38 protein-coding genes and 3 pseudogenes (1 of these 41 only partly in view) are annotated in these 48,343 nt (G+C 60.4%); 25 read left to right on the forward strand and 16 right to left on the reverse strand.

What is annotated here, in order from left to right; translation table 11 throughout:
* The 4 genes from flaF to D6850_RS16280 form a co-directional block, all read right to left on the reverse strand.
* Nucleotides 1–151, reverse strand: the 5' end (the start) of a protein-coding gene (gene flaF / locus D6850_RS16265; protein ID WP_121168666.1) for a flagellar biosynthesis regulator FlaF. 227 nt of this gene lie to the left of the window's left edge; 151 of the gene's 378 nt are visible here — the first part of the coding sequence; its start codon is at nucleotides 149–151; its stop codon lies beyond the left edge, outside the window.
* Nucleotides 152–229: 78 nt separating this feature from the next.
* Nucleotides 230–1,573 (reverse strand): flagellin, encoded by a 1,344-nt coding sequence (locus tag D6850_RS16270; protein WP_121168667.1) that lies wholly within the window; start codon nucleotides 1,571–1,573, stop codon nucleotides 230–232.
* 209 nt (nucleotides 1,574–1,782) lie between these two features.
* Entirely contained in the window at nucleotides 1,783–2,148 is a 366-nt protein-coding gene (locus D6850_RS16275) for a flagellar protein FlgN (RefSeq protein ID WP_121168668.1), read from the reverse strand.
* On the reverse strand, nucleotides 2,138–2,500 hold the full coding sequence (locus D6850_RS16280) for a rod-binding protein (protein ID WP_245964220.1): 363 nt from the start codon (nucleotides 2,498–2,500) through the stop codon (nucleotides 2,138–2,140). The genes D6850_RS16275 and D6850_RS16280 overlap by 11 nt, the downstream gene beginning before the upstream one ends.
* Before the next feature lie 209 nt (nucleotides 2,501–2,709).
* On the opposite strand from D6850_RS16280, the gene D6850_RS16285 reads away from it, so the two are divergent.
* The 4 genes from D6850_RS16285 (at nucleotide 2,710) to D6850_RS16300 (ending at nucleotide 5,865) form a co-directional block, all read left to right on the forward strand.
* Nucleotides 2,710–4,215 carry a flagellar hook-length control protein FliK gene (locus D6850_RS16285; RefSeq protein ID WP_166434099.1) on the forward strand — a complete coding sequence of 502 codons (1,506 nt, stop codon included), beginning with the start codon at nucleotides 2,710–2,712 and terminating at the stop codon, nucleotides 4,213–4,215.
* A gap of 13 nt (nucleotides 4,216–4,228) precedes the next feature.
* On the forward strand, nucleotides 4,229–4,903 hold the full coding sequence (locus D6850_RS16290; RefSeq protein ID WP_121168670.1) for a flagellar hook capping FlgD N-terminal domain-containing protein: 675 nt from the start codon (nucleotides 4,229–4,231) through the stop codon (nucleotides 4,901–4,903).
* Between the two features lie 345 nt (nucleotides 4,904–5,248).
* Complete coding sequence (locus D6850_RS16295) at nucleotides 5,249–5,449, forward strand: hypothetical protein (RefSeq protein WP_121168671.1); 201 nt, start codon at nucleotides 5,249–5,251, stop codon at nucleotides 5,447–5,449.
* A gap of 221 nt (nucleotides 5,450–5,670) precedes the next feature.
* Nucleotides 5,671–5,865 carry a hypothetical protein gene (locus tag D6850_RS16300; RefSeq protein ID WP_121168672.1) on the forward strand — a complete coding sequence of 65 codons (195 nt, stop codon included), beginning with the start codon at nucleotides 5,671–5,673 and terminating at the stop codon, nucleotides 5,863–5,865.
* A gap of 85 nt (nucleotides 5,866–5,950) precedes the next feature.
* Here D6850_RS16300 and ubiB read toward each other — a convergent pair whose 3' ends face one another.
* Complete coding sequence (gene ubiB, locus D6850_RS16305; protein WP_121168673.1) at nucleotides 5,951–7,483, reverse strand: 2-polyprenylphenol 6-hydroxylase; 1,533 nt, start codon at nucleotides 7,481–7,483, stop codon at nucleotides 5,951–5,953.
* Nucleotides 7,484–7,487: 4 nt separating this feature from the next.
* Nucleotides 7,488–8,231 (reverse strand): bifunctional demethylmenaquinone methyltransferase/2-methoxy-6-polyprenyl-1,4-benzoquinol methylase UbiE, encoded by a 744-nt coding sequence (gene ubiE, locus D6850_RS16310; protein WP_121168674.1) that lies wholly within the window; start codon nucleotides 8,229–8,231, stop codon nucleotides 7,488–7,490.
* A 218-nt stretch (nucleotides 8,232–8,449) separates the two neighbouring features.
* Here ubiE and mutM point away from each other — a divergent pair, with 218 nt between their 5' ends.
* The 7 genes from mutM to gyrB all read left to right on the forward strand — a co-directional run bounded on the left by mutM (nucleotide 8,450) and on the right by gyrB (nucleotide 17,331).
* Nucleotides 8,450–9,301, forward strand: coding sequence for a bifunctional DNA-formamidopyrimidine glycosylase/DNA-(apurinic or apyrimidinic site) lyase (gene mutM / locus D6850_RS16315; RefSeq protein WP_121168675.1), 852 nt, complete (start codon nucleotides 8,450–8,452; stop codon nucleotides 9,299–9,301).
* A gap of 64 nt (nucleotides 9,302–9,365) precedes the next feature.
* Entirely contained in the window at nucleotides 9,366–10,142 is a 777-nt protein-coding gene (locus tag D6850_RS16320; protein WP_121168676.1) for an enoyl-CoA hydratase, read from the forward strand.
* 167 nt (nucleotides 10,143–10,309) lie between these two features.
* Entirely contained in the window at nucleotides 10,310–10,573 is a 264-nt protein-coding gene (rpsT, locus tag D6850_RS16325; RefSeq protein ID WP_121168677.1) for a 30S ribosomal protein S20, read from the forward strand.
* Nucleotides 10,574–11,076: 503 nt separating this feature from the next.
* Nucleotides 11,077–12,435, forward strand: a complete 1,359-nt coding sequence (gene dnaA, locus D6850_RS16330; RefSeq protein WP_121168678.1) for a chromosomal replication initiator protein DnaA — start codon at nucleotides 11,077–11,079, stop codon at nucleotides 12,433–12,435.
* A gap of 127 nt (nucleotides 12,436–12,562) precedes the next feature.
* Entirely contained in the window at nucleotides 12,563–13,681 is a 1,119-nt protein-coding gene (gene dnaN / locus D6850_RS16335) for a DNA polymerase III subunit beta (protein WP_121168715.1), read from the forward strand.
* A gap of 44 nt (nucleotides 13,682–13,725) precedes the next feature.
* Complete coding sequence (gene recF, locus D6850_RS16340; RefSeq protein WP_121168679.1) at nucleotides 13,726–14,829, forward strand: DNA replication/repair protein RecF; 1,104 nt, start codon at nucleotides 13,726–13,728, stop codon at nucleotides 14,827–14,829.
* A gap of 84 nt (nucleotides 14,830–14,913) precedes the next feature.
* On the forward strand, nucleotides 14,914–17,331 hold the full coding sequence (gene gyrB, locus D6850_RS16345; protein ID WP_121168680.1) for a DNA topoisomerase (ATP-hydrolyzing) subunit B: 2,418 nt from the start codon (nucleotides 14,914–14,916) through the stop codon (nucleotides 17,329–17,331).
* Between the two features lie 596 nt (nucleotides 17,332–17,927).
* Here gyrB and D6850_RS16350 read toward each other — a convergent pair.
* From D6850_RS16350 to D6850_RS16360, 3 genes are all read right to left on the reverse strand, one after another.
* Complete coding sequence (locus D6850_RS16350) at nucleotides 17,928–18,365, reverse strand: hypothetical protein (RefSeq protein ID WP_121168681.1); 438 nt, start codon at nucleotides 18,363–18,365, stop codon at nucleotides 17,928–17,930.
* Nucleotides 18,366–18,437: 72 nt separating this feature from the next.
* Nucleotides 18,438–18,851 carry a hypothetical protein gene (locus tag D6850_RS16355; RefSeq protein ID WP_121168716.1) on the reverse strand — a complete coding sequence of 138 codons (414 nt, stop codon included), beginning with the start codon at nucleotides 18,849–18,851 and terminating at the stop codon, nucleotides 18,438–18,440.
* A gap of 381 nt (nucleotides 18,852–19,232) precedes the next feature.
* Entirely contained in the window at nucleotides 19,233–19,976 is a 744-nt protein-coding gene (locus D6850_RS16360) for a hypothetical protein (protein WP_121168682.1), read from the reverse strand.
* 551 nt (nucleotides 19,977–20,527) lie between these two features.
* On the opposite strand from D6850_RS16360, the gene D6850_RS16365 reads away from it, so the two are divergent.
* From D6850_RS16365 to D6850_RS16380, 4 genes are read left to right on the forward strand one after another with little or no spacing between them, the layout of a single operon-like run.
* Entirely contained in the window at nucleotides 20,528–22,993 is a 2,466-nt protein-coding gene (locus tag D6850_RS16365) for a type I restriction-modification system subunit M (protein ID WP_121168683.1), read from the forward strand.
* The gene (locus D6850_RS16370; protein ID WP_121168684.1) at nucleotides 22,986–24,287 is read left to right on the forward strand and encodes a restriction endonuclease subunit S; all 1,302 of its coding nucleotides are present in this window, start codon (nucleotides 22,986–22,988) and stop codon (nucleotides 24,285–24,287) included. The genes D6850_RS16365 and D6850_RS16370 overlap by 8 nt, the downstream gene beginning before the upstream one ends.
* A 15-nt stretch (nucleotides 24,288–24,302) precedes the next feature.
* Nucleotides 24,303–27,569, forward strand: a complete 3,267-nt coding sequence (locus D6850_RS16375; protein ID WP_121168685.1) for a type I restriction endonuclease subunit R — start codon at nucleotides 24,303–24,305, stop codon at nucleotides 27,567–27,569.
* On the forward strand, nucleotides 27,569–28,321 hold the full coding sequence (locus D6850_RS16380) for a M48 family metallopeptidase (RefSeq protein WP_121168686.1): 753 nt from the start codon (nucleotides 27,569–27,571) through the stop codon (nucleotides 28,319–28,321). Before D6850_RS16375 ends, D6850_RS16380 begins: the two co-directional genes overlap by 1 nt.
* A gap of 8 nt (nucleotides 28,322–28,329) precedes the next feature.
* Here the strand turns inward: D6850_RS16380 and D6850_RS16385 are convergent.
* The 3 genes and pseudogenes from D6850_RS16385 to D6850_RS16395 all read right to left on the reverse strand — a co-directional run.
* Nucleotides 28,330–28,476, reverse strand: a pseudogene (locus D6850_RS16385) (transposase); the annotation flags it as partial.
* 60 nt (nucleotides 28,477–28,536) lie between these two features.
* Entirely contained in the window at nucleotides 28,537–28,920 is a 384-nt protein-coding gene (locus tag D6850_RS16390) for a DUF805 domain-containing protein (RefSeq protein ID WP_121168687.1), read from the reverse strand.
* A gap of 9 nt (nucleotides 28,921–28,929) precedes the next feature.
* Nucleotides 28,930–29,196 (reverse strand): hypothetical protein, encoded by a 267-nt coding sequence (locus D6850_RS16395; protein ID WP_121168688.1) that lies wholly within the window; start codon nucleotides 29,194–29,196, stop codon nucleotides 28,930–28,932.
* Nucleotides 29,197–29,706: 510 nt separating this feature from the next.
* Between D6850_RS16395 and D6850_RS16400 the strand changes: the two genes are divergently transcribed.
* On the forward strand, nucleotides 29,707–30,801 hold the full coding sequence (locus D6850_RS16400; protein WP_121168689.1) for a COG3904 family protein: 1,095 nt from the start codon (nucleotides 29,707–29,709) through the stop codon (nucleotides 30,799–30,801).
* Between the two features lie 375 nt (nucleotides 30,802–31,176).
* Entirely contained in the window at nucleotides 31,177–34,527 is a 3,351-nt protein-coding gene (locus D6850_RS16405; RefSeq protein WP_121168690.1) for a DEAD/DEAH box helicase, read from the forward strand.
* A gap of 405 nt (nucleotides 34,528–34,932) precedes the next feature.
* Here the strand turns inward: D6850_RS16405 and D6850_RS19950 are convergent.
* Nucleotides 34,933–36,061: pseudogene (locus D6850_RS19950) on the reverse strand (IS91 family transposase).
* A gap of 12 nt (nucleotides 36,062–36,073) precedes the next feature.
* Nucleotides 36,074–36,961, reverse strand: coding sequence for a tyrosine-type recombinase/integrase (locus D6850_RS16420; RefSeq protein ID WP_121168691.1), 888 nt, complete (start codon nucleotides 36,959–36,961; stop codon nucleotides 36,074–36,076).
* Nucleotides 36,962–37,352: 391 nt separating this feature from the next.
* On the opposite strand from D6850_RS16420, the pseudogene D6850_RS16425 reads away from it, so the two are divergent.
* The 3 genes and pseudogenes from D6850_RS16425 to D6850_RS16435 form a co-directional block, all read left to right on the forward strand.
* Nucleotides 37,353–37,643, forward strand: a pseudogene (locus D6850_RS16425) (integrase core domain-containing protein); the annotation flags it as partial.
* A 55-nt stretch (nucleotides 37,644–37,698) separates the two neighbouring features.
* Nucleotides 37,699–38,721, forward strand: coding sequence for a hypothetical protein (locus D6850_RS19325; protein WP_147438914.1), 1,023 nt, complete (start codon nucleotides 37,699–37,701; stop codon nucleotides 38,719–38,721).
* Nucleotides 38,722–38,889: 168 nt separating this feature from the next.
* Nucleotides 38,890–39,801, forward strand: coding sequence for a metallophosphoesterase (locus D6850_RS16435; protein ID WP_121168693.1), 912 nt, complete (start codon nucleotides 38,890–38,892; stop codon nucleotides 39,799–39,801).
* On the opposite strand, the gene D6850_RS16440 is transcribed toward D6850_RS16435, so the two are convergent.
* On the reverse strand, nucleotides 39,763–40,176 hold the full coding sequence (locus tag D6850_RS16440) for an ADP-ribosylglycohydrolase family protein (protein WP_121168694.1): 414 nt from the start codon (nucleotides 40,174–40,176) through the stop codon (nucleotides 39,763–39,765). The genes D6850_RS16435 and D6850_RS16440 overlap by 39 nt on opposite strands.
* Nucleotides 40,177–40,802: 626 nt before the next feature.
* Here D6850_RS16440 and D6850_RS16445 point away from each other — a divergent pair.
* The 5 genes from D6850_RS16445 (at nucleotide 40,803) to D6850_RS16465 (ending at nucleotide 47,038) form a co-directional block, all read left to right on the forward strand.
* On the forward strand, nucleotides 40,803–41,198 hold the full coding sequence (locus D6850_RS16445) for a hypothetical protein (RefSeq protein WP_121168695.1): 396 nt from the start codon (nucleotides 40,803–40,805) through the stop codon (nucleotides 41,196–41,198).
* Between the two features lie 424 nt (nucleotides 41,199–41,622).
* On the forward strand, nucleotides 41,623–42,336 hold the full coding sequence (locus tag D6850_RS16450; RefSeq protein ID WP_121168696.1) for a hypothetical protein: 714 nt from the start codon (nucleotides 41,623–41,625) through the stop codon (nucleotides 42,334–42,336).
* The gene (locus tag D6850_RS16455) at nucleotides 42,333–44,267 is read left to right on the forward strand and encodes a Mu transposase C-terminal domain-containing protein (RefSeq protein ID WP_121168697.1); all 1,935 of its coding nucleotides are present in this window, start codon (nucleotides 42,333–42,335) and stop codon (nucleotides 44,265–44,267) included. The genes D6850_RS16450 and D6850_RS16455 overlap by 4 nt, the downstream gene beginning before the upstream one ends.
* 6 nt (nucleotides 44,268–44,273) lie before the next feature.
* Nucleotides 44,274–45,260, forward strand: a complete 987-nt coding sequence (locus tag D6850_RS16460) for a TniB family NTP-binding protein (protein WP_281272598.1) — start codon at nucleotides 44,274–44,276, stop codon at nucleotides 45,258–45,260.
* A complete protein-coding gene (locus D6850_RS16465) occupies nucleotides 45,257–47,038 on the forward strand; it encodes a TniQ family protein (RefSeq protein ID WP_121168699.1) in 1,782 nt (593 codons plus the stop codon). Before D6850_RS16460 ends, D6850_RS16465 begins: the two co-directional genes overlap by 4 nt.
* 294 nt (nucleotides 47,039–47,332) lie before the next feature.
* Here the strand turns inward: D6850_RS16465 and D6850_RS16470 are convergent, their stop codons facing one another.
* Nucleotides 47,333–48,130 carry a class I SAM-dependent methyltransferase gene (locus tag D6850_RS16470; protein WP_217510736.1) on the reverse strand — a complete coding sequence of 266 codons (798 nt, stop codon included), beginning with the start codon at nucleotides 48,128–48,130 and terminating at the stop codon, nucleotides 47,333–47,335.
* Between the last annotated feature and the right edge of the window lie 213 nt (nucleotides 48,131–48,343).

Consider the following 48,343-nt stretch of genomic DNA (forward strand, 5'->3'; position numbering starts at 1 on the left):
CCAGCCGCGCGAAGCCGCGCGATCCCGACCCGGCGCTCGATCTGATCCTGTTGGTTACCCGCGCGAAGGCCTCGTACTCGGCGCTGCGGGGGGTCTTGATGGTGCGCGCGCTTCGGCTGTAGGCGTCCTGCGCTTGGCGAATGGCGTTCACGTTTGCATCCTTCCGGCTCTGTTCGGGGTGACGGGGCTGAGGTCAGGCGCGCCCGCAGGCGCGCCTGAAGGTCGGTCATCACCGGAACAGCGACAGGATGCTCTGCGGCGCCTGGTTGGCGATGGACAGCGACTGGACCGCCAGCTGCTGCTGCACCTGGAGCGCCTGAAGCCGCGCCGACGCCTCTTCCATGTTCGCATCGACCAACGCGCCGATACCGGACTTGAGCGAATCGGTGAGCTTCGAGACGAAGCTGACCTGCGTCTCCACCCGGCTCTCGGCCGAGCCAAACGCCGCGGAGGCGTTGGTCGCCTGTTTGATCAGCCCATCGATCGCATCCAGCGCGCCCGTGGCGCCGGCATCCGTGGTGACGTCGATATTCTGCACCGCGCTAAGACCGCCCGAGGATGCGCTCGATCCCGCCGTTCCGCCGGTCTGAACACGGGCGAAGATATTAATGTCACCGTTGCTTGTCCCCGCGTCGCCGTTGTTGATCGTGAACTGGTTGGTGTTCGTTCCGGTCCCCTGCGTCACGGTATAGCCCAGCCCCGAACCCGTCGCCGCGCCGAAGAAGGCGTTGATCTGGTTCGTGAGGTTCCGCGCCACGTCCTCGGTGCCATCGGTCGCGCGCGCGACGTATTCGAAGGTCCGCTGGCCGGCGGTCGTGCCGCCGCCCGCCACGTTGACGGTCACGTTGTCGAGCACGATCTGATAGCTGTTGCCTTCGGCGACCTGCCCGATGGTGAACGTTTCGTTCGCGTTGTTGGAGATGGTGTCGGTGTTGTTGGTCCCCGGATCAAAGACGGTGTCATCGTGGATCGTGTTCGCGCCCGAACCCTGGAAGATGGCGCTTGCCGCCGCGGTATTGGCAGCATCCGTACCCCCGAAGGTTTGGGCGGTGACTGGCGTGGATACCGAAAGGTTCTGGCGTTCGACCTCGATATGGCGGCTGGTCACGTTGCCGTTGGCGTCGCGATCGAGCGAGGCGAGGATGTTCATCTTGTCCGTGCTCGACCCGTCGATCAGGTTGAGCCCGTTGAACTGCGCCGCGCTAACGACCGATTTGATCTGTTCCTCGAGCGCGTCGATGTCGGTCTGGATCGAGGAGCGATCGACGTTCTCTTCCTGTGCGGCGACGATTTTCGCCTTCATGTCGATCAGGAGGTCGGTCACGGTTTCCGAGGCGTTGCGCGCCACGGCGACCGAACTTTGGCCAAGCGACAGGCTGTCGCTGATGGCCTTGAACCCCTTCACGTCGGATTCCATCACCTTGGAAATCGCGAAGATCGCCGAATTGTCTTTCGCGCTCGCAACCTTCTTGCCGGTCGAAATCATGTCCTGGGTCTTGGTCAGGTTCGAGTTCACCGATTTCAGGGTTTGCAGCGCGGTCATCGCGCCATTGTTGGTCAGAATGCTGGACATTGCATGTTCCTTGAGCCTGTGGCGCTTTGCGCCGGTTACACGTCGCGCCCCCATCGGGGGACGGCCTGAACTGTCTTTCTGACAAGTGCAGGAGGTCCGCCGGACCGACTGCGCCATCCAGATCGGATGCAGGGGGACAATGCGCCGCGAGTTGCTAACGGACTGCTAAGCCGTGCGCGCCATCTGACCGGCATTTGCCTCAAATTCGATCAGGCGCGTTTTTCGAACTCATGCACGATTTCGCCCTGCAACACGGTCTTGCGCCCGCTTTCGTCATAGGTTTCGAGCGTCCGGCGAATCTTGCGAAAGGCCGCCATGCGGCCGGCGACCCTGCGAATCCCCTGCAACGCCCCGTCAAGAAGGGCCTGGTTGCGAATCACCTTGCCATGCAGCGCGCCGATTTCGGCCCCGCCGGCATGCCCGGCCGCGTTGAGCGCGTCGATCAGCGCCTCCTTGGCCGTCAGCAGCGCGCCGATCCCGTCGAGGTCGCCGACCAGCAGCGCGCGGCGCTCTTCCTCAAGCAGCTGGTCGAGCCGGTCGATCAGGATCTGGGTGTCGTTCGGGTCATCTGTCATCATTTTTCTCCATCAGTGCCTGATAAAAACTGTCCGCGAGGCCGATCCCGCCCGATCGCACCATCTCTTCCGCCAGTGCCTGGCGCTGGAACGAGGCGAACTGCTCTTCGCCGATGCCGCCGCCGAACGCCTTCGGTTGGGTTCCGAGGCCAGCAGCCTTGAGCATTTCGGCAAGAAACGCCGCCTCCAGCCTTTCGGCGGCCTCGCGTGCGGGCGACGCGGCGGCGACCCCCGGGCGTGGCGTCATCGGTTGGATCGGCGGAATATCGGTCACGCTGTTTACCTCGAATTGAGCGAATTCAACCTCATTGAAACGCAAAGCGGTAAAGAAGCGGTAACCGGAATCGGGCATGCTCGGCGCATCGAGGAAGACACCCGGAGGTAGAGATGCCCAGCCCCCTTTCCGCCCCTGCCGGCCCGGTTTCACCGGGCGCGGCGCGACAGGATACGCCATCCCCGCCTGTGGGGCGCCGCGGCGCGGACGGTTCCGGGCGGCGTTCGGGTGAACGTTTCGATGAGCTCTATCGCGAACGAGCGGATGGTGCCGATGGCGCAGCAAACATGGCCGAGAGGGACAATACCACCGGGCGGGCCGCGCGATCAGGGGACACCGGCCTGACCGGCGCCCGCAATCACGAGGAAAACGCACAGCGTTCCGACGATCATGATTCCGGCACGCCCACGTCAGACCAGGCGGGGTTTCAAGCGCGACCGGATCAACTGCGCCCGGAGGCCGAGGCGGAAGGCTCACCCCTTGCGGACACGGCTGGTCAGGGGCTTGCGGCGTCGTCGGTTACGCCGGGCGAAAGCGGCGCCGGACACCCTGCCCTGCCGGTTTCACAACGCGCCGCGAACCCACCGCAGGAATCGGCGGTGTTTAACCTCCAGGGCCTTGGCCAGGACCGTTTCGCAGGACCCCCGCCCGATCGGGCGCGGCCGGCCGTAGTGCGCATGGAGATGCCGGAAACCCCCGTCGACGCCGGCAAGGCGTCCGGACCCGGCGCCAAGGCGCAAATGGCCGCCCGCCCTGATGGCGGACCTCTCAAGGAAGCTGCGCCGCGGTCGGCGCCCCTGCCCTCTTCGGCGTCGACGAACCTATCTGACGGGATTGGCGCAAAGGTCGGCGACATGGCGGGACCGTTGCGACCGGTCGGAAGCGGGCGAGCCGATCTCGGCCAGGTGGGTGAGGGCACGGCGCAGATGCGATCCGACGCGACCGGCGCAGCGCGCGGTCAAGGCATCGGTTCGCCGAATGGGACCGCGGCCCTGACCCTTGCAAACGCGCGCAGCGATTCATTGCAGGCGGCGACAACGACAACCGGCGGATCCATTGGCAGGAGTGTCCCTGAAGCGACAGACCCGCCCCTAACCGATCAACCGGGCCCGCGGCATGATGCGGCCGCGCGCGGCGTGGCTTCCGGCGCCTCGGACCCGCGCGAACCGGGTGCGCGAAACGCCCAACCCTTGCGCCTCGTTCAGGGCGAGAACATCCGCGCCGGGGGGGCGCAATCGCCTGCCTCCTCGGCTACCGGACCTTTCGGAATTGCCGAACGTCCCTTGAGCGGCCCGCTCGCCGACCACGCCTCCGATACGGCGGAACTTGGGGCGCAGGATTGGCGCGGCGGGCGCATCGGGCCGTCCGACGTTCAGCCCGCCTCGCCGCATCGCCCCGATGACGCGCGGCGCGTGGCGGTTCAGATTGCCGAGGCCGCGCGCGGCGGCGGCGAGCGGCCCATCGATCTCAATCTCAACCCGGCCGAGCTTGGCCGGGTGCGGATCACGCTGAGTGGCGCGGACGGGATGATGCATGTGACGGTGTCGGCGGAACGGGGCGAAACGCTCGACCTTATACGCCGCCATATCGAGCTCTTGTCGGAAGCGTTCCGCGATATTGGCTACGGCGGAAGCAGCTTCGCATTTTCCCATGAGCGTGATGCGCAAGACCGCTCGGGATCGGGGCGATCGCCCTCCGCAACACAGGACGAGCCGTCTGTCCCACCGGCGATGACCGACGTCGCGCCGTCGCAGCGCGCGACGCGCGCGGATCGGCTCGATATCCGTCTCTGAAGGAGGAATCCGCATGGAAATCAACACGTCTCAAACCCCTCGGCCCGCTTCGGAACCGCGCCCCCAAAGCCCGGCCGCGGCGACGGACGCGCTCAGCTCCGATTTCGAGACATTTCTGAAGATGCTGACGGTGCAAATGGAGAACCAGGATCCGCTCAACCCGGTGGATTCCTCCGATTTCGCTTCACAGCTCGCCGCTTTCTCGGCGGTTGAGCAACAGGTGCGCACGAATGAACTGCTTGGCGGACTGTCCGAACAGATGGGCCTCATGGGGTTTGGGCAACTCCAGGGATGGGTCGGCATGGTCGCGCGGGCCGAGATGCCGATCGCCTTTGACGGCGCGCCCGTCGCGTTGCGCTACACGACCGAAGCGGACAGCGACCTCGCGCAGCTCGTCGTGCGCAACGAGGCGGGGGCCATCGTCCATCAGCAGGCCGTGCCGCCCGGCGGCGGCGACATGACCTGGAACGGACGCGACGACACCGGCGCGGCGTTGCCCGACGGAACCTACAGCCTGAGCGTCGATTCGTTCCGAGGCGAGTCGCTGCTCGGCTCGACCCCGGTCAAATCGCAGGCGAAGATCGTCGAAGCCCGGCTTGCAGGAGGCAGCACGATCCTGGTGATGGAGGGCGGCCACGAAATGCCGGCGGCGTCGGTCGATGCCCTTTTGCGCGCGGACGCGGCGTGAGCGCGCCCCTTGGGGCGATTAGCGTCCGCGCCGGACCCTGGTTTCGGGAATGACGCCTTTGCGCTCCGCCCTCCCGCGCCCGTTGGCCGGACCAGTTGCGCCTTGAACTGTTGCGGCATGACAACATTCTGACGGCTGCGGCAAGGCATCCGGGCGAATGATCACCCGGCAAGGTGTTATTAATTTAGCGTGTTCACAATGGCTTGACTAAATCTCGCGGCGGTTCGGCAATCTCCCGCACAAAAGGCGCAAACCAGGGAAAACCGTTCCGTTTTCGGTTTGATTGTGCGATATTCACGGCAAGGTTTGTGGAGATTCAAATTCAATTCAAGCTTGGAGAGAGCAATGAAGAAACTCACGACTTTCGCAGCCGCTGCGGCGCTTGCCGCCGCCGCAGCGGCGCCCGTCGCCGCCAAGGACGTCAGCAATGATCCGTTCGTGTCGACCCAGGGCTCGATGGGCATGAACACCGCCGCGCTGGTCGCGGCCGGCGTGGCTGTCGGCATCATCGCGATCGCGGCGATCGACGCAAGCGACGACACCTGAAATTTTACGGGGCGCAACTGCGCAACGGCACGAGGAGAAGGCAGCCCGCCTAGGCTGCCTTTTTCGTTCCCGGTGAGACCAGAGATGCCGAAAAGCATCAGGTCGCCCATGGAAAAATTTCTGATGTCATTTGAAAAAAGAGAATGTTACAGTGGCGGCGTGAAGGCGTCCTCCGCCCCTCATGGCTACAGGATTAACCGGTTAAAAAGAGGAACGAAAACATGATCAAGACTATCGCAACCGCCGCGGCATTCGCCCTCGCCGCCGCCGCTCCGGTCGCTGCGCAAGACGTCAACAATGACCCGTTCGTGTCCACCCAGGGCTCGATGGGCATGGGCACCGGCGCGCTGGTCGCTGCCGGTGTGGCTGTCGCCATCATCGCGATCGCCGCTGTCGACTCGAGCGACGACACCTGAGCGCACTTACCGCGTCACGACGCGGACAGAGCAACCTGAAAGGCAGCCCACGCGGCTGCCTTTCTGCTTTTGCGGCAACCTTCCGTCAGAACAGTGTGACGCCCGCCGCGACAAGCGCGGCGCCGAACACGGCGCCGCCGATCCCCCAGAGCGCCAAGTCGCGCCGATCACGGCGTGGCGGCTCCGGCCGCGGCGCCGAAGCGCGGATCAGCACCGATTCAACGAGCTGCGGCAGGCGCGGCCCGAAACGCGACAGCACCATCGCGGTTCGCCCCAGACTCTGGGCAAGCGCGCGCGGCCCGAGGCTCTGACGGATGTAGTCCTCGACCACCGGGCGGGCGACCTGCCAGATGTTGATCTGCGGGTTGAGCGACCGCGCGACCCCTTCGACCACGACCATGGTGCGTTGCAGCAGGATCAGCTCGGTGCGCGTCTCCATGCCGAAACGTTCCGTTACCTCGAAGAGGTAGCTGAGCAGGCTGCCCATGCTGATGCTGCTGGCGTCCATGCCGAAGATCGGCTCGCCGACGGCGCGCAGCGCGCGGGCGAATTCGTCCACGTCGCGATCGGCGGGGACATAGCCGGCCTCGAAATGCACCTCGGCGACGCGGCGGTAATCGCGCTTTATGAACCCGTAGAGGATTTCCGCGTATACCCGGCGGGTATATTCGTCGATATGGCCCATGATCCCGAAATCATAGGCAATGATGTCCCCGTTCGGCGCGACCTTGAGGTTGCCCTGGTGCATGTCGGCGTGGAAATACCCGTCGCGCAGCGCGTGGCTCAGGAACAGTTGCAGCACCCGGTTGCCCAGCGCCACCCGGTCATGCCCGGCCGCGTCGATCGCGGCGTTGTCGCCCAGCGGCACGCCGTCGGCCCATCCCATCGTCATCACGCGACGGGCCGACAGATGCCATTGTACCGCCGGAAGCTGGAAGCCCGCGTCGTCCGCCGTGTTGGCCGCGAATTCGGAGGCTGACGACGCCTCGAGCCGCAGGTCGAGTTCGCCCATCACCACGCCCTCGAAATGGGCGATCACGTCCGTGGGCCGCAGGCGGCGCGAGGAGGGAGAGAGCAGTTCGATCATGTTGGCGGCGAAATAGAAGGCGTCGATATCGACGCGAAAGGCGCGCTCGATGCCCGGGCGCAGCACCTTGACCGCAACCGCTTCGCCGGTGTCGCGCATCCGCGCCTTGTGAACCTGCGCGATCGACGCGGCGGCGACGGGCGCGCTGAATTCGTCGAACAGCGCCTCGACGGGGCGGCCCAGCTCGTGCTCGACGCTCGCCTTGGCGAGAGCGGTATCGAACGGCGGTAGCTTGTCCTGGAGGACGCGCATCTGCGTGGCCAGTTCCTCGCCCACGAGGTCGGGGCGTGTCGACAGGATCTGGCCGAACTTGATGTAGGCGGGACCAAGGGCCGTCAGCGCGCGGGTCGCCGGCGGCATGGACGGATCACCGCGCAGGCCGAGCCACTGGAACGGCCAGGCGAGGAACCGCAACGTGCCGCGCACCAGCGGCGGCGCGTCCATCGCGTCCATGATGACGCCCATCGCCCCGGTCCGTTCGAGAGTGGCCCCGGTGCGAACGAGCCGGATGATGTTGTGCGGGCCGCGCATCGGCCTAGAGCTTCCAGCCGGAATGCAGGCAGGCGACGCCCATCGTCAGGTTGCGATACTTGGCGTTGCCGAACCCGGCCTCCTGCACCATCCCGAGAAAGGTTTCCTGGTCCGGGAACCGGCGGATCGATTCGACGAGGTACTGGTAGCTATCGCGATCCCCGGCAATCATCCGCCCCATGCGCGGGATGATGTTGAAGCTGTAGAGGTCATAGGCCCATTGCATCAACTCGTTCGGGATCTGGCTGAACTCGAGCACCATCAGCCGCCCGCCGGGACGCAGCACGCGGTAGGCTTCGTTCAGCGCGTCCTGCGGACGGGTCACGTTGCGGATGCCGAAACTGATCGTGTAGACGTCAAAGCTGTTGTCGGCGAAGGGCAGCGCCATCGCGTCGCCCACCACCCAGTCGAGGCTGTCGGCCATCGCCTCGGCCTCGGCGCGCTTGCGTCCCTCGATCAGCATCGCTTCGGTCAGGTCGAGCACGGTCGCATGCCCCGATCCGGCGCGTTTGAGAAAGCGGAACGCGATGTCGCCGGTGCCGCCGGCCACGTCCAGCAGCCGCTGACCGGCCCGCGGGGCAAGCCAGTCCATCATCGCGTCCTTCCAGAGGCGGTGAATGCCCATCGACATGGCGTCGTTCATAACGTCATATTTGGAGGCCACGCTGCCGAACACGCCGCGTACGCGGCCCGCCTTCTCGTCCTCGGGGACGGTCTGAAATCCGAAATGGGTGGTCTTGTCGCTCATCGGTCCTGCCTGTCCGCTGTTCAGCCCCTGTTACAGGGTGCAAGGGGGTGGACACAATGCGGCGTTCTCGCAACGTGGGCAAATGCGGCAGTCAGTCGAACCGCGCTCAGTTGACCGCCGCGATCCGCGGCCCCGGCTGGTAAAGCGACATTCGGGCATTCCGGGCGGGGCGCGCGCGATGTATAGGGTCCGGGCATCCGCTGTCCCGAGGTCCCGCCATGCCCGAACTGCCAGAGGTCGAAACCGTCCGGACGGGCCTCGTCCCGGTGATGGAGAGCGCGGTGATCGCGCGGGCTGACGTGAACCGCCCCGATCTGCGCTGGCCCTTCCCGGAGCGCATGGCCGAGCGGCTGGCGGGGCAGCGCGTGCTGCGGCTGCGCAGACGGTCGAAATACATCCTCGCCGATCTCGACTCGGACGAGACACTGCTGATTCACCTGGGCATGTCGGGACGTATCCTCGTTTCCGGCGCGCCGCTGGGGAGTTGCGCGCGCCTGCACGCGACGCCCGAGCGTCACGATCACGTGGTCTTTCACATGGAGAGCGGCGCGCGCGTCACGTTCAACGATCCGCGCCGCTTCGGGGCGATGGACCTTTATCCGACCATGTTGGGCGAGGATCACCCGCTTCTTGCGAAACTCGGCCCCGAGCCGCTGGGCAACCGGTTCGACGAGTCCTATCTTGCCGCCGCGCTCAGCGGACGGGCGAGCCCGATCAAATCGGCGCTGCTGGACCAGCGAATCGTCGCCGGGCTCGGCAATATATACGTCTGCGAGGCGCTCTTTCGCGCGGGCGTCTCGCCGCGGCGCAAGGCCCGCAACCTGGGCGCGCGGCGCGCGCGGGCGCTGGTCCCCGTCATCCGCGCCGTCCTGCGCGAGGCGATAGAGGCGGGCGGGTCGAGCCTGCGCGATTACCGCCAAGCCGATGGAGAGCTGGGATATTTCCAGCACCGCTTTGACGTCTACGACCGCGAGGGTCAGCCCTGCCGCACGCCCGATTGTCCCGGAACGGTGCGGCGCATCGTGCAATCCGGGCGGTCGAGCTTCTATTGCCCGCTATGTCAAAGATAGGTTGAACGCCTGTACCTTGGTGGTAAGACAGCGCCAGCGACAGGAACAAGCGAAAGCAGATTTCATGGCCTTTGAGACGATCACCGTCGAGACAGAAGACCACGTCACGATCATCACCCTGAACCGCCCCGACGCGATGAACGCGCTTAACGATCAGCTCATGGGCGAGCTCGTGAGCGCGCTTCAGGCCGCGCAGGAGAACGACAAGGTGCGCTGCATCATCCTGACCGGATCGGACAAGGCGTTCGCCGCCGGGGCCGACATCAAGATGATGAGCGAAAAGACCTTCGTCGAGGTGTTCTCCGAGGATTTCTTCGGCCCCGACGCCGACGCGATCATGCGGATCCGCAAGCCGATTATCGCTGCCGTGTCGGGTTACGCGCTGGGCGGCGGGTGCGAGCTGGCGATGATGTGCGACTTCATCATCGCGTCCGAGACGGCCAAGTTCGGCCAGCCCGAAATCAACCTCGGCGTCATGGCCGGGCTTGGCGGTTCGCAGCGCCTGACCCGCTTCATCGGCAAGTCCAAGGCGATGGACATGAACCTGACGGGCCGCTTCATGGACGCCGAGGAGGCCGAGCGTTCGGGCCTTGTCAGCCGCGTGGTCCCTGTCAAGAAACTGCGCGAAGAGGCGATGGCGGCCGCCGCCAAGATCTCCGAAAAATCGATGATAACCGCGATGGCGGTCAAGGAATCGGTCAACCGGTCCTATGAAACGACGCTGCGCGAGGGGCTCTTGTTCGAGCGCCGGGTGTTCCATTCGATGTTCGCGACCGAGGACCAGAAGGAAGGCATGGCCGCCTTCATGGAAAAGCGCGAGGCGCAATTCCGCGACAAGTGACCGGGGCTTGCCTTCCGCGCGTTCGCGCACTAACAGGCAGTCCAGATATGCGCGTGATGCCCGCCCAGGCAAGAATCATCACCCCGAGAGGGGGACCCGCCGGGAATGTGTCACGCATAGAGAACTGAACACATACCGACCGCATCACGAGAAAGGGTCCGATTCACATGGCCAACACAGCCCAATCCAAGAAACGCGCGCGCCAGAACGAGGCCCGCTTTGCCGTCAACAAGGCGCGTCGTTCGCGCATCCGCACCTATCTGCGCAAGGTCGAAGAGGCGATCGCCTCGGGCGACAAGGACGCGGCCGCCGCCGCGCTGCGCGCGGCCCAGCCCGAACTGATGCGCGGCGTGACCAAGGGCGTCTTTCACAAGAACACCGCGGCGCGCAAAATGTCGCGTCTGTCGGCGCGCGTGAAAGCGCTTAGCTGACGCTACGGCAGCCGAATCGGCTAAGCCTTTGATCCAAATGGGCGCCGCTCACGCGGCGCCCGTTTTGCGTTTGAGGCAGGAAAATAACGGTCGGGATTCTTTTGCCGGTAAACCGGAGTCAAGCTCGAAGATGAGTTGCCGTGGCGCGCTGGGGCTTGCTAGTTTGCGCTTGCGATTCACGCTTGGGGGGACAGGCTGATCGGCATCGAGGCAACCGGTGGCAATCCGGAGGCGATGCAGATCTTGCGGGGCGATGCGCCTCGCCGACGTCCAGAACGGCAATGGCAGACGTACTTCGCGGAGAAGGTGGTTCGGGGGAAGTCCCGCCATCCGCACGATGAAGTTCAACAATCCGGCGCGGCCTGCTGCGGGCCGATTCCGTGATGCTTCGCATCACGGATGCCGGTTGGGCTGTGCCTGGTTCCGGGCGTGTATCGGGTGACCGCGCAGGGTGCGAACCCTGCCGTATTCCATATTTGAGCTGCTGGGCGGAACGGGGACGTATGACACAGGAAAAATGGGGCCAGGTAAAACAGGACCTGCTGAACACGGTGGGCAAGAACAATTTCGCAAACTGGATCGAACCTCTCGAGCTCGCCAGGATCGCGGACGGGGTCGCGACGTTCGATGTCCCTACCAGTTTCGTGGGCAATTACGTCTCGCAGAAATACGGTGACCAGATTCTCTATCACCTGCGGGGAATCTCCCCGGAAATACGGCGGATCGCGTTCGAGGTGCCCGCCCGCCCGGCGCGCGCCCCGCGCCCAGCGCCCGCATCCGCGCCCAAACCGGCGAATGGCCGTGCCGAACGCGAATCGATGATCGCCGCCGCGCCGCTCGACCCGAAATTCACCTTCGACACCTTCGTGGTCGGCAAGCCGAACGAACTGGCCCATGCGGCGGCCAAGCGCGTCGCCGAGGGAGGCCCGGTTACCTTCAACCCGCTGTTCCTCTATGGGGGCGTCGGCCTGGGCAAGACCCACCTCATGCATGCGATCGCGTGGGAATTGCAGCAGAACCACCCCGCGCTCACCGTGCTTTACCTTTCGGCCGAGCAGTTCATGTATCGCTTCGTGCAGGCGCTGCGCGACCGCAAGATGATGGATTTCAAGGAAATGTTCCGCTCGGTCGACGTGCTCATGGTCGATGACGTGCAGTTCATCGCCGGCAAGGAAAGCACGCAAGAGGAGTTCTTTCACACCTTCAACGCGCTGGTCGACGGGGGCAAGCAGATCATCATCTCGGGCGACCGCGCGCCGGGCGAGATCGAAAAGCTCGAGGAACGGATCAAGTCGCGTCTGCAATGCGGGCTCGTGGTGGATTTGCACCCGACCAATTACGAACTGCGCCTTGGCATCCTGCAATCCAAGGTCGACTTTTATCGCGTGCAGTATCCCGACCTCGTGCTGGCCGACGGTGTGCTGGAATTCCTCGCCCATCGCATTCGCAAGAACGTGCGGGTGCTCGAAGGGGCGCTCACCCGCCTGTTCGCCTTCGCGTCGCTTGTGGGCCACGAGATCACGCTCGAGCTCACGCAGGACTGCCTTGCCGATGTGCTGCGCGCCTCTGAACGCCAGGTCACGGTCGAGGAAATCCAGCGTCAGGTGTCGGACCATTACAACATCCGCCTGAGCGACCTCGTCGGCCCCAAGCGCACCCGCGTCTTCGCGCGGCCGCGGCAGGTGGCGATGTATCTGTGCAAGCAGATGACGTCGCGATCGCTTCCGGATATCGGGCGCCGCTTCGGCGGGCGCGATCACACCACGGTCATGCATGGCGTGAAGCGGATCGAGGAACTGCGCGCGAGCGACGGGCAGATCGCCGAGGATCTGGACCTCCTGCGGCGCACGCTGGAAGGCTGAACACGTCGCTCCTTCGCCCTTGGCGGGCGTCCTCGCAGAGCGCGGGGCAGAAAAGGCTTGCGCAGAAAGGCGACCTTGCTAACGTGCGCTTCCCGGCGTCATGCCGGCAATTGCGAAGGACGAGGGCATGAAACTCAGCATCGAACGGGCGGTTCTGCTCAAGGCCGTGGCGCAGGCGCAATCGGTGGTCGAGCGGCGCAACACCATCCCGATCCTCGCCAACGTGCTGATCGAGGCCGAAGGGTCCGAGGTCAGCTTCCGCGCGACCGACCTCGACATCGAGGTGGTGGACAAGGCAGCGGCGCAGGTCGAACGCGCCGGATCGACCACCGTTTCGGCCGTGCTTCTGCACGAGATCGTGCGCAAGTTGCCCGACGGCGCGCTGGTGACGCTCGCCGACGACAGCGCCGCGGGGCGGCTCACGGTCGAGGCGGGGCGCTCGAACTTCAACCTCGCGACGCTGCCCAAGGAGGACTTCCCGGTGATGGCGTCCTCGGAATACGCCAGCAATTTCGCGGCCAAGGCGCCGGTGCTGCGCCGCCTGTTCGACAAGTCGAAATTCGCCATCTCGACCGAGGAGACGCGCTACTATCTCAACGGCGTCTACATGCACGTGTCTGAATCGGATGGCGGCAAGGTGCTGCGCTGCGTCGCCACCGACGGGCACCGCCTTGCGCGGATCGACGCGGACCTGCCCGAGGGCGCGGCGGAGATGCCCGGCGTGATCGTGCCGCGCAAGACCGTGGGCGAGCTGCGCAAGCTTCTCGACGACGACGAGATGGATATCGCCGTTTCGGTGAGCGAGACCAAGATCCGCTTTGCCACGCCCGACCTGACGCTCACGTCCAAGGTGATCGACGGCACCTTTCCCGATTACACCCGCGTCATCCCGCAGGGCAATTCCCGCAAGATGGAGGTCGACGCCGCCGAATTCGCGCAGGCCGTCGACCGGGTCGCCACCGTCAGTTCCGAACGCTCCCGCGCGGTGAAGCTGGCGCTCGACGAGGACCGGCTGGTCCTGTCGGTCAACGCCCCCGACAGCGGCGCCGCCGAGGAGGAGCTTGCCGTCGCCTATGGCGACGAGCGGCTGGAAATCGGGTTCAACGCGAAATACCTGCTGGAAATCGCGTCGCAGGTGGATCGCGAAAACGCGGTTTTCCTGTTCAACTCGGCCGGTGATCCCACGCTGATGCGCGAAGGGAATGATCAGAGCGCGGTCTACGTGGTCATGCCGATGCGCGTGTGATGCGCGTCGAATTAGAGTATTCTCGGAACATTGAAAGCCGGTGAATGTCCGGCCTTCATCTTTCCTCCCTGACGCTGTCGCATTTCCGCTCGCATCGTTTCGCGCGGCTTGACCTCGATGCGCGGCCTGTCGCGATCTTCGGACCCAACGGCGCGGGCAAGACCAACCTGATCGAAGCGGTGTCGCTGTTTTCACCGGGGCGCGGTCTGCGGCGCGCGGCGGCGCAGGACATGGCGCGCCGGCCCGAGGCGCTGGGCTGGAAGCTTACCGGCGTGCTGCACTCGCTCGGGCATGTGCACGAGGTCGAAATCCGGGCCGAGGATGGCGGCGCGCGGCAGGTGCGTATCGACGACAAGCCGGCGGCGCAGCTGGCGCTGGGGCGGATCGCGCGGGTGCTCTGGCTGGTGCCGAGCATGGACCGGCTCTGGATCGAGGGGGCCGAGGGGCGGCGGCGGTTCCTCGATCGCGTCACGATGAGCTTTCTGCCCGGACATGCCGACGCGGTGCTGGCCTATGACAAGGCCATGCGCGAGCGGAACCGGCTGCTCAAGGACCAGGTGCGCGACGCGCATTGGTATGTCGCGCTCGAGGCGCAGATGGCCGCGCGCGGGGCCGAGATCGACGCCAACCGCCGCGCCGCGCTTGCGCAGCTGCACGCCGCGCAGGCCGAGGCCGAGACCGCCTTTCCCGCAGCCGAGCTGGAGCTGACCTCGACCGAGGGCGAGATGCCGCAGGACGCGGAGGCCTTTCGCGCCGTGCTGGCCGAGAGCCGGTTTCGCGACCTTGTGGCCGGGCGCACGCTGTTCGGACCGCACCGCGCGGATTTGCACGGCGTCTATGCCGCCAAGGGCGTTCCCGCGCGCGACTGTTCGACCGGCGAACAGAAGGCGCTCTTGGTGTCGCTGATCCTCGCCAACGCGCGCGCGCTGAGCGAAGGGTTCGGCGCGCCGCCGATCCTGCTTTTGGACGAGGTGGCGGCGCATCTCGACGCGGGGCGGCGCGCCGCGCTCTACGAAGAGATCTGCGGCCTCGGGGCGCAGGCCTGGATGACCGGGACCGGGGCGGAATTGTTCGCGGAACTGGGCGATCGGGCGCAGCATGTCGAGGTGACCGAGACCGGCGGCGTATCGGACGTGCGGCGGCTCTGACCCGGGCGGCGAAGAACTGCCTTCGGGCGTGACAATCCCCCCCGGAAATCGTATAAATCGCGAAAATCACGCAGGAAATATCGCATGGCAGAGGCAGCAGCGGCGCCCGAGGAATATGGTGCCGATTCCATCAAGGTTCTCAAGGGCTTGGAGGCCGTCCGCAAACGTCCCGGCATGTATATCGGGGACACGGATGACGGCTCGGGCCTGCATCACATGGTGTACGAGGTCGTCGATAACGGCATCGACGAGGCGCTCGCCGGTCACGCCGACCGGGTGACGGTGACGATCCACGCCGACTCCTCTGTCTCGGTGAGCGATAACGGCCGCGGCATCCCCGTCGCGATCCACGAGGAAGAGGGCGTGAGCGCCGCCGAAGTCATCATGACCCAGCTGCACGCGGGCGGGAAGTTCGACAGCAACTCCTACAAGGTGTCGGGCGGGCTGCACGGCGTCGGCGTCTCGGTGGTGAACGCGCTTTCCGACTGGCTCGAGCTGCGCATCTGGCGCAACGGCAAAGAGCATGTCGCGCGCTTCGAGGGCGGCTACACGGCCGAGCATCTGAAGGTCGTCGGCGACGCAAAGGGCCGCAAGGGGACCGAGGTGCGCTTTCTCGCCTCGACCGAGACGTTCTCGAACCTCAACTACAGCTTCGAGACGCTGGAAAAACGCCTGCGCGAACTGGCCTTCCTCAATTCCGGCGTGCGCATCCTGCTGCGCGACGAACGTCCCGAGGAGCCGCTCGAGAGCGATCTGCACTATGACGGCGGGGTCAAGGAATTCGTCAAGTATCTCGACCGGCACAAGACCGCGATGCTGCCCGAGCCGATCTTCATCACCGGTGAGCGGGACGATATCACCGTCGAGGTCGCGATGTGGTGGAACGACAGCTATCACGAGACGGTGCTGCCCTTCACCAACAACATTCCGCAGCGCGACGGCGGCACCCATATGGCGGGGTTCCGCGGCGCGCTCACCCGCACGATCAACACCTATGCCCAGACCAGCGGCATCGCCCGCAAGGAAAAGGTCAACCTGACCGGCGACGACGCCCGCGAGGGGCTGACCTGCGTGCTGTCGGTCAAGGTGCCGGACCCGAAATTCTCGAGCCAGACCAAGGACAAGCTGGTCAGCTCCGAAGTGCGTCCCGCTGTCGAGGGGCTGATGAACGAGAAGCTGGCCGAGTGGTTCGAGGAGAACCCGAACGAGGCCAGGATCATCGTCGGCAAGATCGTCGAGGCCGCGCTCGCCCGCGAGGCGGCGCGCAAGGCGCGCGATCTCACGCGGCGCAAGAACCCGATGGACATGAATTTCCTGTCCAGCAAGCTCAAGGATTGTTCTGACAAGGACCCCGCCAATACCGAGATCTTCCTCGTCGAGGGCGACAGCGCCGGCGGCTCGGCCCAGACCGGGCGGGACCGCAAGACCCAGGCGATCCTGCCGCTCAAGGGCAAGATCCTGAACGTCGAGCGCGCGCGTTTCGACCGGATGCTGTCGAGCCAGGAGATCGGCAACATGGTGATGGCGCTCGGCACCGGGATCGGCCGGGACGAGTTCGATATCTCAAAGCTGCGCTACCACAAGATCGTCATCATGACCGACGCCGACGTGGACGGCGCGCATATCCGCACGCTGCTGCTGACCTTCTTCTATCGCCAGATGCCCGAGCTGATCGAGGGCGGGTATCTCTACATCGCGCAGCCTCCGCTCTACAAGGTGACGCGCGGCCGCTCCGAGGTTTACCTCAAGGACGAGGCCGAGATGCAGGATTACCTCATCGCGCAAGGGACCGAGGACGCGATGCTGCGCCTCGGCTCTGGCGAGGAGATCACCGGCTCCGACCTCGTCCGCGTGGTCGAAGAGGCGCGCCAGGCGAAGCGTATCCTGGAAAGCTTTCCAACCCATTACCCGCGCCACATCCTGGAGCAGGCGGCGATCGCCGAGGCGTTCCTGCCGGGCCGCGCCGACGCCGACCTGCAAGGCGTGGCCGACGCCGTGGCCGCGCGGCTCGACCTCATCGCGCCGGAATATGAGCGCGGCTGGCAGGGGCGCCCGACCCAGGACAAGGGCCTGCGCCTCGCGCGGGTCGTGCGCGGGGTCGAGGAAGCGCGGATCATCGACGGCCCGGTCCTGCGCTCGGGCGAGGCGCGCCGCATCGGGCAAATGACCGAGCAACTGCGCGAAATCTACCGCCAGCCCGCCCGGCTGATGCGCAAGGAGCGCGGACAGGACATCTTCGGCCCGCTCGACCTGCTCGACGCCATCCTGAAGGAGGGCGAGAAGGGGCTGACGCTGCAACGCTACAAGGGTCTGGGCGAGATGAACCCCGACCAGCTCTGGGAAACCACGCTCGACCCCGAGGCGCGCACGCTCTTGCAGGTCAAGGTGGACGACGTGGCCGAGGCCGACGACCTCTTTACCAAGCTGATGGGCGACGTGGTCGAACCCCGCCGCGACTTCATCCAGGAAAACGCGCTGAGCGTCGCCAACCTCGATTTCTGAGAGTGTGTAGGATTGCGTGTAATCGTGCGCGATACCCAAAGGTTTGCGCGATTTGCGCATAAGTTTGCGTAATCGCAAATGTGGGAACTGAACAAGATAAAGAAACCAGCGGTGCAATCGAGGGATGAGCATTCAGCGGGTCAATTTTGGAATCCCTTGAAAAGGGTGCATAACTTGCCTCTATCGCTTGTCTTCAAAGTGGATGCGCCGACAAGCTAATTTTGCATTATGATGACAAGCTTAATCCGGCCATTTTCACGAAATGCCGGCCATTGAGGGAAATCACGTTTGCAGCGTGATTTTCACTGCTCATCGCGATTTTGGCCCAAAGTTGGCTTCCTGAACGGAACATGGGTCCGGGCGTCAGTCAACGGAAATGGAAATTGAAGTTTTTTGAAAGTATTTCGCCACGGGATGTGCGCGAGCTCTTCCTTTGGGCAGGACGGGTTGCCGGCACCTGTCACTGGTTGGCGAAGATGGCGGAAATGCAAAAGGCCGCGGGCAATCCCGCGGCCTTTGTCTTTTGTTTACTGGTGGCCCTGCATTGGGGCCGCCCTACCCAGCCTGAGGATTGGCCGCGAGTAGGTCTCTCCGCGTCAGGCGGCTTTCAGGCTGGCAATCTGAAGCTCGGCATCGACGCGGGCGGCGAGAAGATCCCGCATGGCCAGCACCATCCTGAGATGCGCCAGATGAGCGTCGAGGTCGGCACCCTTCTCCGACAGGATCGGCACTGATCTGACCTGGCCGATAGCGCCAAGCTCCGGGTCATTGACCCCGTCGAACACGTTCCGGTGGCCGAGGGTCTCGCGCGCAACCGCCGCTTCCAGGATGCCGAGCGCGCAGGCGATGTGATTGGCCGCTGCGCTCGCGAGAGGTCCCTCCTCGCGAAGGGCGGCAACTGCACCCAACAGGGCAAGCTGGTCTGTTGGCAACAATGCGTCGGCGGTGTGTTGGACCGCGTCATGCATGACATCGAGCCCGAGCAGGATGCGTGCCCAGAGGTCTTCGAGAGACAGGTGATCGTGGTATTTCATTGTTTTTTCCTTTCATCGCGCAGTGCGCCGATGGGGGGCAACTCGCCAGCTGCTTGCAACCGGCGAGCCATTTCAGGCGGCGTCCTGTTCGCGCAAGGTCTGCGCCAGAGCAGCTTGGCGCTCGTCACGCTCGCCGATCTCGACCAGCAGATCGAAAAGCCGGTCGGTCGAGATGCAGATCTGCTCGACTTCGGGGCTGTCAGGGTCGAGCAACACCCAGGACGAAAGATTCGGCTCGAACCCGTCGAAGACCGGGTCGAGGGACAGCAGCCGGTGCAGATTGACCAGCCTGCGCCGGATCCCGCGATCGAGGCATGTCGCCTCGCGCAGGTCGGACATCAGGCGCAGGACACGGGCGGTGCCAGCGTCCCCATCGATCAGCCCGGCGGCATTGCACAGCGCGGCGCCGGTTCCAGCGAAATGCGAGCGGACGGCGATGAGCGCCGGGTCTGCAGACAGGGTTTTGGCGGGTAGTTTACGCAGCATGGTGATCCTCCATTCTTGTTGCGCGTCTGCCAGTCGTGGCAGCATCAAGCCTGTCTGCAGTCGGGTGTTCGGGATTGCTCTCCTTCGGTTTTGTCCGGGCCGTCGGGCCGATGTTCTCGTCTCCTGTGAAAGACATTGGCCGTTCTTCAGCAGGGCGAAGAAAAAACTTCGATCCGGAAGGAAATCTCCGCAGGATCTTGTCGTCAGCCGGCCCCACCACGCCGGGTGACGACAGGGATCAGCGGACAAGGAACCGCCTTTCATGCGCCGATATGCTGGGTTCGGGTCCGGGGGGGAGCCCGGACCCGGCGGCAGAAAAAGAAAGGCCCCCGCAGCCGTGGATGACTGCGGGGGCCCATCTCGAGGGCAGGCAAGGGGCGCCTACTTGTCGCCAAAACTCCAGGTCTCGGCGGCGTCGTCTGCCGCCGGCCCGTAGAACCTGTCATCGGGCGCCTCCGAGGTTTGTGCGGGTGCGGCATCGACGGGTGCTGCAGCCTCCGCCGCCGGCTGCGTGGCCTGGGAATGCGGCGTCGGGAACTCGAGGCTCAGACCATCCGTCGCGGGAGGCATCTGCTCCTCACGCGGCGTTTCGTCGACTTCGAGCCCGACGAGAAGGCTATCCTCAAGCTCGGCGAGGCGCTTCTCTGTCATTATTGTCACGCGATCCGCGAAGTCCTGAGTGACCTGTTCAGCGAAGCAGCCGATCAGGTCGCGAAAATCGTCATCCGCAAGCTTCTTGTCATACTTGACCATAATCGCGATCCGGCTGCCGTCAGCCATCGTTGCCCGAAAATCAAAGAAGAGCCTCTTCTGCGATCCATCCTTAGCCTGCCAGTTGAACAGCACCTGGTTTTCCAGGTTCACGACATCGGGCCGGGCGAGCAAGACAAGCGCCACGCGCATTTCCGTGAGGCTGTCTGTGTTCATCACGCAGCCGGCACCCGGCCCGTGCACGAAAGCGCAGGCGAAATGCTTCTTTCCGTCGACGGCCGGCTTACGCGCGGTCACGGGGCGAGCCGGCAGCATGGCCTCCGAGTTCGTGTTGGCCGCCGCGGCGTAGGCGAGCGAGCTGCCATCGCTCGTTTGGCTCAGATCAAGGCCGGTTTCGTTCAGATGGTGATCCAATTTCTTGCTCCTTCTTGGTTCTGGCGGGGCACCGATCGCGCCCGGCTCAAGGAGGAAATTGGTTGATCCGAAAATTTCCGAAGCAATTAGGAGGCTGAAAACGCAAGAAAGTTGAAAAATGCCTGTTAAGGCGTTGATACAGAACGAAAGAAAGATTCTCCGGAACGGTGAGCCGGCCGGTGCAGGCGGCTGACCGGCTCCTATCCGGCTCGACGATTGCGCTTTACATCATCGATCTGCCAACCATGAACTCATTGTCCAATGTCTGGATCGTGGAGGCTACAGCCCGTAAAATCATGGTTTCGCACAGCCCCGGCAACGGTGCGGGGCGGAAGGACGAGATCGACCGGCCATGGCGTGTTCGATGTCATGTTTTGACAGATCCAGCATGGATCAATTGCGGTGGCTTGAACCTCATGGCCAAAGGAACTTGTGACCGCCTGATGACCGTATCACCTGCGCGGACTTCACCTATAGCGAAGCGAATTGCTCCATTGCTCTTGTTTTCGGATTGTCGCAGGTTGACGCCATAAATCGAGCGAGTAGACGTGATGCCTTTGACTCTGGCCCAGCTTGAGCGCCACCTTTTTAGCGCCGCAGACATCCTTCGCGGCAAGATGGATGCCTCCGAATTCAAGGAATATATCTTTGGGATGCTATTCCTGAAAAGGAGTTCCGATGTTTTTGAACAGGCGCGCCTTGATGTTATTCAAAGACGTATTGCCAATGGAGCTTCCCCTGCCGCGGCCGCGGCAGATGCCGAGAATAAGGTCTGGTACGGGCGAAGCGGCACTTTTTGGGTTCCACCGCAGTCGCGCTTCGGGTTTCTCGTGGATGAAGCCCATGAAAATATTGGTGATACACTCAACAAAGCTCTCGGAGGGATCGAGTCCGAGAACATCGCCCTGGAGGGCGTACTCGACCATATCGACTTCACCCGTAAGGTCGGGCAGAGCAAGCTCAGCGATGGCAAGCTTCGCCAGCTTATCACCCACTTCGGTGACATTCGCCTTCGGAATGAAGATTTCGAATTCCCGGATCTTCTTGGTGCCGCCTACGAATTCCTTATCGGCGAGTTCGCAGATTCCGCCGGTAAAAAAGGTGGCGAGTTCTATACCCCACGTTCCGTCGTCCGGATGATGGTTCGTCTCCTGAAGCCCAGGCTTGAACATGACATCTATGACCCCTGCTGCGGGTCCGGCGGTATGCTGATTGCAGCCAAGGAATATATCGACGAACATGGTCAGGATGGCCGCAAAGCCAATCTTTTTGGTCAGGAGAACGCTGGCACAGTCTGGTCCATCGCCAAGATGAACATGCTGCTGCATGGCATCAACAGCGCCGATCTGCGCAATGATGATACGCTCGGAGAGCCGCAGCACGTCGAAGACGGCGAACTGAGGCGCTTTGACCGGATCCTGACCAATCCGCCTTTTTCGATCAACTGGGGATCGAAGGACAAGAACCGCGCCGGTGAATATACTTGGCAGCCCAAGTTTCGGGAGCGGTTTTTCCACGAGGTGCCTCTTGGCTCTAAGAAAGCCGACCTCATGTTCCTGCAGCACATGCTGCACGTCACGCGCGACGGCGGAATGATTGCGACGGTCATGCCTCACGGCGTGCTCTTCCGAGGGGGAGATGAGGGCAAGATCCGCCAGAAGATCATCGAGAGCGACCAGATCGAAGCGGTGATCGGCCTCGGCCCGCAGCTCTTTTATGGCACCGGCATTCCCGCCTGTATCATCGTCCTGCGCCAGCGGAGCCACGTGGGAGCAAACCTCGTCTCGGGCAAACCCGAGGAGCGCCAGGGCAAGGTGCTCTTCATCAACGCCGACCGCGAATATTTCGAGGGGCGCGCGCAGAACCACCTGCTGCCCGAGCACATCGAGAAGATCGTCACCACCTTTGAGGAATACCGCGAGGTTCCCGGTTTTTCGACCATCGTCGACCTGAAGACGCTGGAAGAGAACGACTGGAACCTGAATATCCGCCGCTACGCCGACAACGCCCCGCCACCCGAGCCGCATGACGTCCGCGCCCATCTGGTCGGCGGCATTCCCAAGGCCGAGGTCGAGGCAAAGGCCGATCTTTTCACCGCCCACGGGCTCGACCCGATGGACCTGCTCACGCCGCGCGATGACCGCTACCTTGATTTCGCCGCCCATCTGACGGCCAAACCCGACCTGAAACCGGCGATTGAGGCCAATACCGGCCTCCTGGCCCGTGAGGCGCAGATCAGGGACAGCTTCAACGCGTGGTGGACCGCGCATCAGGACAACATCCTGACCCTCGCAGGCGCGGACGATCCGGCGGCGCTTGTCACGCTGCGGGATCAACTTCTTTCCAGCTTTTCGGACACGCTCGAAACCCTTGCCATGCTGGACCCGTTCACGGTGCGCGGGATCATTGCGCAGTTCTGGATGCAGGCGCGGTTCGATTTTCTCACCCTCATGGCGCGCGATACCAAGGGGGTCGTGGATGCCTGGCGCACCTCCATCGTCACGGCGCTGGAGGACAAGGGAAACCGCGAAAACCCGCTCGATCATAAGCTGGTTGCGGTCCTGATGGGCGATTTCGTGCGCGAGATTGCCGAGTTGGAGGCGCGCAAGGCCGAACTTGATGCGCAGATCAAGGCGGCGACTGCGAAGCCGGAGGAGGGCGAGGAGGAAGAGGACGGCGCCGAACCGGTGGACGAGGCGCAGATCAAGCGCTGGAGGAAGGAACTGACCGAGGTCAGGAAAACCCTGAAGGCAAAACATGCCCAGTTCACCGACCGGATCAACAAGGATGTTGATGGGCTGTCACCGGAAGAGGCCGCCTACCTGCTGCTGAAGATCCTGCATGACGACATGGAAAACATCCTGACCCGCTATATCGCCGCGCAGCGCGGGCAGATCGTGGCGGCGTTCGAGAATTGGTGGGACAAGTATCGCGTGACCCTGACCGAGATCGAGGGCGCACGGGCCGAGGCGACCGAGAAACTGGCCGGGTTCCTGAGGGGGTTGGGGTATGTCTGAAAGCCTTGCCCCGACAGCGGAACTCCACGAGATCGCGGATATCAACCCCGAAACACTACCCGGCAACATGCCGGGTAGTTTCGCGTTTCGCTATGTTGACTTGTCAGCAGCGGATCGTGGGGCAATTGACTGGGGGTGCGTCGGTTGGACAACTTTCCTTGCAGCCCCAAGCAGAGCGCGACGGATTGCCAATTCGGGTGATGCGTTGTTCGGCACAGTCCGGCCATATCTGCAATCGCATGGTCAAGTGCCTCAAGGGGAGCAAGGTCCAATCATTGCCTCGACAGGGTTTTCGGTTGTTCGGGCGCGCAGAGGTTATTCTGATCCATCGTTTCTTTTTCACACGCTCATGGGTAGTGCGGTCTTTGAGCAAGCAAATCGGCACGCCATTGGTTCCAGCTACCCTGCGGTGACCGAGAAAGACGTTGCGCGGTTTCGTGTGTTCAGTCCACCTGCCGCCCACCAATCCAAAATCGCCGAAATCCTCGACACGCTGGACGCGGCAATCCGGGGGACCGAGGCAGTGGTGGCCAAGTTGAAGGCGATGAAGCAGGGGCTGCTGCATGACCTGCTGACCCGCGGCATCGACGCAAACGGAGACCTCCGCCCCCCACAGCCCGAGGCCCCCCACCTCTACAAACAAACCCCGCTCGGCTGGCTGCCGAAGGAGTGGGGGGCAGCCAAACTACCCGGACTGGCGATGAACAGCCGCCCAGTTATCCGCACAGGTCCTTTCGGCAGTTCCTTGAAGGGTGAGCACTGGCGGGAAACTGGCAGGCCGGTCATAACTATCGGGTCGTTTGGCGAGAATGGTTTCATCCGCGATGAACTTCTTTTTATTGACGAAAAGAAAGCTGTCAGCATGCTCGAATACGAGGTACATGCTGGCGATCTCGTTTTCTCACGCGTTGCAGACGTTGGCAGAAGTCTTGTTGTGGACGAACGTCAAGCAGGCTGGATCATGTCCTCCAACCTAATGCGGATTTCCGTCGACCCGAAGAGGCTGTTGCCAAGCTTGCTTCACGTCCAGCTTCGGCACTCTGTTCGCCTTCGAAAGCAGATGTCACAACTGGTCAACTCCGCCGGTCGGGACGTCGCAAATAGCGCTGTACTTCTTGCTTTGGATATCGCTGTACCGCAGGTGGAAGAACAGACAATGATCAATCAAGCGATACGCTTGAATAACAATAAGTTGGCGAGTGAAGAACGACAGCTCAACAAGCTCCGCCTCCAGAAATCCGGCCTGATGAACGACCTGCTCACCGGTCGGGTTTCCGTCACGCCGCTGCTATAATCGAGGGGTCTGGTCATGGGACATGAATACTGGGACGTTGAAAAACCCTTCATCGACCAATGTGCTACCATGGGCTGGCAGGCGCAGACCGGCAACATGGACGACCCCGCCCTGACGGGGCGCGCCAGTTTCAAAGAGGTCATCAGCGAGGCCACCCTGCGCCAGCGCCTGCGCGCCATCAACCCCGGCCCGGATGGCCAGCCCTGGCTCGACGATGCGCGCCTCTCCGAGGCTGTCAGCGCGCTGACACGTCACGGCCAGCGCGCGTTGATGGAGGCGAACCAGGCGATCACCGAACTGCTGCTCAAGGGGCTGACCGTCGAGGGCCTGCCCGGCTGGGACGGTGGGCGCGGCCAGACCATCCGATACATCGACTGGGCCGATCCGGCGGCCAATACCTTCACTGTGGCCAACCAGTTCCGCGTCGACTGTCCGCCCGGCCATGACGTGGGCAAGGGCTTTATCATCCCCGACATCGTGCTGCTGCTGAACGGCATCCCCGTGGCGGTGGTCGAAGCGAAAAGCCCCGGTATCCCCGAACCGCTGGCCGAGGCGATCAAACAACTGCGCCGCTATCACAACGCCCGCAAGGTGGCGCTGGAGGTCGAAGAGAACGAGGGCGCGCCTGCGCTCTTCGGTTCGGTTCAGTTGCTGATCGCCACAAGCTTTGATGAGGCCCGTGTCGGCTGCATCGGCGCGGGGTTCGGGCACTACGGGCGATGGAAAACGGTGGTCGGCCCCGATGGCACCGGATCCGAGGATGATGTGGCGGCAGCCTTGGGCAAGAAGGGGCTGTCAGAGCAGGAGCGCCTTGTCGCCGGCATGCTGCGTCCTTCACATATGCTGGACATCCTGCGGCACTTCCTGCTGTTCATGCAGGCGGGTGGCCAGACCATCAAGACGGTGTGCCGATACCAGCAATACCGCGCTGTGAACCGGGCGCTGGAACGCTTGCGCACCGGCAAGACGCGGGAGCAGGATGGCGAGTGTGATCGCCGTGGTGGCATCGTCTGGCACACCCAAGGCTCGGGCAAAAGCCTGACCATGGTGTTCATGATCCGCAAGATGCGCACCGACCTGAGCCTGCGAAAATTCAAGGTAATCATCGTCACCGACCGGCGCGACCTGCAGCGGCAATTGTCCGAAACCGTGACCCTGTCGGGCGATGTGGTGGAACTGGCAACGAGTGCCGGATCCTTGAAAAGGCTGGCACGACGCAAGGGGCCTGGCTTGGTCTTTGCCACAATCCAGAAATACCGCACCGATGAGGACGTTGCCGAGGTCACGAAGGGGCCAGTTTTCGAGGTCCTGAACGAAGATGACAGCATCCTCGTTGTTGTGGACGAGGCGCACCGGACGCAGGCAGGCGATCTTCACGCGAATCTTCTGGCCGCACTGCCGAATTGTGCGCGGATCGGCTTCACCGGCACGCCTATCATCATGGGCGAAAAGAAGCGGACGACGCAGATATTCGGCGAGTTCATCGACCAGTATACGATCAAGGAGGCCGAGGCGGATGGGGCAACCGTGCCAGTGCTCTATGAGGGCCGCACCGCCGAGGGCGCGGTAAAGGACGGCGCCACGCTGGACGGGCTTTTCGAGGACATGTTTCGCGGGCGCACCGACGAGGAACTGGAGGCGATCCGCAAGAAATACGCGACCAAGGGCAACATCCTGGAGGCACCGGCGCTGATCGCCGAGAAGGCCCGGGACATGCTTCGGCACTATGTGACCAACCTCTTGCCTAACGGGTACAAGGCGCAAGTGGTCGCTTACAGTCGCACGGCAGTGGTCCGGTATCACAGAGCGCTCCTTGAGGCGCGGGATGAATTGATGGCTGAGACTTCGGCGCTGTCAGATCGTGATAAAGCCATGGATGATGAAGCCCTCTGCTCCAGGCCGCCGCGGCTGCAGGCATTGGTTCAGGCCTGGCGGTATCGAGACACACTGGAGAAGATCGAGTTCGCCGCCATCATGTCCGGCGGAAACAATGATGACGCGAGCTGGAAGCAATGGACCGACGGCTCTGCTCAGGGAACGAGAATCAAGAGATTCAAAAAACCACTCTTCCACAAGGATCCGACAAAAGCGGACCCGCTGGCATTCCTGATCGTCAAATCCATGCTGTTGACCGGTTTTGACGCGCCAATTGAGGGCGTGATGTATTTGGATCGATCGATTCGAGAGGCGGAGTTGCTTCAGGCAATCGCTCGTGTGAATCGCACCGGCCACGGAAAGACCTGCGGTATCGTGGTAGATTATTTTGGAGTTGCGCATCACTTGAAGACGGCTCTCGCCGCCTATTCCGATGAGGACATTGAAGGCGCTCTCGTCAGCCTGAATGACCAAATACCGGTTCTGGGAGACCGCCACATCCGCGTCGTCGACATATTCCGACGGGCTGGACTTGATGATTTATCTGACGACGAGGGCTGCTTGAATATACTGGCCACCGAGAAGGCTCGCGCCGAGTTTACCGTGAAGCTCAAGGACTTTCTGAAGTCACTCGAAATCGTGCTGCCGCGCCCTGAGGGCCTCCCTTTTGTGAAGGATGCCAAGCGCCTCGCCTATATTCATGCACGCGCGCGCAACCGATACCGTGACGTGCTGGTGATCGGATCGGATGTCGGGGCGAAAGTCCGAAAGCTAATCGATGATCACGTCATTTCTCTCGGAATCGACCCAAAGATCCCACCGGTTCAGCTGACAGATGTCGAATTCGATAATCGGGTAGGTCAGGCATCAGGAGATCGCGCAAAGGCTTCTGAAATGGAGCACGCGATCCGCTCCCACATACGGAAGAACCTTGAAACCGATCCCGTCCGATTCAAGAAGATATCGGAGCGATTGAACAAAATTCTGGATGGCTTCGGACAGCAATGGGACCAGATAATTGAGCAACTGCAATCCATTATTGACGAACTGCGCTCCAGCGAACCTCAGCCCAATGATACAGTCGCAGCTACTCCAGATGTATACATACCATTTCTAAGAACGGTGCTTGAAGCTTTCTCAGTCAATGATGATACACCAGCCGAGCACCTGCATGCTATCCATCAAATGACCAGGGAGGTAGTTGATCGGATCATCGAGGAAGTGTGTGCAAACCGGTCAATCTGGAGTAGTTTCAAGATGGCGGATCAAGAAAACCTTCGATCTGAAATTTTCGAGATCATTTTTGAGAGTAAGACCAGTGGTTTCGACGTTGACGATGCTGAGAGCCTCGCCGACCAGCTTCTGCATCAGGCAAAGGCAAATGATGCCAAGCTCAGGAGCGCGTGATGCCTATCCTTCCGCTCTCTCCGATCCGCACCGGTGGAAAGCCGGCCCGCATCACCGAGAAGAGGCTCGAAGTGGACGGGCTTTCCTTCGATGTGCATCGTAGCGGTAGACGAAAGACCCTCCAAATTACGGTAGAGCGATCTGGAGACCTTTCGATCGTTGCGCCGACCGGCGCTGCAGATCAAGAAATGCTCGACTTCGTTCAAGAAAAACTCCTGTGGATCCACACCAAGCTCGAAGAAAAGGCCCGCTTGCAAAGGCGGGCACCAATCAAAGAATTCGTGGATGGCGAAGGTTTCCTCTATCTCGGAAAGAGCTACCGGCTGCGCCTTATAGACCAGCAACTGGTTGATCTCTCCTTAAAGAATGGCCGCTTCTGTCTTCGCAGAGCGTCGGTTCATCGCGCACGCGATATATTTGTATCGTGGTATGGACACCGGGCCCAGAAGTGGTTTGCAAAGCAAGTGTCGGAGCATGCTACTCGCATGGGTGTCGACATCAGAGAGGTCAAGGTGCAGGATCTCGGTTTCCGCTGGGGTTCGTTCGGTTCTGACGGTCGCTTATTGTTCCATTGGAAGGCAATTCTCCTACCACCGCGAATTGCGCAATATGTCGTGGTTCATGAACTCGCGCATGCGCATCATCCGGACCACTCCGCAAACTTCTGGATCAAGGTGGAGCAGCATTTGCCAGATTGGCGAAACCGCAAGGCTTGGTTAGCAGAGAATGGTGTTCAGGTTGAAGGGCTTTAAGTGGCGGCAAGCAAGCCCGCATACTTCTTCTTCCAGTTGAAGTAGGTCGCCTGGCTGATGCCTGCCTTGCGGCAGATCTCAGACACCGGCGTGCCTTCCTCCCCTTGCTTGATGATGAACGCTTTTTGCGCGGCCGAAAACTTCGATGCCTTCATGTGATTCCAACCGCAAATGGTTAGACCAACAGAGGTGAAGACTACAAAATTGATCGCACGTCACCATTCCTGCAATGGATCACTTCCATATCTATTCTCGCCGATCGTTCCAGGAACCGCACACAGCACCAAAAGAAACGCAAGTGAGAATGCGCCAGAATATGGTGGCGGCAGCAGCGCGATTATGACCCAAAGTAAAGATAGCCATCCGGTAACGCCGAAGTCCCGTAGCCTTTGACCGGTCAGAAAATATTGGGCAATAAGAAAGGGAATGTAAAAGATAAAATAAATGACCCGGCCAGATCTTAGCGGTACATCAAAAAAGATTAGTGCGCCGATCACTAAAGCCATGATTAGCAGAAGGAAGACGTTCGCAAGGATGAAGCTTTTCCGGTTGCGCCTAACCGTTGTCGAGAACCAAAATTCGCTCGCTGGAAGAGACATTATTCGGAATCAACTACGGTCAAAAATAGCGAAAAGAATGAACACCGGGACAAACCAGAAGAATAGCAGTCCTGCCTGAATCCAACTCCAGTCCCAAACATTCACTGCGCCATAAACGCCAAGGCCAGCGCCAAGAAGCGGTATATAGGTTGTGAAGCCTGCGATTAGGAAACCAATAAATCCATCAACTCCTGTGGCATAATCAATGCCATCCATGATCGCGAATAGTTGGACGATACCTATCACAAAATAAGCAATATAAAGAAATACCTGCATTGGTTAGATACTCTCATTCATAAACAAGGCCTTTATAGGCGGTGCCGCTGGCCAGAGAGTAAGTGATACTCGGTAGCTATCGCAAGATGACAGTTGCACAGAATGAGACAAGGGAGGCACAAAAGCCCGAGTTGTCTTAGGTCACGAACAGGCTGCTGAAAAGGTCCGGCATCAACCAAAACACCGCCCCAACAGGGTGATTTTCGACCTCTCTCGTCGAACTGACGAGAATCTTTCAAGACAGGCAGCGATCAGCTATGCGAGTACTACGGGCCAGAGTTCTTTTTCAACAGCCTGCTAAGGGCTCAGAGCTCGGTGCGGCAGTGCGGCAGCCATCTGGGTGTTCCTTCGGGGTATCTGGGCATTCCGACATGGACTCGACATGGACGGCCCTATGCCGACCCTCGTGTTTTGTGCGTCGCAGGGCTGGGTTCAGCCGGAACATCTCTTGACAGTCTGGGCTCTCTATACCTTCATCTCGGCACTGATTGTAGCCAAGTTGAACGCGTGATGGGTCTGATCTTCTTCCTTTTGACTGTCATGTTGGGCCTGCCCTGTGTGGCGACTGCGAAAGATATGACCTTCGAGATCGTCTATATGAACCACACCAACGTGGTCGTGGCTGACGGCGACATTACCGCGAAAACGCCGGAGGCTTTCCAAGCCTTTCTCGACACCAGCCCTTTTGACGGGTTCCGGTTTGTAGTCGCACTGAACAGTGGCGGGGGAAGCCTTGTCGGAGGGATGAGGCTCGGTCAGATGATCCGGGAAAGCGGGCTCGACACGACGGTCGAGGCCTATCCTCCAGATGCCACCACAGGAAAGCCCGGATATGCAACACGACCGGGCCAATGTTATTCCGCCTGCGCGATCGCTTTCCTCGGAGGCGTGCGCCGCGCGAAGCCCGAGGAGGCTAAGCTCGGCTTCCATCAGTTTTCTTCAGCAGGGGGTTCCTTTGAGGTCCGCGAGAGCGTTTACATGACAGAAGCCGTGGCGCAACTCATGGGAGCGACAGTCCTGGGCTATATCCTCAAGATGGGCGGGGAGCCGGAGCTGTTTACGCGCCTCAGTGAGACGCTGCCGCATGAGATGTGGAAGCCAAGGACCGATGATCTCACTGGCCTGAAAATCATCACCCGCGAAACCTTTCAGGACTTCGAGTTCGAACCCTACGGACAAGGGGTTATCTCCTATGCTCAGTCAGCAGAAAATGTTGCCGGGCGATCCGTAGTCGGCCAGATCACCGCCTATTGCAAAGCGGGCGTGCCTTATGTCTTGCTTTCGGCTCTGAAGCTTGAGCACGGAACCGATGCGCGCACCCGAACGCTCATTGCCGAGGAGCAAAATGGCTACGTGATTTCGGCAGAAGGAAGGGGTAAGCCAGCGAAATACGGTCCCGGCGCGGTCAATGTGCGCATGTCTGAGGGACTGCCGCTGGCTGAGCTCCAACTCGACGCTCGCGGTGTGGATCTCGTGACCCGCGGGCCAGTCCTGATCCGGGTCGATTTTCCGGCGGCGGTCGGCGCAATATTCGCGCTGCGCACCACGCCATCACAGCGTGACTTGGCCGCGCTTTCCGCAGCCTTCCGGCTCTGTTTCAGATAGTCCTCGACGCAGACTGCGACGTCGCAGCTTTCATGGAGGCGCGCCCATTTGAACAAAGAATAAGAGCATCTTATCAATCTGAAGGTGGCAGGGCGGGGTGGCGTCTGCCAGCGACAGGCTTACGACGACAGGTAGACTGCAATCGACGATTTTTTCGGCCCACAGCTGGCTTTAGCTCTATGTCACGGCGCCGCAACGCAGCACTCGAAGCCGCCATTGCAACTCTATATTCTTTGGGAGCTCAATGACATGGAATACTGAAAAAAGCTCTTTTATTCAGAAAATTAGGTGGTTACGCTTCAACTTTGAGGCGAAGTATAGGCAGCAGACCGGGAGCCGGTCGACATCTTGCCTTCCGGCCAAGGAAACCACTGAGTGAACCTGAAAGAACTAATTTCCGATGAGCGGAATTCGATTACGGGACAAGGCATCGATAGCAGAGCCTGTTCAAAGACGCTCCGGCACCTCCGCCGCCACAATTTTTGGGAGGGTGTCGAAGATGCGCCACACCTCTGGGAGCACCAGCAAGCAGCTATCGCCACGGTCGTCGCCTATCTGCACGGCGACAAGCAGATACCAGAGCGGCCCGAGCACACAGAAGCCGCGCTCCTGAAACTACCCACCGGCACTGGCAAGTCTGGCATCATTGCTATCCTTGCGCGGTGCCTGCCGGAGGTCCGCCGTGTACTCGTATTGACGCCACGCACCGCGCTGACTGAGCAACTCCTGGCGGACATCCGTTACCGTTTCTGGTCCCACCTTGGGTATGAGGCAAACGGCTCGGCACTCTTCACCGCGGAGTCTGACGTGTTCGGCACCACGCTTGAAAACGTGCATGTCGAACAATTGTTGCCCAAGAATGTCGGCATGGTGGTGCAGCATCTCGGCAATCAGGCCACTGATCGCGTCGTTCTCGTCGGCACCCATCAGGCGCTCGGCGACATCCGCAAGACGGCACATGATCCGGATGATGGCGGTTCGGCAGTTGCAGCAGATCTTCTTGCGCATATCCGGGACCAGTTTGATCTCGTGATCGTCGATGAAGGTCATTACGAGCCTGCTATCTCGTGGTCACGCGGCGTTCGAGAATTCAATCTGCCGACTCTATTATTGAGCGCAACGCCTTATAGGAACGACTACAAGTCTTTTCGTGTGCGCGGACGTTATCTCTTCAACTTCCCTTACCGGCAGGCCGTTGACAGGCGTATTATCCGTCCCGCCGATATCATCGTGCCAGAAGGCGACGCCGGGCCAGTGGCGGGGGAAGCTGCAATCCCGCGGTTTGTCGGCATTTTGCACAGGGAATTGCCCGAACGCCTGCGAGAAGCCGAAAGCTGGTTTTTGAACGGCGTAACGCCAAAAGTCATGGTGCGCGGTGACGACCTCGAGACCCTCACGCTCTTACAGACCGAGATTAACCGCGTCTTCGACACGCAAGCTGTCGTGATCCATGACCGCGCGAAAAAGACGCAGCAGAACAGGGACATGTTCACCAGCGTCGCGTCCGCTCTTCGGTCCCGCCCCGACGCGCAGTTCTGGATTCACCAGAACAAGCTCATGGAGGGGATCGACGATCCGTCATTCGTCGCCGTGGCAATCTTCGATCTCATGGGCAATGCGCGGCAACTCGTGCAACAGATTGGACGTGCGACCAGATATTCGAGGGGAGAGGACGGTCGGCCCCAGTCAGGTTGGATTCTTTCCACGCCTGCCAATGCCGAGCGGATTCGGAATGCTTGGCAGCGATACCAAGGGTACGAGGAATATGCGGCGCGGAACACCGCGCACATTGTCACGAACGAGGTTACGCTTCCGGACCGCTTGCTCGAATACATGGCCGAGTACCAGTATATTAGCGGTGAATTTCGGGGGCGCTTCGAGTTCGAACAGCCGCTCGCCGCAAGCGACATCCAGCTTCCCCGAACCGCCGCGGTTCTGAGAACTGCCGCGCCGCTTCCCGACATCCGTGTGTTTGCCACGGTGATCGAAGAAGCAATCATGGACAAGGACCGGTTCAAGATCACACCGATTGAAGGCATGCCAGATGGTTCGATGGGTTTTTCCTACTATGCATGGCGCAACTCGCCGCACCTGATCGACCGGTTCTTTTCTGAATGGAGGCTTGGGATTTTCCTTGCTGTCCAACAGGGCGAACTCGTTTTCATGCACGATACAGAAGGCCTTGTGGTGGATTTGGATGGCCTTAGCCTCAAACGTGCAGGCAGGTCAGTCATGGAAAAGGCCTTCCCTGAGGGTGTCGACAATCCGTCCCGACTTTCCCGCATGTCCTTCTCCTCTCTCGACATGTCCCAACATGCAATCCGGGCAATGGCGCTGCGGACCCGTTCCTTTGCAGATGCCTTCACCGATTTGCTTGATCCCTCGCTCGTTCCTGCAACTGCCGCCGGTTTTGTAAACGGGACCGCCCGGTATGTTGGCTTTAATCGCTCGCGCCTGCGCGATGCTTCGGAGCGCTATGTTCCGGTTTCAGACTATGTTACTTGGACTGCTGAGCTTGCTGCCGAGCTGGCGGATGCCGATCGAGAGCGAAGCCATGTCTTCGATCGATATGCAGCGTTGGTCGAAGATATCGATGACCAAGAAGCCCAGCCGGTTTCGATCCTGCTTGACCCATCGCTTGATGATATGCGGGACGACGAGGCCGGTGGTGCGGCCTGGGCTCTCCTTGAAGACATTGATTACTTTGATCTATGTGCCGCGGTGGACGGCGTAACAGGCGGATTCACGATCCAGATCGGTGACGAGGATGTGCCTTGTAGCGTCGAGTTCGTTCCGGAAGCGCGCAAATACAGGATTGCCAGCACCAGGCTGGATGAGCTTGCTCCCGCGCCGGAAGGAGAGGGCAGGCGTCAGGCGCTGACGCTCGTGCAGCGGCTTAACAAAGGGCAGGCCTTCCGCATTCTCACACAGCGTGACAGCGTCGTGTATTCGGAGGGCAATTTCTACGAACCGAAGATGCAGTGGGTTCAGGACGGCGGTGTAAAACCGATTCTCGAATATGTCCACGCATCGCCCACCCTCGATGCAGCCCTGACGGAGAAGGGCGAAAATCAATACGCTGCAAATCGTGCCGATTGGTACAGGCAGTCCATTTTCGGGCTCTTTTCGGTAACGTGCGAAGGCCAGCGCGTTGCCAACGGGATTGTGGACGATAAGCTTACCGCCGCAATTGAAGCTATACCGGTCTGGCTGTGTGATGACGATAGCCGTGAAGTCGCGGACTTCATAGGTTTTGATCCTGATAGCAGGAAGATCGTGCTTGTTCACGCAAAGGTCGGCGATGTGGGACGGGGCGGGACCGGGTATCATGTCGGCGGACTGCAGGATGTCGGTCGACAAGCACTCGCAAGCCTCGGGTTCATCTCGCGCGGACAGCCATCCACGGTCTGGACGCCCGAGCGATGGGAAACCGACGTACAGGCCAACCAAATCAGGCTACATGGTCGTAGCCGCATCTTTCGGAATCCTAACGGTCTCACAGCCGCTCAGCTCAACGATCTGCTCCAAGCGTCGTGCCGAAATCCTTCCTTCGATCGTGAAATTTGGATCGTCGGCGCGAAGATGGCGCGCAGGCAAGCGCTTGCTGATGGGCTGGACGAAGAGCCATGGGCGAACCGCCTGCGGCAATTCCTGATGCATTGGGATGCCATGCAGACAGCCTGTGCCCGGGCGAATACGCGATTGAAGTTCTACTGCTCAACTTAGGTTCTTAACGAAGTATGGCTGGATTTTATTGTGAGCAGCCATTGAGACGGTGTGCAGCGAAAGTCCGCTTCCCTGAAGGTTTTTCGATGCGGGCCGCGGCGCACCGGTGGCCATCCTGCGGTGGCGGCCCGCGTTGACAAACCTCGGAAGGAGGAAGCCGCGGGGGTCTTGGATCAGGCTATGGGGAAAGTGTGCGGATGTCTGGGTCGACCGTCGGATCTGGGTGGAACTGGAGGCGTGGCTTGCGTCCGATCCATTCCCTGATTACCTCAACGGCGCGGAGGGATTGCGAGTAAATGGACCTGCGCGGTCTGGCCGGTGACGGCAGGCGCAAACCGGGTTGGCCGGGTCTGCAGGGAGCATCCGGTGCCATTCTATAAAAGAGGGTCGCTGGCAGGAGATTTATCATGCGGCCTGCTCCCTGGGCGGTGCGCGCGACATCGGTTTCTGCCCGCGCCGGAAGATCTCGATGATGCGCATGGGGCCGCCACAGCAGGGGCTTGGCTCGCGCAGGGTGAGCGGGGCGGCCTCCGCCTCGGCACTTGGCGCAACGGGGTCTTCTGGGCGTTGTAGGCAGAGCAAGGCGCGGATCTTCGTGAGGTTGGCCTTGCGGGTCGAGCTGGCCAGCAGGCCGTAGTGCCGGATACGGTGGAACCCGTCAGGCAGGACGTGGATCAGGAAGCGGCGGATGAACTCGGGGGTGGCCAGCCGCATCACCTTCTGGCGATCTCCGTGCTTGATGCGGTAATCCTTCCAGCGGAAAGCCACAGTATCGGCATCGGCGCTGACCAGGCGGGCGTTCCAGATCGCCACCCGGTGGGTATAGAGAGGTGGTCCTGAATTTTCGACCAGTTTTCCGCCTGGCTAAGCTATCGCATTGGTTTCATGTCAGGCGGCGGCTTTCAGGTTCAGGGGCGGGCTATCATAAGCCTCGCTCGGCGTCAGGAGCCCGTGCGATGAGTGTGGGCGTTTTTCGTTGTAGTAGCTGATCCAGGTGGCGATCCCGGCTCTCGCCCGGCGACAGGCCGCCACCGGGAACGATCATGTGGACATGCGGGTGGTGGGTCATCGCCGAACCCCAGGTATGCAGTACCGACGTTATGCCGACCCGCGCGCCCATGCGCCTGGGATCGGCGGCGATGGTCATCACCGTTTGCGCCGAAGATTTGAACAATAGCTCATAGACGGCCCGCTTGTTCCAATAGGCGATCCGGGCAATCTCTGCTGGCAGCGTGAAGACGACATGGAAATACTCGACCGGCAACAGATCCTCGGCGCGCGCCTCCATCCAGTCGCTCGCCGCTGGCCCCTGACATTTGGGGCAATGCCGGTTCTTGCAGGAATTATAGGCAATATGCTGGTGGCCGCATTTGACACACCCGGCCACATGCCCGCCGAGCGCCTCGGTCCGGCAGGCCTCGATCGCCGACACTACCTTGAGCTGGGCAAGGCTGACATGCCCTGCATTGGCCCGCCGCCATGCAGGGCCATGAGCACGAAAGATGTCAGCGATCTCCAGCGTGGGCCGGGCCACGGCCCCCGGGCGTTATTCGAACCCTCGACGCAGGGTCTCGTCCTGCAGCAACTTGATCTGCTCATAGGGACTGGCCGTGCTGCGGATCGTCTTGGTGGCCACGTGGGCATAGCGCGCCGTCGTGGTCAGCTTGGCATGCCCGAGCAAAACCTGGATGACCCGGACATCCGTGTTGGCCTCCAGCAGATGCGTTGCGAAGCTGTGGCGGAGCGTGTGTAGCGTCGCGGCCTTCTTTATACCCGCCATGTGCTTGGCCGAGGTGAACGCCCGGTTCAACTGTCGCGGCGAAAGCGGGTTGATCTTGGGCTTACCGGGGAACAGCCAGCCCTCCGGGCGGGACTCGCGCCAATAGTCGCGCAACAGCGCAAGCAGATTGGGCGACAGCATTGCCTTGCGATCTCGCCCGCCCTTGCCGTCATCGACATGGATCAGCATCCGATCGCTGTCGATGTCGGTGACCTTGAGATGGCATACCTCCGAGGCGCGCAGCCCTGCGCCATAGCTGATGCCGAGGGCCGCCCGATACTTGAGCCCTGGGCCGGGAACCGCGGACAACAGATCGGCCACCTCCTCGACGCTGAGGACGATGGGCAATTTGCGGGGCTTGCGGTGGAACTGCATATACCGTTTCATCTCCTCACGCCCGCAGGTGACGCCGAAAAAGAAGCGAAGCGAGATAATACGCACATTGAACGTGCTGGCCGACACCCCGTCCTCGGTCATCTTGAGCTGATACGAGCGCAATTCCTCCGGCGTGGCCGTGTCTGGCGGCCGCCCGAGAAACGCCGCGAAATGCTTCACGTTGCGGATATGGGCCTTCTGGGTCTTCTCGGCCAAACCCCGAATGTTCATATCCTCGATCATCCGCTGGCGCAGCGGTGTTACTCTCTCCTCGGTCATGGAAGCCTCCTGTCTATCGATTGAGAAGGCCTCAATCGTCAGGCAGGTCAGGAAGATCGCAAAATGCGCATCGTTACGGGCGGTTCTCGCCATCAGCCAAGAACGCCAATGCCGCGGAGCGGCTTAGTCCGGCCGCCCCTTTTCGCTGGCCAGACCGGCCTCTGCCGGTCTCGCTCCCGCAAAGCTATCGCCTGGCCCAAAGCCAAGCGCGAAAAGCCACCACCTGATCGACAAACCATGACTTGGCCCTTACGGGCCAAGGCGGCCAGTCAACCGCCAGCTATTTAGGGAGCGCGGTCGACTGGCCGCCAGCGCTCTATGCGCCCTTAACGCGCAATCACAAAGTGGCCTACTTTTGCGCCGCCCTTTGGTCGGGTTTTACTCTGCCGTTGACAGTTTCGTAGAAAGCTTCAATGGCCGCATGCGCGATGAACTGCTCAACGAGACCATATTTCGCAATCTGGCTCACGCCCGAGCCGTGATCACGGCCTGGGCCACCGGCTACAACACCGAACGCCCGCATTCGGCTTTGGACTACCAGACCCCGGCTGCCTATGCACGGCCCCTAACGACCGCAATCGCCCGTCCCACTGCGCGAGATGAAAGCTCCGCGCGCCGGGCGATTGCTAAACCTGCGCCAATCGGCGTAAACACCAACCGGGCTCATGTCGCGGCTGGATGAAAGTTAAGTGGCAGGTCAATCCAACTCACATTCGCCCTTTTTTTGAGAAAACGCAATGATCCTATATAAGACGATCGCCCTAAAGTTTGGTCACTATCTCGACAACGAGCAGCCTGAGAATATGCGTGGCCCCGATGGGCAGTTAGTCTTGTCTGAGGAAATCCGTCAGCACTGGCAAAGTGTTCTTAGCGATCTCGCCTCGGCAAGAATCTATCTGCTTGACCATAATGCTGCGAGTTATCTCGATTCACTGAGAATGGATGTCCAAGGAATGCCATGGGAAGACCGGCCAGAGTGCGACATTCAAGGCTATGTCCGTGACGTCGACCTTCCGCGTGACCTTATTTGGATCGAATACGACGACCGCAAACTGTGGGAAGATCGTGTTGAGCGAGGCATAACGACCCAGAGTGAAGAAGAATTGAGCAACCGGCATCAGCGAGGGTTCCTCATTGATAATCGCTCTCCCGACAAATTGAGCGTGCGTCTTTTCTCTGCGGTGATTGACACGATGTTCTTTGACGCGCCCTTGGTCATAGAGATATCGAAAACACAAGATGGCCGCCCTGACTTTGATAGCGCCAATTGGCGACCCCAAAGGACCGTAATTGCGGGTCTAATGCGGCTTGGATTATTGGCCAGTGAAGTCTCGGTGCGAGAATATTTCGATGAACATAAAGGTCATCTCACCTACGAGATGGTAATTGGCTTTATGCTCTTCGCAGCTCTTGCCGCGCGTGAAGATGATCTGCTGTCGCAAGAAGTTGCAAGCCTATCGACCTCTCAGGCCAAAACAGCACGGAAATTTGGTAAGACTTGGATGACTGAAACGCTAAAGTCTCACGTCACCATTCGAATTGGACCGGCAGCTGAGCGGCATATGACTGAGCAAAAGGCAAGGCTTCGGTTTCAGGAGGCACAGGCTGTAAGCCGTGCCACGCCGACAGAGCATTGGGTGGTCGAACATGAAAGGCGGTATTTGAACGGGAAAGTAGTGCGAGTTCGGGCGCACAAGCGTGGACAATCAGCAAATAGAGATTTGCCAACGCGCGTCGTGGGACCGAGGATGCACGATTGAATTCTCTGGAAGCCGTGCTCGAAAGGGTGGCAGCCTATTTGTGCTATTTCTTCTGGGAACGGCCCTCACCGGACATTCCAGCGCGGCGAGGTGGATGCACGGGCGTGAAATCTCGGCGGAAACGAAAAGGCTGAAAGGCCGACTCAGGAATGCCTACGAAAATGAGAATTGGATAAATTCATGTCACGAGCTTGGAACGTAATTCCCGATATTCACGCTGATATCAAAAGGCTGGAAAACACCCTCGAGCAGCTTGGCAATGACGCGCCGATCGCGTTTCTCGGAGATTTTATCGACGCGGGGAAAAATGCGAACAGGTCCGACGATGCAGCCGTGCTGACATTGGTGCGCAACCTGATCGACGATCAGAACGCGGTCGCCGTGATGGGCAATCACGAATTGAACGCGATACTCTTCCACACTCTCGGCGAAGATGGCGCCCCGCTTCGTGAACGAAGTGAAAAGAACACCGACCAACATCGCAGCTTTATCCGCCAATTTGGCGTGTCGACACCGCAGGCCCAAGTATGGGCGGACTGGTTTCTGACTCTGCCGCTTTGGCACGAGCTGGATGGATTGCGCCTGGTTCATGCGTATTGGGGGCAGGCCGAGATTGACCTAATAGAAAAACGTCGCCCGAATGGGGTTCTCGCAGTGGAAGATCTTGCGGAAATCGCGGCGGAAGAGACCGCCTTCGCAAAGGCGGTCAAGGCATTGACCAATGGCCCCGAAATGAGGCTGCCCGCAGGAGTCCGCTTCCACGATTTCAAGGGATATCCACGCGACCATGTGCGCATCGCTTGGTGGCGCTCTGGTGCGCGGTCTTGGCGCGAGGCGGCCCTGTCCGTCACGGACCTCGACGAGTTGCCGGATGAGCCGTTTCCTGAAAATGGCGTCGTGCCACTTTATCCGCCGGACGGACCTCCGGTTTTGACCGGGCACTACAAGATGACCGGCGCGCCCTGCATCGAAACACCCAGGGCCGCATGCCTGGATTACCCAGACACACCCTGTGCGTATCTCTGGCGCGGTGAGCCGGAACTATGTCAGGATAATCTCGTGACGATTGCCGGGGAATAGCTCCACCAGAGGAGTCCGGAAGATGACCACCCACCACCCGGGATAGAACGCCGCCATGTGGTCCGCATCGAAACCCGACCCACTTACTGCATCAAGATCCCGGGCCAGCCGATCAATGATATCGGCACATTCGACTGCTCTGCGCCAGAGGTGAGCTATCTTCCCTTCGGGATAGATGAGGCCCAGGAGATTTCCAGCGATAGCACCAATGCTGTCACTGTCCCCGGAATGGGTCACCGCAAACCTTAGCCCGTTCTCAAACGGGTCTGAGGCAAGCGCGGCATGAAGTGCGATTGCCAGCGCTTCTTCTGCCGTCCAGCCAGCGTCGAGCGCCCCTAATCGCGAATCCCGGGTGCTGGATAGCCAGGGATTCAAACTATCGCCCTACAAGCACCCCGTAGCGTGCATCCATGAGTTGCGTGATAAAAATGTCGCGCCAGCAATCCGGAAATCGCGCCGAATCCGGGCTTTCAGCGATTCTGCGAAAAAGAGTTTGGTCGGCCGCATTTTGAGGGTCACGCGCAGAATGTCGTTTTTACCCATATAATCAAATGCTTAGATGCTGGCTCGATTTGTATGGGATCATTCTGATCTCCACGGTAACGATTCAGGCAAATAAAAATTGGCAAAAATCAGCTGTTGGTGTGTCCTCCGGAATGGGTAGTTTATCGCCACCAAGAGAAGGCTGAACCGCAAATCACATGGGTCAAGGCGCAGTTTTTTCTTCGTGAAACCGGCAATCAGCCAACTTCACAATCGACTACGCCACAGCCCGGCGACCAATTTCGAGGAAAAGATCAAGAGGAGATCAACCATGATAGTCATCGGCACAGAATAGACCATCAGAGTTCGCAAGCCCGCTCAATGTGAGGCCTGCATCCAGAGCCACCTGGCGACACCAGGTGCTCTCAACACCAAACCAGAAATCGGTATCGCCGCCTTTGGGCAGCCTCGGAGGGCATTCCGGCGAGCGGTACCGGCATGCCAAGAGGAAAATGAGCATGAGGAATTTGCCAAATAACGCGCCCGCCATGCCCGAGCGGGCCTTGTCGGGCCGCACGATCGCCAAGGGCCGGCGCAATCATTCCACCGGCCAATTCACCTCCGGGCCCGACAAAGGCGAGACCAGAGGCATCGAGAGCCACACCGAACCGTGCGGCGCGCATATGATCATCCTGCGACCCGGTGTTGTGGGTCTCGAGAACCAGATGCCGTTCGAGTGGAAGAAACCGAATGGCAAGAAGGGCACCCACTACTTTGATTTCCGGGTTCTGATGGCCGACGGCTGCCGCCGCGGGACGGCAAGGGAAGCCGGTGATCGGTGCGGATCGATGGTTTCCTCACCATGCTTTCCCGCCCTTCCGGCAGAATCTTCTCAATTCCAAACAGAGGCTTAGAAGATTTCTGCCGGATTCGATTAGGGCCCAACGGCAAAACATCAATCTTCTCACAAGGATGGGGGAAATCTTGCAGTTGTTGAGAGCCAGCCGACAGCGAGCTTCAAATAGGAATGTACGAAATGCCTACGACACATGAAGGCAATTTCCGCCTGCCGCTCCCGCCCAACGGGGCGCAGAGCTTCAAGATGGGAGCGAAGCAGCACTTCACCGACAGCCTCGGTGCGGGCGTTGACGAGGGCGACAGCTGGACGTGGAGAGCCACCCCGAGATGCTCACAGCGCTTGCGATGCTGGCGCGTCGCGATGTGGTCAACCTCGAGAACCAGATCCAGTTCGACTGAGCCGACGAATGAGGCAAGGCAACGATCCATAACCTGCCGGATGAACCCTGCCGGTACATCCCATTAGCGGAGGTCCAAAGGATGCTATTCGAACACAACATTATCGACGGCAAGCCTGCGCGAACGATTTACAAGCGTGGTTTGCAGAAGAAGGTGAACCGCCAAGCCTGCCGTAAGGCCATTGGTATCATCGACACCGAAAGCGTTGGTGAGTCGATCATTCTGGTTGCCGGAGAGGTCGACCCCAGAGTGCGGCGCATCGTTGCTCAGCCCGCCTCGTTTGATCTCAACACCGGTCAAGCCTATGCGAGCAAGGCTGCGCTCGTGGAAGCGTGTCGCGGCACACGCTACCGACCCTGGATCTACACCCCAGATTTTCTATTTGAGCTGACCAGCGGCAAGAACGTCTTCGTGGAAGGCAAGCATAGCCGATGGCTGCGCGACAATCCTGAGTTCGAAGCTGTCAGGCGAGCCATGTCCGAGCTCGGAAACCGGCTCTCTGTCGTGACGGAGATGATGTTCCCTCCGGCTCTTCACCGCAATCTTCGAGTTCTCCGGACTCTGCCGGACCGGCAGCTTGATCCGTCCGTGCGAAAATTGATTGAGACTCAGCTTCCCGACAATTTGAGGTTCGGCACTGCACAGCGATCTTTTGGCCTGACAAGACAGAATGTATATGCGGCCCTTTTCCAAGGCCTTCTCGCGACAGACCTCGCGATCGCTCCTTTCGCAGACCGGACCAATCTCTTTCGCACGGATGGCGACGTAACGCACCTTCAGGTTCTGCCGCTATGAACAAGATCCAATCATATGACGGTCGCCACCTTCGCGATGGCGATACCCTTTACCGCGTTATCGGTCGCGTCCATGGAAAGCCCGCTGTGATTCTCGATCTGAACGGGGCGCAGACAGAAATCACTCTCGAGGAGTATCATCGCCAGATCGGACTGGGAAATGTCTCCGAGGGGCAGGAGCCAATATTTCGCGATCGAGTATTCGATGACCAGGAAGCATCCGAAGCGGCCTTCCGTAAGCGCATACTTGAATTGGTCGACCGCTATCAGGAATTGGGCCTCACCTGGGCTGAAATAAAAAATGAGATGGAGCTCGAGCTTCAGAAAGACCAACGCTTCGCTTCGCGGGCTTCAAAGCTCCCTGCCGTTCGCACGATCCAGAAGTATCGCTCTGACTTCTGTGCGAAAGGCAATCTCGCCTTAGTAGATAAACGGTCTCAATCCGGAAATTACACTATCCGCTACGACGATATTTTGCGGGATGTCGTCCTCGATCTTCTCGAGGAATCCTATCTCGCATCCGACCGTATGACGATGACTGACCTGGCTTGGCAATCTCGGATCAATTATTTGAAGCGTTTTTCGGAAGAGCGGCCGAAACAAGAACCAGGAAATCATGGCCGAAAGGCCGTGGAGTCAATACTTGACGACTTCATTCCCCATTCTGACGTCTTGAAAAAACGGCTGGGAAGGAAGGTTGCGCGCAAGGTCCTACTCCAAGCTGGCAATTTTCAGAAAATCGAACATGCCTATGACAGGCTTGAGGTCGACTCCACGCAGGCCGATATTTTCGTGATCTACGATGGTAAACTGATCAGGCCGTGGGTCACGCTGGTTGTCGATGCAGCAACGGGCTCCATTGTCGGACTCGTAGTTTCTCTTGAGAATCCAACGGGTTTGACAACTGCGACCGCGCTCTTCGAGGCCATGACGGGGAATGATGAGGAGTTCTTCGATCGGTTCGGTATCAAGAATCGTGTGCACTTTGCCGGCTACCCCCTGACTGTCGTAGCAGACCAAGGCTCCGAGAACTCGGGCGAAATCATCGACCGCCTACTGTCGACGACTGCCATCGAGCTGCAAAAGAACATCCCTGGACATCCGGAAAAGAAGCCATTTGTTGAGCGCGCCATGTCAACTCTCAAGACCTTCGTAACAAAGCTCGAGGGTGCGACTCAAACTCGGGAGCTTTCTTTCAAGGATCGTTACGATCGGGCCATCTCGGAGGCATGTTGGACTTTTGACGAGTTCATCCAGAAGGTTCAGGTCTGGCGCTACGATGTCTATGGCGCCCTTCCTCGCCGACGGGTGCAGTCCCCGCTGAAGCGCAAAGAGAGCCCGATCGAGAGCTGGCGTCGCCTTTGCACTGAAGCCTACGTCCCAGAACCGCCGAACAAACAGACGCTCGCCCAGATGTTTTACTGCCAGTCTGCAAAGAGAATTGTGCACAACTACGGTATCGAAGTGGGATATGTTCAGTATTCGTCGCCTGAGCTCCGCATGCTCAAGCAAAATACAAAAGGCAAACTTGAGGTCGATATTCGGATCAATCCGGCCGATATCCGGGAAATTATCATGTCGCATCCGAAATCCGGAGAGACATTTTATGTCCCGTGCAAGGACCCCGAAATGCCTGCGATTTCCGTGGCGGAGCGGGACCGCATCATTGCTATGAATAGGCGTGATTCCGATGACTACCTGTCTGCGCAAGAGGTTCTGGCAGCCTTGGTGGCGGGCAAGCACCACAAGCCTTCCAAGGCTACCTCCAATGGGGGCAAGGCGCGACATGCCGCTCAGCGCAAGCGGCGCGACGATGAGATCACTCAGCGGAGCAACCGGTCGAGAAACCCAGCAGCTCCGGACATCGCCTCCCGCCCCACAATGCCGGTATTCGCCCCTGAGCGACGCAACCGTATTTTACAACGAGGATAATCGACTGTGAATAATGTTTCCCTGAGGGATCTGCGGATCTCACACGCGCGCTACGATAGGGCACTGAACCAGATGCTCGAGGCAATCGAGCTGGCAGGTTCGGACGGCACCTGCATTCCGTTTCTTGGGCCCACCCGCGTCGGTAAGTCCGACCTCATGTCAGCTGTAAAAAGCCAAGTGTCGAAGGACAGATCTGGACCAGGGTACATTCTCCCTTCACCAGATTTCCTCTACGGTGTGATATCACCCAAACCGAATGACTCAGAGCTCTATGCGTCCGTCATTCGCACTATGGGGCGTGTCGGGGCGAATTCTAAGCTCTCACTATTGCAGGACAGGATGTATGATCTGCTCGAACAGCGCGATATTCGGATCGTGGCTCTCGACGAGTGCAGCCATTGCGCCGAGCCGGGCGCAAACCTCACACGACGCGCTGCGGCGGATCATTTCAAGACCATCATCGATCGGTCGGGCGTGATCCTCATCCTGATGGGTCTGCCAAAAGCGCAGCGCCTCATCGACGAGAACGAGCAATTTGCAGCGCGGTCGATGGCAACGATCGAGCTCCATCCTTATCGCTGGACCAACCCTGATGACCGCAACGAATTCACTACAGTGATCTACAGTATATTCGACTACCTCAGGGAGCGCGGCATCTCGCTCGAATTCGACTGGATCGACATGTCCCGGCGCCTCTTCGCGACCTCCGGAGGTCGTGTCGGGATGGTAATCGAACTGCTTGAGGTCGCCGTTCGATCCACTGCGCGAGACGGTGTCTTGGATATGTCGGACATGGGGAAGGCTGCCGACATACGGCTTCAGGGCCTCTCTCGCCTTGCGCCGATCTTCAACACTGATCCCCCGCAGGATGACGTTCTTCTTCGATCTTATGCGAAGGTCATGCGGGACGCGGGATTGCAGCTACCCGATCCGAATTCATCGCTCGAACTCGAAGCGTTCCGCGCTACGGAAGAAGGAGCGCTTGCAGCATGACACCTGAGACACACGAAAGCCTTCTCGGCTACATCAAGCGGCGGTCGGACGCGGAAGGCTTCCCTGAAGCAGGTGGTTTCCTGACCATGCTCGGGCAGTCCTACGGGCGCGCGATGATCGAGGAGGCTGAGCGACTGGCCGAGGATCTCGATATTGACTTGGCGACGCTGGAGCCGATCCTGCCGTCCGCCCAGTCAAAAGACCCTGCGCTCGACTGGTCGTTCCATCGAATGCATCGCGACCCGGTTTGCCCGTCATGTATCGCCGCCAGTCAACCTCGCCGGAAAGAGTGGCGACACGCTATGGTTTCGGCATGCGCCGAGCACGGCTGTCAGCTGATCGATGAATGCCCCGGCTGTGGGGGCCCTCTGACCCTGCTTGGTGATGGGTATGCGGGCTGCCTATGCGGAGCCTCCTATGGCGATGCGATGGCTGTGCCAGCCAGCTCTCTCGAGACCGAATTCTCAAGGATGATAGCGGGGCGATCCGCCAAACTTGCGGGTGTTGAGCTTTGTGCAGACGACGGTTTGCACAATGCCCGCACGGTGTGGTTTTTGAGCGCAAACATGGCCAAGGCGCGAACCGGGAAAGAAGGCAAGTCGATCTATCCCAAGACCGTCGCAGAAGCGCGCACCCGGCTAAGATCGGTTGAAGCTCTCCTGCTCGATTGGCCAACGGCATTCGACGATCACGTCGTGCAAAGATGGAATGGTCCGGGTGCGGAGGGTATGACGGCCGCCATGCGGTTGGGTGCCTGGTATCGCAGTCTTCTTAGGCAGAAAGGTGCGTTGGCTGAAGCACTTCTGTCCCGGTGCCTCATTGTTGTCAGCACAGTGTGCGGTGACGCATACAAGACCAATCGTCACAAAGATGGCTCGAATTGGGTGAGCGCCGCTCAGGCTGGAGATATTCTGGGCATCCGGAGCGAGAGGGTTGTCGAGGCAGTTCGAGGCGGAATGATGATTGGCTCGCAGGGAAGATCAGGCACCGGTCACCTCCATACGATTGTCAGAATGCAAGATATCGAAGAGGTCCACGAGCTACGAGCACGATCCGGGACCAAGGAAAAGGTCCGCAGCATCCTCGGTGTTTCGCGAAAACAATTCCAGCTCATGGAGGAGGCGAGGTTCTTCGGTGCTGGATGCAGGATGTCGGCTCACCCTTGCGTCGATGGCGACTACGACCTCGAGAACATCTGTGCTGCGGTAGATGAAATCCGGCAGGTGGCCCATGGCGAAAGTGCCAGAGCAGATGGTTTGGTGGCCTTTCGCAAGGTCAATCTGCGAAGGACGACTGATCGGACCGGGATTCTGAAGATCTACCGCCTCATAGCCGACCAGAAACTTCGAGCGGTGACGTTCCCTGAGGGTGACGGCCTCGGCAACGCGCTCTTTGACGCGGCGGAGATCGACCGCGTTCTTCAAGATCATGGCGGCGCGCGTGCATGGACTGCCGGAGAGGTTGCGGGATTTTCCGGGTGGAAGCCCGAATGCGTCACCGGGTGGTGCGAGCAGGGTTTGCTTCAAGCAACCAGAGGAAAGCGGGGTTCTTTCAACGTCTGGCAGATTACTGAGGAAGCGCTCTCCCGGTTCCGCCAGGAATTCCAGGTGGTCTCGGACCTTGCGAAGGAAGGCAAAACTACCTCCCGAAAGCTGCTCGCATCCCTCGCAGATCGCGGGATCTCCTCGGTCGGGTCGCAGCCGGTAGGGACATCATCCCGTGGGCATCTGATCCGAACCGGTGAAATTGCCCGGATGATTGCGTTTCCGACAACCTGATCGATCCAGTCGCGCCCTATTTGAAAGCCGCCAGGGGATGCCTTGGCGGCTTTCGGCGTTTCTGAGCAATGGATTGCTGTCCGGATTTTGCTTATCAAGATACAGGATGGTCGCCGACACGAAGCGGCACGCCGGGCGCGCAATATTATAGGCAAATCGCGCAAGTCTTTGGGCGAACAGTGCGCAAACTATTGGGCCAGCACTGGCGATTTTCTCCAATGATTAAATGCAGAGCGCGCACGACTACGCGACATACTACAGAGTGTGTGGGCGTGCGCTTTGGATCTTCGCCGCCTACAACCGGAAGCCGCGAACGACGAGAGCCCGCCGAGGTATGATCAATCCCAACCCTGCCGCATATGATCGATGAAATTCCTCGAACGCGGCTCTGAAAGCTTCTCGCCGGTTTTGGTCCAGGGCGGCGTATGTGGCCGCAACGGGCCCGAAGCCGTTGACGTATTCCTCCCAGACCGTTGCTTCATCCGGCGCATAGAATGTCGTGACCTGTTCTCGGACGTCGATCTTGAAATGGGTTCCCACGACCTCTTGCAACCAGCTTGAACGCCCCCAATCGAAAGGCGAGGCGGGTGGCGGAGGCGCGTCAGACCATTCACCGATCAGATCAAAAAATCGCGCGATGTAGCCCCCGGGATCGTCAGCCCATGTTGCAAGCGCCAGACGGCCGCCGGGCCGAAGCACACGGGCCATCTCCGCCGCTGCCTCGACCGGTTTGCTCGAGAAGATGACGCCGTAGGTCGAGACCACTCCGTCGAAGCTTGCCTCTTCAAACGGCAGGTCTTCGGCCGCCGCCCGCCGGAACGCGGGGCGCGGCTCAACCCTCGCTGACAGGACATCAGCTGCTTCCAGCATGCCGGGGGCGATATCCACTCCGGTGACGTTCGCCCCGCGCCAGGCCGCAAGCCGCGCGGCCCAGCCGGTGCCTGTCCCGATATCGAGAATGCGTTCGCCGGGACGCGGCCAGAGGGCCTGGACCGCGTGGGAAATGGTGTCGGACAGGCCGAATGAAATCCCGTCATAGGATTTGCCCGGCTGTCCCCACATCTGTGCTTCGGGTGTCAATGCGCTGGTCATGGCCGCCTCCTGTCCGTGGCCTTGATCGATTGTGCCAATCAGGACCGATGAGGGATACTGCATAATCTGGAGTATTCGCGGAGTGGCCATCAGGATATGATGTGGATGTAAGAGGAGGCCGGGATGACGAAGGGGTATGCTCAATTCTGTCCCATCGCCAAAGCTGCGGAGATCTTCTGCGAACGCTGGACAGCATTGGTGATCCGAAATCTC

Source organism: Roseovarius spongiae (assembly GCF_003651245.1).
Classification (GTDB): domain Bacteria; phylum Pseudomonadota; class Alphaproteobacteria; order Rhodobacterales; family Rhodobacteraceae; genus Roseovarius; species Roseovarius spongiae.

Excerpts from the sequence above, each read along its gene's own strand:
- D6850_RS16270 (WP_121168667.1), bottom strand. The coding sequence starts at position 1,573 with ATGTCCAGCATTCTGACCAACAATGGCGCGATGACCGCGCTGCAAACC.
- D6850_RS16275 (WP_121168668.1), bottom strand. The coding sequence starts at position 2,148 with ATGACAGATGACCCGAACGACACCCAGATCCTGATCGACCGGCTCGAC.
- D6850_RS16280 (WP_245964220.1), bottom strand. The coding sequence starts at position 2,500 with ATGCCCGATTCCGGTTACCGCTTCTTTACCGCTTTGCGTTTCAATGAG.
- D6850_RS16285 (WP_166434099.1), top strand. The coding sequence starts at position 2,710 with ATGGCCGAGAGGGACAATACCACCGGGCGGGCCGCGCGATCAGGGGAC.
- D6850_RS16290 (WP_121168670.1), top strand. The coding sequence starts at position 4,229 with ATGGAAATCAACACGTCTCAAACCCCTCGGCCCGCTTCGGAACCGCGC.
- D6850_RS16295 (WP_121168671.1), top strand. The coding sequence starts at position 5,249 with ATGAAGAAACTCACGACTTTCGCAGCCGCTGCGGCGCTTGCCGCCGCC.
- D6850_RS16300 (WP_121168672.1), top strand. The coding sequence starts at position 5,671 with ATGATCAAGACTATCGCAACCGCCGCGGCATTCGCCCTCGCCGCCGCC.
- ubiB (WP_121168673.1), bottom strand. The coding sequence starts at position 7,483 with ATGCGCGGCCCGCACAACATCATCCGGCTCGTTCGCACCGGGGCCACT.
- ubiE (WP_121168674.1), bottom strand. The coding sequence starts at position 8,231 with ATGAGCGACAAGACCACCCATTTCGGATTTCAGACCGTCCCCGAGGAC.
- mutM (WP_121168675.1), top strand. The coding sequence starts at position 8,450 with ATGCCCGAACTGCCAGAGGTCGAAACCGTCCGGACGGGCCTCGTCCCG.
- D6850_RS16320 (WP_121168676.1), top strand. The coding sequence starts at position 9,366 with ATGGCCTTTGAGACGATCACCGTCGAGACAGAAGACCACGTCACGATC.
- rpsT (WP_121168677.1), top strand. The coding sequence starts at position 10,310 with ATGGCCAACACAGCCCAATCCAAGAAACGCGCGCGCCAGAACGAGGCC.
- dnaA (WP_121168678.1), top strand. The coding sequence starts at position 11,077 with ATGACACAGGAAAAATGGGGCCAGGTAAAACAGGACCTGCTGAACACG.
- dnaN (WP_121168715.1), top strand. The coding sequence starts at position 12,563 with ATGAAACTCAGCATCGAACGGGCGGTTCTGCTCAAGGCCGTGGCGCAG.
- recF (WP_121168679.1), top strand. The coding sequence starts at position 13,726 with ATGTCCGGCCTTCATCTTTCCTCCCTGACGCTGTCGCATTTCCGCTCG.
- gyrB (WP_121168680.1), top strand. The coding sequence starts at position 14,914 with ATGGCAGAGGCAGCAGCGGCGCCCGAGGAATATGGTGCCGATTCCATC.
- D6850_RS16350 (WP_121168681.1), bottom strand. The coding sequence starts at position 18,365 with ATGAAATACCACGATCACCTGTCTCTCGAAGACCTCTGGGCACGCATC.
- D6850_RS16355 (WP_121168716.1), bottom strand. The coding sequence starts at position 18,851 with ATGCTGCGTAAACTACCCGCCAAAACCCTGTCTGCAGACCCGGCGCTC.
- D6850_RS16365 (WP_121168683.1), top strand. The coding sequence starts at position 20,528 with ATGCCTTTGACTCTGGCCCAGCTTGAGCGCCACCTTTTTAGCGCCGCA.
- D6850_RS16370 (WP_121168684.1), top strand. The coding sequence starts at position 22,986 with ATGTCTGAAAGCCTTGCCCCGACAGCGGAACTCCACGAGATCGCGGAT.
- D6850_RS16375 (WP_121168685.1), top strand. The coding sequence starts at position 24,303 with ATGGGACATGAATACTGGGACGTTGAAAAACCCTTCATCGACCAATGT.
- D6850_RS16380 (WP_121168686.1), top strand. The coding sequence starts at position 27,569 with ATGCCTATCCTTCCGCTCTCTCCGATCCGCACCGGTGGAAAGCCGGCC.
- D6850_RS16390 (WP_121168687.1), bottom strand. The coding sequence starts at position 28,920 with ATGTCTCTTCCAGCGAGCGAATTTTGGTTCTCGACAACGGTTAGGCGC.
- D6850_RS16395 (WP_121168688.1), bottom strand. The coding sequence starts at position 29,196 with ATGCAGGTATTTCTTTATATTGCTTATTTTGTGATAGGTATCGTCCAA.
- D6850_RS16400 (WP_121168689.1), top strand. The coding sequence starts at position 29,707 with ATGGGTCTGATCTTCTTCCTTTTGACTGTCATGTTGGGCCTGCCCTGT.
- D6850_RS16420 (WP_121168691.1), bottom strand. The coding sequence starts at position 36,961 with ATGACCGAGGAGAGAGTAACACCGCTGCGCCAGCGGATGATCGAGGAT.
- D6850_RS19325 (WP_147438914.1), top strand. The coding sequence starts at position 37,699 with ATGATCCTATATAAGACGATCGCCCTAAAGTTTGGTCACTATCTCGAC.
- D6850_RS16445 (WP_121168695.1), top strand. The coding sequence starts at position 40,803 with ATGAGGAATTTGCCAAATAACGCGCCCGCCATGCCCGAGCGGGCCTTG.
- D6850_RS16450 (WP_121168696.1), top strand. The coding sequence starts at position 41,623 with ATGCTATTCGAACACAACATTATCGACGGCAAGCCTGCGCGAACGATT.
- D6850_RS16455 (WP_121168697.1), top strand. The coding sequence starts at position 42,333 with ATGAACAAGATCCAATCATATGACGGTCGCCACCTTCGCGATGGCGAT.
- D6850_RS16465 (WP_121168699.1), top strand. The coding sequence starts at position 45,257 with ATGACACCTGAGACACACGAAAGCCTTCTCGGCTACATCAAGCGGCGG.
- D6850_RS16470 (WP_217510736.1), bottom strand. The coding sequence starts at position 48,130 with ATGACCAGCGCATTGACACCCGAAGCACAGATGTGGGGACAGCCGGGC.